The 57017-nt window shown below is 67.4% G+C and carries 52 protein-coding genes and 1 pseudogene (1 of these 53 running past the window's edge); 31 read left to right on the top strand and 22 right to left on the bottom strand.

The genetic code is table 11. The annotated features are described in order from the left end of the window. The 4 genes from C566_RS0116625 to C566_RS0116610 all read right to left on the bottom strand — a co-directional run. On the bottom strand, positions 1–1078 hold the 5' portion of the coding sequence (locus C566_RS0116625; RefSeq protein WP_051082346.1) for a thiamine pyrophosphate-dependent enzyme. Its footprint begins 608 nt before the window's first position; 1078 of the gene's 1686 nt are visible here — the first part of the coding sequence; the start codon lies at positions 1076–1078; the stop codon falls past the left edge of the window. Positions 1079–1387: 309 nt separating this feature from the next. After that, entirely contained in the window at positions 1388–2902 is a 1515-nt protein-coding gene (locus C566_RS0116620; protein WP_018775484.1) for an amino acid permease, read from the bottom strand. A 74-nt stretch (positions 2903–2976) separates the two neighbouring features. Then, entirely contained in the window at positions 2977–3909 is a 933-nt protein-coding gene (locus C566_RS0116615) for a glutaminase (RefSeq protein WP_026266779.1), read from the bottom strand. Continuing rightward, entirely contained in the window at positions 3906–5504 is a 1599-nt protein-coding gene (locus tag C566_RS0116610) for a PucR family transcriptional regulator (protein WP_018775482.1), read from the bottom strand. Before C566_RS0116610 ends, C566_RS0116615 begins: the two co-directional genes overlap by 4 nt. Positions 5505–5833: 329 nt before the next feature. Here C566_RS0116610 and C566_RS0116605 point away from each other — a divergent pair, with 329 nt between their 5' ends. Continuing rightward, positions 5834–6751, top strand: coding sequence for an MBL fold metallo-hydrolase (locus tag C566_RS0116605; protein WP_018775481.1), 918 nt, complete (start codon positions 5834–5836; stop codon positions 6749–6751). Between the two features lie 125 nt (positions 6752–6876). On the opposite strand, the gene C566_RS0116600 is transcribed toward C566_RS0116605, so the two are convergent. Beyond that, on the bottom strand, positions 6877–7188 hold the full coding sequence (locus C566_RS0116600; RefSeq protein ID WP_018775480.1) for a putative quinol monooxygenase: 312 nt from the start codon (positions 7186–7188) through the stop codon (positions 6877–6879). 24 nt (positions 7189–7212) lie between these two features. Beyond that, positions 7213–8247 carry a LacI family DNA-binding transcriptional regulator gene (locus C566_RS0116595; protein ID WP_018775479.1) on the bottom strand — a complete coding sequence of 345 codons (1035 nt, stop codon included), beginning with the start codon at positions 8245–8247 and terminating at the stop codon, positions 7213–7215. Positions 8248–8486: 239 nt separating this feature from the next. Here C566_RS0116595 and C566_RS0116590 point away from each other — a divergent pair, with 239 nt between their 5' ends. From C566_RS0116590 to C566_RS0116570, 4 genes are all read left to right on the top strand, one after another. Next, positions 8487–9839: an NAD(P)H-dependent oxidoreductase gene (locus tag C566_RS0116590; RefSeq protein WP_018775478.1), complete on the top strand. Its 1353-nt coding sequence runs from the start codon at positions 8487–8489 to the stop codon at positions 9837–9839. 98 nt (positions 9840–9937) lie between these two features. Further along, positions 9938–10966 carry a DctP family TRAP transporter solute-binding subunit gene (locus C566_RS0116585; RefSeq protein ID WP_018775477.1) on the top strand — a complete coding sequence of 343 codons (1029 nt, stop codon included), beginning with the start codon at positions 9938–9940 and terminating at the stop codon, positions 10964–10966. Between the two features lie 108 nt (positions 10967–11074). Continuing rightward, positions 11075–12994: a TRAP transporter large permease gene (locus C566_RS0116575; RefSeq protein ID WP_018775475.1), complete on the top strand. Its 1920-nt coding sequence runs from the start codon at positions 11075–11077 to the stop codon at positions 12992–12994. Between the two features lie 18 nt (positions 12995–13012). Then, entirely contained in the window at positions 13013–13903 is an 891-nt protein-coding gene (locus tag C566_RS0116570; protein ID WP_018775474.1) for an NAD(P)-dependent oxidoreductase, read from the top strand. 146 nt (positions 13904–14049) lie between these two features. Here C566_RS0116570 and C566_RS22170 read toward each other — a convergent pair whose 3' ends face one another. Next, positions 14050–15885 carry a glycosyltransferase family 2 protein gene (locus C566_RS22170; protein ID WP_018775473.1) on the bottom strand — a complete coding sequence of 612 codons (1836 nt, stop codon included), beginning with the start codon at positions 15883–15885 and terminating at the stop codon, positions 14050–14052. A 337-nt stretch (positions 15886–16222) separates the two neighbouring features. Next, complete coding sequence (locus C566_RS0116560; protein ID WP_026266778.1) at positions 16223–16456, bottom strand: hypothetical protein; 234 nt, start codon at positions 16454–16456, stop codon at positions 16223–16225. Between the two features lie 245 nt (positions 16457–16701). Between C566_RS0116560 and C566_RS0116555 the strand changes: the two genes are divergently transcribed. From C566_RS0116555 to C566_RS0116545, 3 genes are all read left to right on the top strand, one after another. Continuing rightward, positions 16702–17307 carry a J-domain-containing protein gene (locus tag C566_RS0116555; RefSeq protein ID WP_026266777.1) on the top strand — a complete coding sequence of 202 codons (606 nt, stop codon included), beginning with the start codon at positions 16702–16704 and terminating at the stop codon, positions 17305–17307. 121 nt (positions 17308–17428) lie between these two features. Continuing rightward, complete coding sequence (locus C566_RS0116550) at positions 17429–18340, top strand: SDR family oxidoreductase (protein WP_018775471.1); 912 nt, start codon at positions 17429–17431, stop codon at positions 18338–18340. Between the two features lie 177 nt (positions 18341–18517). Further along, positions 18518–19288: a DUF4386 family protein gene (locus tag C566_RS0116545; RefSeq protein WP_018775470.1), complete on the top strand. Its 771-nt coding sequence runs from the start codon at positions 18518–18520 to the stop codon at positions 19286–19288. A 126-nt stretch (positions 19289–19414) separates the two neighbouring features. Here the strand turns inward: C566_RS0116545 and C566_RS0116540 are convergent, their stop codons facing one another. Continuing rightward, on the bottom strand, positions 19415–20173 hold the full coding sequence (locus tag C566_RS0116540) for a FadR/GntR family transcriptional regulator (RefSeq protein ID WP_026266776.1): 759 nt from the start codon (positions 20171–20173) through the stop codon (positions 19415–19417). A 213-nt stretch (positions 20174–20386) separates the two neighbouring features. Here C566_RS0116540 and C566_RS0116535 point away from each other — a divergent pair, with 213 nt between their 5' ends. From C566_RS0116535 to C566_RS0116510, 6 genes are all read left to right on the top strand, one after another. Next, positions 20387–21751 carry an MFS transporter gene (locus C566_RS0116535; protein ID WP_018775468.1) on the top strand — a complete coding sequence of 455 codons (1365 nt, stop codon included), beginning with the start codon at positions 20387–20389 and terminating at the stop codon, positions 21749–21751. Positions 21752–21872: 121 nt separating this feature from the next. Then, positions 21873–23630, top strand: coding sequence for a dihydroxyacetone kinase family protein (locus tag C566_RS0116530; RefSeq protein ID WP_018775467.1), 1758 nt, complete (start codon positions 21873–21875; stop codon positions 23628–23630). Then, a complete protein-coding gene (locus C566_RS0116525) occupies positions 23627–24097 on the top strand; it encodes a ribose-5-phosphate isomerase (protein ID WP_018775466.1) in 471 nt (156 codons plus the stop codon). Before C566_RS0116530 ends, C566_RS0116525 begins: the two co-directional genes overlap by 4 nt. Continuing rightward, positions 24081–24941, top strand: a complete 861-nt coding sequence (locus C566_RS0116520; protein WP_018775465.1) for a triose-phosphate isomerase family protein — start codon at positions 24081–24083, stop codon at positions 24939–24941. The genes C566_RS0116525 and C566_RS0116520 overlap by 17 nt, the downstream gene beginning before the upstream one ends. Beyond that, entirely contained in the window at positions 24938–25774 is an 837-nt protein-coding gene (locus C566_RS0116515) for a sugar phosphate isomerase/epimerase family protein (protein WP_018775464.1), read from the top strand. The genes C566_RS0116520 and C566_RS0116515 overlap by 4 nt, the downstream gene beginning before the upstream one ends. Before the next feature lies 1 nt (position 25775). Beyond that, complete coding sequence (locus tag C566_RS0116510; RefSeq protein ID WP_018775463.1) at positions 25776–26639, top strand: phosphogluconate dehydrogenase C-terminal domain-containing protein; 864 nt, start codon at positions 25776–25778, stop codon at positions 26637–26639. A gap of 145 nt (positions 26640–26784) precedes the next feature. Here C566_RS0116510 and C566_RS0116505 read toward each other — a convergent pair whose 3' ends face one another. The 3 genes from C566_RS0116505 to C566_RS0116495 form a co-directional block, all read right to left on the bottom strand. Next, entirely contained in the window at positions 26785–27426 is a 642-nt protein-coding gene (locus C566_RS0116505) for an NADPH-dependent F420 reductase (RefSeq protein ID WP_018775462.1), read from the bottom strand. Positions 27427–27648: 222 nt separating this feature from the next. Further along, complete coding sequence (locus C566_RS23005) at positions 27649–27798, bottom strand: hypothetical protein (protein WP_018775461.1); 150 nt, start codon at positions 27796–27798, stop codon at positions 27649–27651. A 142-nt stretch (positions 27799–27940) separates the two neighbouring features. After that, entirely contained in the window at positions 27941–29242 is a 1302-nt protein-coding gene (locus C566_RS0116495) for an LssY C-terminal domain-containing protein (protein WP_051082344.1), read from the bottom strand. 122 nt (positions 29243–29364) lie between these two features. Between C566_RS0116495 and C566_RS0116490 the strand changes: the two genes are divergently transcribed. Together C566_RS0116490 and C566_RS0116485 are read left to right on the top strand one after the other, a co-directional pair. After that, positions 29365–30699 carry a sensor histidine kinase gene (locus C566_RS0116490; protein ID WP_231386409.1) on the top strand — a complete coding sequence of 445 codons (1335 nt, stop codon included), beginning with the start codon at positions 29365–29367 and terminating at the stop codon, positions 30697–30699. Further along, positions 30692–31372, top strand: a complete 681-nt coding sequence (locus C566_RS0116485) for a response regulator (protein WP_018775458.1) — start codon at positions 30692–30694, stop codon at positions 31370–31372. The genes C566_RS0116490 and C566_RS0116485 overlap by 8 nt, the downstream gene beginning before the upstream one ends. A gap of 114 nt (positions 31373–31486) precedes the next feature. On the opposite strand, the gene C566_RS21665 is transcribed toward C566_RS0116485, so the two are convergent. From C566_RS21665 to C566_RS0116460, 5 genes are all read right to left on the bottom strand, one after another. Continuing rightward, positions 31487–32767: a S8 family peptidase gene (locus tag C566_RS21665; RefSeq protein ID WP_231386408.1), complete on the bottom strand. Its 1281-nt coding sequence runs from the start codon at positions 32765–32767 to the stop codon at positions 31487–31489. A 284-nt stretch (positions 32768–33051) separates the two neighbouring features. Next, positions 33052–34437: an ammonium transporter gene (locus C566_RS0116475; RefSeq protein WP_026266774.1), complete on the bottom strand. Its 1386-nt coding sequence runs from the start codon at positions 34435–34437 to the stop codon at positions 33052–33054. A gap of 182 nt (positions 34438–34619) precedes the next feature. Next, positions 34620–35678 (bottom strand): CapA family protein, encoded by a 1059-nt coding sequence (locus C566_RS0116470; RefSeq protein ID WP_018775455.1) that lies wholly within the window; start codon positions 35676–35678, stop codon positions 34620–34622. Between the two features lie 44 nt (positions 35679–35722). After that, positions 35723–35974, bottom strand: coding sequence for a DUF2630 family protein (locus C566_RS0116465; RefSeq protein WP_018775454.1), 252 nt, complete (start codon positions 35972–35974; stop codon positions 35723–35725). Positions 35975–36108: 134 nt separating this feature from the next. After that, entirely contained in the window at positions 36109–37983 is a 1875-nt protein-coding gene (locus tag C566_RS0116460; RefSeq protein WP_018775453.1) for a Na+/H+ antiporter, read from the bottom strand. Positions 37984–38159: 176 nt separating this feature from the next. On the opposite strand from C566_RS0116460, the gene C566_RS0116455 reads away from it, so the two are divergent. The 4 genes from C566_RS0116455 (at position 38160) to C566_RS0116435 (ending at position 40619) form a co-directional block, all read left to right on the top strand. Beyond that, complete coding sequence (locus C566_RS0116455) at positions 38160–38726, top strand: type 1 glutamine amidotransferase domain-containing protein (RefSeq protein ID WP_018775452.1); 567 nt, start codon at positions 38160–38162, stop codon at positions 38724–38726. A gap of 206 nt (positions 38727–38932) precedes the next feature. Continuing rightward, the gene (locus tag C566_RS0116450; protein ID WP_018775451.1) at positions 38933–39346 is read left to right on the top strand and encodes a VOC family protein; all 414 of its coding nucleotides are present in this window, start codon (positions 38933–38935) and stop codon (positions 39344–39346) included. Positions 39347–39441: 95 nt separating this feature from the next. Further along, entirely contained in the window at positions 39442–39651 is a 210-nt protein-coding gene (locus C566_RS0116445; RefSeq protein WP_018775450.1) for a hypothetical protein, read from the top strand. Positions 39652–39824: 173 nt separating this feature from the next. Next, positions 39825–40619, top strand: coding sequence for an alpha/beta fold hydrolase (locus C566_RS0116435; protein ID WP_043467234.1), 795 nt, complete (start codon positions 39825–39827; stop codon positions 40617–40619). Positions 40620–40643: 24 nt separating this feature from the next. On the opposite strand, the gene C566_RS0116430 is transcribed toward C566_RS0116435, so the two are convergent. Beyond that, the gene (locus tag C566_RS0116430) at positions 40644–41378 is read right to left on the bottom strand and encodes a GAF and ANTAR domain-containing protein (protein ID WP_018775448.1); all 735 of its coding nucleotides are present in this window, start codon (positions 41376–41378) and stop codon (positions 40644–40646) included. A gap of 242 nt (positions 41379–41620) precedes the next feature. On the opposite strand from C566_RS0116430, the gene mgtA reads away from it, so the two are divergent. Beyond that, positions 41621–44353, top strand: coding sequence for a magnesium-translocating P-type ATPase (mgtA, locus tag C566_RS0116425; protein ID WP_018775447.1), 2733 nt, complete (start codon positions 41621–41623; stop codon positions 44351–44353). Here mgtA and C566_RS22790 read toward each other — a convergent pair. Beyond that, the gene (locus tag C566_RS22790) at positions 44326–44466 is read right to left on the bottom strand and encodes a hypothetical protein (protein WP_155846921.1); all 141 of its coding nucleotides are present in this window, start codon (positions 44464–44466) and stop codon (positions 44326–44328) included. The two genes, mgtA and C566_RS22790, sit on opposite strands and share 28 nt — an antisense overlap. Positions 44467–44471: 5 nt before the next feature. Between C566_RS22790 and C566_RS0116415 the strand changes: the two genes are divergently transcribed. Next, positions 44472–45836 carry a phosphoribosyltransferase gene (locus C566_RS0116415; protein ID WP_018775445.1) on the top strand — a complete coding sequence of 455 codons (1365 nt, stop codon included), beginning with the start codon at positions 44472–44474 and terminating at the stop codon, positions 45834–45836. Between the two features lie 43 nt (positions 45837–45879). Here C566_RS0116415 and C566_RS0116410 read toward each other — a convergent pair whose 3' ends face one another. Then, positions 45880–46566 (bottom strand): hypothetical protein, encoded by a 687-nt coding sequence (locus C566_RS0116410; RefSeq protein WP_018775444.1) that lies wholly within the window; start codon positions 46564–46566, stop codon positions 45880–45882. Positions 46567–46576: 10 nt separating this feature from the next. Next, the gene (locus C566_RS0116405) at positions 46577–47047 is read right to left on the bottom strand and encodes a universal stress protein (protein WP_018775443.1); all 471 of its coding nucleotides are present in this window, start codon (positions 47045–47047) and stop codon (positions 46577–46579) included. Between the two features lie 172 nt (positions 47048–47219). Here C566_RS0116405 and C566_RS0116400 point away from each other — a divergent pair, with 172 nt between their 5' ends. Together C566_RS0116400 and C566_RS0116395 are read left to right on the top strand one after the other, a co-directional pair. Then, positions 47220–48092 carry an NAD-dependent epimerase/dehydratase family protein gene (locus C566_RS0116400; RefSeq protein WP_026266772.1) on the top strand — a complete coding sequence of 291 codons (873 nt, stop codon included), beginning with the start codon at positions 47220–47222 and terminating at the stop codon, positions 48090–48092. Positions 48093–48111: 19 nt separating this feature from the next. Beyond that, positions 48112–49143 (top strand): aldo/keto reductase, encoded by a 1032-nt coding sequence (locus C566_RS0116395; RefSeq protein ID WP_018775441.1) that lies wholly within the window; start codon positions 48112–48114, stop codon positions 49141–49143. A 95-nt stretch (positions 49144–49238) separates the two neighbouring features. Here C566_RS0116395 and C566_RS0116390 read toward each other — a convergent pair whose 3' ends face one another. Continuing rightward, entirely contained in the window at positions 49239–49988 is a 750-nt protein-coding gene (locus tag C566_RS0116390) for a FadR/GntR family transcriptional regulator (RefSeq protein WP_026266771.1), read from the bottom strand. 139 nt (positions 49989–50127) lie between these two features. Between C566_RS0116390 and C566_RS0116385 the strand changes: the two genes are divergently transcribed. The 7 genes and pseudogenes from C566_RS0116385 to C566_RS0116355 form a co-directional block, all read left to right on the top strand. Then, a complete protein-coding gene (locus tag C566_RS0116385; protein WP_018775439.1) occupies positions 50128–51423 on the top strand; it encodes an ABC transporter substrate-binding protein in 1296 nt (431 codons plus the stop codon). Between the two features lie 128 nt (positions 51424–51551). Then, positions 51552–52505 (top strand): carbohydrate ABC transporter permease, encoded by a 954-nt coding sequence (locus tag C566_RS0116380; RefSeq protein WP_081627363.1) that lies wholly within the window; start codon positions 51552–51554, stop codon positions 52503–52505. Next, positions 52502–53413, top strand: coding sequence for a carbohydrate ABC transporter permease (locus C566_RS0116375; protein WP_018775437.1), 912 nt, complete (start codon positions 52502–52504; stop codon positions 53411–53413). The genes C566_RS0116380 and C566_RS0116375 overlap by 4 nt, the downstream gene beginning before the upstream one ends. 7 nt (positions 53414–53420) lie before the next feature. Next, a complete protein-coding gene (gene dgoD, locus C566_RS0116370; RefSeq protein ID WP_018775436.1) occupies positions 53421–54569 on the top strand; it encodes a galactonate dehydratase in 1149 nt (382 codons plus the stop codon). 53 nt (positions 54570–54622) lie between these two features. Continuing rightward, positions 54623–55294: a bifunctional 4-hydroxy-2-oxoglutarate aldolase/2-dehydro-3-deoxy-phosphogluconate aldolase gene (locus tag C566_RS0116365; protein WP_018775435.1), complete on the top strand. Its 672-nt coding sequence runs from the start codon at positions 54623–54625 to the stop codon at positions 55292–55294. After that, on the top strand, positions 55291–56325 hold the full coding sequence (locus C566_RS0116360) for a sugar kinase (protein WP_018775434.1): 1035 nt from the start codon (positions 55291–55293) through the stop codon (positions 56323–56325). The genes C566_RS0116365 and C566_RS0116360 overlap by 4 nt, the downstream gene beginning before the upstream one ends. A 108-nt stretch (positions 56326–56433) precedes the next feature. Beyond that, a pseudogene (locus C566_RS0116355) lies at positions 56434–57017 on the top strand (bifunctional D-altronate/D-mannonate dehydratase); the annotation flags it as partial.

The following is a 57017-nucleotide window of genomic DNA, read 5'->3' as shown; positions in this document are numbered from 1 at the left end:
TCCGGGCCGTCCACGCCTTCCACTGCTCCTTGACGGGCAGGTCGATGTTGACCAGATCCCGGACGAAGGCGTCCGGCTTGGCCAGGATCTGGCGGGAGACCGGACCGGAGCGGCCGCGCAGCGAGGGATCGATGGTGACGAGGAAGTTGTTCTTGTTCCAGTCCTGCCGGCAGACAAAGCCGTCAGTGATCACGTCCCCGGGGACCGTCCCGACAAAAACGAGCAGGTCGGTTTCCTCCAGGAGGTCGTAGGTGGGGCGGGGCCGGCCGTAGCCGATCGGCCCCACATAGCTGGGGGAGTCGAAGGAGACGGTTCCCTGCGTGCGCCACTCCGCCGCGGCCGGGATGTGGTGCTTTTCGAGCCAGCCGGTCAGCTCCGAGGCCGCTTCCTGGGTCCAGTCGTTGCCGCCGGTGACAAAGAGCGGCTTCTTGGACTGCGCCAGGGCCTCGGCCAGGGCACCGGCATCGGTGCTGCTCATGCCGCCCGCGGCCACCGGGATGGCCGGGTGCAGGGCCGGATCAATCTGTGCCCGGATGATGTCCTCCGGCAGGCCGACCACCACGGGGCCGGGACGGCCGCTCATGGCCGCGAACATTGCCTCCGCGACGATTTCGGAGGCCCGCTCGGGGTGGTCGAGGACCATCACGCGCTTGGCGCCCGTGTCGAACCACGCCTTGATGTCGAACTCCTGGAACGCCTCGCGGTCCCGGTGCGCGAACGGAATCAGTCCGACGAAGAGCAGCATCGGGGTGGAGTCCTGCCACGCGGTGTGCAGGCCCACGTGGGCGTTCGCCGCCCCGGGGCCGCGGGTGACCATGGCAACGCCGGGGCGCTGGTTCATCTTGCCGTCGGCCTCGGCCATGTAGGCGGCACCGCCCTCATGGCGGCAGACCACGGTCTCGATCTCAGAGTCGTGCAGCCCGTCGAGCACGTCCAGGAAGCTTTCCCCCGGGACAACAAAGGTGCGTTCGACCCCGTGCGCCACGAGCGAATCAACAATTACGTGGCCGGCGGACTTGAGCGTCTTGCCCGGGTGGAGGAGGTCGCCGTCGGAGGGCTTCGTGTCAGTTACGGTCATGGTTGCTGTGGACTCCATTGTCATCACTACTGGTTTTCTGGCTTGTTGGGATGGGGCAGTTCCGCCGGGCACGGCGGGAGGGTGGCGGATTGCTAGTCGGTTTCCGGTCCGGTACAGAAGAAGCAGCCGTCTTCGCAACTGTCGTTCGACGCCGGCGGGTTGCCTTCGTTTGCGGCTGGCGGGTGGCGCTCCTGCAGAGTGCCGGGGCGGCCGTGACTCAGCGGGTTTTGTGGCTTCATGGAGGCTTTCAGGTTGTATGTCGGGTTGGGGGACGGGTCGGCGCCCGAATGTTCGATGAGCGAGGTTCGATTAGTGGATTGGAGTCCGGTTGGCCAGCACGGGCGCGGCGCCCGTGAAACCGTCGCGGGTTTCGGCGATGTCGTGGATCTGTTTCCGGCAGGCGTACCAGCCGCCCACCATCAGCGCGCAGGCTACCAGGGTCACCAGCAGCGTGAGCGGGGAGTCGATGAAGACCATGACGAGCACGCCGAGCAGGAACACCAGGGAGAGGTACCCGGTGTAGGGGGCGCCGAACATCCGGAAAGAGGGGCGCTCGAGCCAGCCTCTGTCGGCCCACCGTTTGAGCTGGATCTGGCAGAGCACGATGGTCGCCCAGGTGACGACGATGCCTACGGAGGCGACGTTCAGGACGATCTCGAATGCCTGGCCGGGGACGAGGTAGTTCAGCGGGACCCCGAGAAGGGAGACGCCGGCGGTGATGGCGATGCCGCCGTAGGGGACGCCGGCCTTGTTCATCCGCTGGGCGAACTTCGGGGCCGATCCGGCCACCGACATGGAGCGCAGGATGCGGCCGGTGGAGTACAGGCCGGCGTTCAGCGAGGACAGGGCGGCCGTGAGGACCACGAGGTTCATGATGACGTCCACGCCCTGGATGCCGATGGATCCGAAGAACGTCACAAACGGGCTGACGCCTTTTTCGTACGAGGTGTAAGGCAGCAGCAGGGAGAGCAGAATGACCGAGCCGACGTAGAAGACGGCGATGCGGAAAACTACGGAGTTGATGGCCTTGGGCATGATCTTTTCGGGGCTTTCGGTTTCGCCGGCGGCGGTGCCGATCAGTTCGATCGAGGCGTAGGCGAACAGCACGCCCTGCATGAGGACGATCATGGGCAACAGGCCGTTGGGGAAGATGCCGCCGTTGTCGGAGATGAGGCTGAAGCCGACTTCCTGGCCGTCCACGGGGGTGCCGAACATGACGAAGTAGGCGCCGACCAGCAGGAACGCGACAAGGGCTGCGACTTTGATGAGGGCGAACCAGAACTCGAGTTCGCCGAACACCTTGACGGAGACGAGGTTGAGGCAGAGAACCACAATGAGGGCGATCAGCGCCCACGCCCACTGCGGTACGGCCCCCATCCAGGGGATGTACTTGCCGAAGAAGTTCATGTAGAGGGCCGCGGCGGTGATGTCCACGACGGTGGTGGTGGCCCAGTTGATCCAATAGAACCAGCCGGAGATGAATGCGGCTTTCTCTCCGTAGAATTCGCGGGCGTAGGACACGAACGATCCGGACGAGGGCCGGTGCAGCACCAGTTCTCCCAGGGCGCGCAGGATGAGAAACGCGAAGAAGCCGCAGACGGCGTAGGCGATGACCAGCGACGGGCCGGCCGCGTGGAGCCGGCCGCCGGCGCCCAGGAACAGGCCGGTTCCGATGGCGCCGCCGATCGCGATCATCTGGATCTGCCGGGGCTTCAGGCTCTTGTGGTAGCCCGAGTCCTCCGCGTGGATCGTGGCATCCGAAGCGTGGGCGTGGCCTCCATCGGCCTGGTACAAACCAACCTCGTCATTGGGGTTGTTGGACATGGGTGTTCCTTTCGATCTGTCAGAGATCTAAATGGGGTTTTGGAGGGAGATTGTGGGGACAGCCAGGCGTCAGATCAGAAGATCGACCACCCTGTCCGGTCGGACAAGTCAGCGAGAGCCGCCGTGCCTGCCAGGGAATTTCCTTTGGAATCCAGCCGCGGGCTCCAGACGCAGATGACGCACTCGCCGGGGACGACGGCCAGGATTCCGCCGCCCACACCGCTTTTCCCTGGAAGTCCCACGCGGTAGGCAAACTCGCCGGCTGCGTCATACATGCCGCAGGTCAGCATGATGGAGCCGATGCGCTTGGCCTCGCTCCTGGAGATCACCGCGCCTTGCGTTCCGCGACCATCCTGCGCGAGGAAAAGGCCCGCCTTGGCCACCTCCACGCAGGTCATCATGATTGAGCACTGTCTGACGTAGTTCTCGACCACTGCCTGTGCGGGCCGCCGCAGGTTGCCGAATTCCTTCAGGAAGTGGGCAAGGGCCAGGTTACGGCTGCTGCTGGCGAGTTCACTCCTTGCGGCCATCTCGTCGATGAACGGGCCCGGTTGACCCACCTGGCCGGTGAGGAAGCGCAGGACCTGAGCGGCGGCGTCGGGAGATCTTTCCATCAGGTGGTCGGTGACCACCAGGGCGCCCGAATTGATGAAGGGGTTCCGAGGGATTCCGTGCTCGACTTCAAGCTGGACGAGCGAGTTGAAGGACGTCCCTGACGGCTCGCGAAGGACCCTGGACCACAACGCGCCGGAGTCGTCGGCGCTGAGCGCCATCGCCAGGGTGAAGACCTTGGAGATGCTCTGGATCGAGAACGGAAGATCGGCGTCGCCGGAACTGAACACGTCGCCGGAGGTCGTGGCAACCGCGATGCCGAAACGGTCGAACGGCGGGGACTGCAGGTGAGGAATGTTTGCGGGAACTGATCCCGCATCCGTCCGGGGCCGGTGGCTGCGGACAATGTCATCCAGTACCAGGCCAAGCGGCGGCGAATCGAGTGCTGTCATCATTTCTTGCCCAGGTGCTCCTTCTGCGTGCCGGCCCACTCCTGAACATGAAGCAGGGCGACCAATGAATCGCGGGGATTGCTGAAGGTCAGCCCGGTAACCCGGCTGACCTTGTTTATCCGGTAGTAGACGGTGTTCTTATGCAGCTGCATCCGCTTGGCGCACTCGGCCACGTCCAGGGACGCGTCGAAGAATGCACGCAGGGTTTCGGCCAGTTCCGCATCATCGCGGAGCAGCGCCCAGAGGCTGCGGTGCCGGAACGCCGCCGTCGTGAAGTTCTCCACGGCGTCGTGGAACAGAATCTCTGCCTCGAAGTCGTCCACGGTGGCCACCGGAGCTTCGCCGGAACGGCGCATACACCCCAGCAGCGCTTCGGATATTCCGGTCACGGAATGGATCGAAAGCAGATCGGGGACAACGGGTCCGACGGCGGCAAAGGGGCTGATGCCGAGGTGCTTGTTGGCATCTTTCACGATTGCCTGGGCCAGGCTCCGCAACCCGGCCTCGGTGTTGGCGGATTGGAGCCCGGGAATGACCACCGCGGTGTCGCCGTGAAACTGTCCCACGATGGCTGACGGTTTGTAGGCGGCCGCGTGGATCGAGGCGAGGTTGGCCAGTTCCCCATGTTTGAGGGCGGCGTCGTCTTCCTGGGCTTCACGTGCCGACAGGCCAAGCAGGATCAGGGTCGCGGGACGGTCCGCGGGGATCTTCTCGCTGTGCGCGCTCGCCGCAGCCTCGGCAGGACCCGAAAGCAGGCGTGCAATCCGGTCCTCGCGCATGTGCACGGACTGCTGGTTGCGGTAGCGGATCAGTTCGGCGGAGGCCCGCGCGGCTGATCCGGTGAGGACGTAGTCGACGTCGTCGCCGAAGCCGGCCCCGGTTTCCTGAAGCCAGATGTAGCCCATGATGCGGTTGCCGGCGAACAGGGTGATGGCGACGCGTTCCCGCAGGCCGTCCTGGGGCCGGGCGGCAACCCGGACCGGCAGGCGGGTCCGGTGCAGCTCGCGGTAGGCGCCAAGGTCCTTGAGCAGGAGTTCGTATTTGCGCGGACCGCGCCGGGCCAGGATGGAGGCCTTGCGGAGCTCGTCAATGGCATTGGAGACCGTGGAGTACGCCAGGACCTTGTTGGCGGCATCCTCGATCACCACGTGGCTGGAGGTCAGGCGGGCCGTGGTCTGGGCGATGGCGAAGAGGTCTTCTTCGAGAAGGGTCAGCACTTCGCGCTGGTAGCTGGGCGGCTGGATCCGGTCCTTGGCGATGGACAGCAGACGGTCCCAGTCCGCGGCCGGATCCACCAGCAGCAGGCCGGTTCCGGCGGCTCGCAGCAGCTCTTCGGCTTCCGCCAGTTCCCCGCGACTTCCCTTGACGGCGAGCACCAGGGGAGGGTTCTTCAGGAGGCGCCGCACTGCCGGCAACGCGGAGCGTCCGCGAACGCCGATCAGCAGGACGAATGCGGTCCCCCCGTCGGCGGTCTCGTCGTCGGCGTCGACGATCACAAATCGCTCGATCGCCGCATCCGTGCGGGACGGCCGGAGCATGAGGCTGGCGAAACCCAGCGGGAGGTCCGCGAGGATGTCGTCCACCGTAGCTGCGGCCATGGGCTTCCTTCTGACATTGGCACCCTTCCCGGACGGCTTTGTCCGGACACCTCAGCCTATCCAGCTGCCGTCATCGAAAGTATGGAAAAGCTCCTAAATTACGTGGCCCGTTTTAGGTCTGCGGACCAAGGCGAGGTCAGCAGACCCACACCACCCCATCGATTGCTCCGTAAGTGCCGTAATCACACCTCAAAAGGGCGTCTACGGAGCAATCGACGGGGTTTGAGGACCGGAAAGGGACCGGTCATCATGGAGTGTTGGTGCGTCATCGCGGAACCCGACGTCCGCCGCACCGGCCGCCACTGGCGCTGACGCACACAGGAGAACACATGGACACGCCCCCGGAGCTGATCGACTTCACCGCAGGCGGCCCGCAGTCCGGCGACCTGGACGTGGCCTGGATCCACGGATCGGAGTCCGCGAAACACAACACAGACCAGGATATCCAGGTCCACGCCTACGACGAGCACACGTTTATCCTGCGCCAGAACATGGCGGTCAATTACGAGGCGCCGTTCATGTTCCTGCTGTTCGGCAACGCCCGGGCCGTCCTCATCGACACCGGCGCGACGGCATCCGCGGACTTCTTCCCGCTGCGCCGCGTTGTCGACGGCCTTGTGGACACCTGGCTTGCCGCCCACCCCCGCGACGGCTACGGGCTCCTTGTCCTGCATACCCACCCGCACGGCGACCATGTCGCGGGCGACGCCCAGTTCGCCGGCCGCCCCGGCACCGTTGTGGTGGACGCGGCCCGGGACAGTGCGTGGGAATTCTTCGGATTCAGTGACGATTCTGGCGACGGCGGTGACTCGGACGGCGGCGACGGCGGCATTCGGCCAGCACACGTGGACCTCGGCGGACGCGTCCTGGCATGCTGGCCCAGCCCGGGGCACCACCATGCGGCCGTCACGTTCTACGATCCCCACACCGGGTTCCTGCTCACCGGAGACACGGTCTATCCCGGCCGGCTGTACATCCAGGACTGGTCTGCATTTGTCCGCACCATCGACCGGCTGATCGCTTTCTGCGATACCCATCCCGTCACCCATGTCCTGGGCTGCCACATCGAGATGTCGCGGCAGCCCGGCGTCGACTATCCGATCTTCACCACCTACCAGCCCTACGAACCACCGCTGCAGATGACCGTCGAGCAGCTCCGGCAGATCCGCCGGGCCATCGACGAGGTGGGCGGACGCCCCGGCCGGCATGTGTTTCCCGGCTTCATCCTCTGCCTCGACGAGGATTGAGGCCGCGGCAGCCTGCACCGCCGTTTCGGTTCCCCGGCCGACGCGAGTGGGCAGTTCGCGGCAGTGTTTGTGGGGGACACTGCCGCGAACTGCCTACTCGGCGCACAACTCCGGGGTGGCGGCTCCTAGAGAGCGCCTTGGCCCGGGGTCCCGGCCGGGATGGGCTCGTGGCGCATGACCTCGACCGGTCGCTCCAGCAGTCCGTCGAGGGCGGCATTCAGTCGCTTGACGGGTTCGCCCGCGCCATGGGCGTCGAGCAATTCGGCGGATTCCCACTTCTCGATCATGAGGATCTGCCCGTTGGGGGATTCATGAATGGCGTAGAGGATGCAGCCGGGTTCCTCATGGACCTCTGCAATGGCCGGGGACAGGGCCGCGACCACGTGGTCGAAGGACCCCTCTTTGGGCGTGAATGTTGCGGTGACGACGACGGGCATGGATCTTCCTTTGTGATGTGGGCGTTAGCGGATGGCGGTCTGGGCGAGCGGGGCACAACTGTTGCGGGGCAGGAAATCTGCCTTGACCTCAATGAGGCGGGGGCCTTCGGGGAGCCTGCCTTGCATTCGTCCGAGCACGAGTTCAATTGCATGAACGGCGAGCATGTCCAGCGGCTGGCGGATCACGCTCAGCGGCGGAGACATCAGCTCAGTCCATGGATTGTCATCGAAGACAATCACCGAGAGGTCTTCCGGGATGCGGACTCCCTTCTGGACAAGCCGCCGCACCGAACTCTGCACCTGGGCCGTATTGGCGACGATGAGGGCAGTGGGCGGCTGCGGCATGGCAAGCAGGGAACCTACGGCATCGCCCCCGGCATCCCCCCGGAACGGGACATCGCGGATGAGCAGGGGGTCGACCGGAAGCGAGGCGCTCTCGTGCGCAGCCCGGTAGCCACTGATCCTGGCCCGGCCCGTGGACGTGCTCAGAGGCCCCGTAACGAGTGCGATCCGGGTGTGGCCGAGGCCTATCAGGTACTCCGTTGAGCGCTGCGCGGAGTCAAAGTTTTCGATGCTGACGACGTCGGCGTCGCCAAGCTCCTCGATGGTGCGGTCCACGAATACAACATTCACGCCGAGGTCCTGCAGGCGCGCCCATTTCTCGATGTTCCCGCCCGTGGGGGTGGCAATAACGCCGCTGACGGACCGGTCCAGCAGCGTATCCAGCGATTCCGCTTCCAGATGCGGATCCTCCTGTGTGGTCATCAAGACAACCTGCACACCGTGGCTCCGGGCTTCCCAGACGATGCGGTCGGCCAGGCGCGCGAAGAACGGGTTGGAAAGATCCGTGACCACGAGCCCGATCGTGAGGGCATGGCCAGCGCTTAGCTCGCGGGCGGCCGCCCGGGGCCGGTAGCCCAGCTCGTCGATGACCCTGACGACTTCCTGCCGTTTTGCCGGTGCAACGGGCCCGGAGTCCGGGTTCAGTACCCGGGACACCACAGAGACCGAGACTCCCGCAGCCGCCGCGACATCGCGAATGGTTGGGGCCTTCTTCACCGCTCCTCCTTGAGGGAAATCCTAGGCAGTAGTTCGTATGCAGCGTCTCCATTTGAGTGCCATGAGCTGGCGGAGGACGTTTCGTTTGGATCCGTTGACACAGCTTAGCACCGGGTGGTACAAAAGTGGAACCGGTTCCACTTCGGGTAAATTTCCAGCACATAGCGACAAAGAAGTTGTTCCATCCGCCGCGGCGGAAGGGCGTCTCTTCGCTTCGCACCCCTACCAGAGAGACTCCAGTGAATCTTCACAAACTCCTCAGCGACCGCGAACAGGATGGCCGTCCCATCCGGGTTGGCCTGATCGGTGCCGGCCGCTACGGCACCATGTACCTGGCCCAGGCCAACAACATCCCCGGCATCCACGTCGTCGCCATCGCGGACATCAACGTCAAGCGCGCACAAGGAGCCTTCGATCTCGTCGGTTGGCCCAAGGACCAGATCGCTCCGGACATCGCTACCGCCCTAAGGAACCGCACCACGACGATCGTGGCCAACGCGGACGAGCTCTTCGACGTCGACATCGACGTCATCGTTGAAGCAACGGGCAACCCCATCGTCGGCGTGAAGCACGCGCTGCGCGCCATTGAAACCAAGAAGCACATCATCATGGTCACCGTCGAGGCCGACGCCCTGGCAGGCCCCGCCCTGGCCAAGCGTGCGGAAGCCGCCGGTGTTGTCTACTCGATGGCCTACGGCGACCAGCCTGCACTCATCATGGAACTCGTCGACTGGGCCCGCACCAGCGGCTTCGACGTTGTCTGCGCCGGCAAGGGCGCAAAGTACCTTGAGCACTATCACGAAATGAACCCGGACAACGTCTGGGAGAACTGGGAGTTCTCCAAGGAACTCACCGATTCCGGCCAGCTGAACCCGAACATGCACACCTCGTTCCGCGACGGCACCAAGGCCGCCATCGAGATGGCCGCCGTCGCCAACGGCGCCGGACTGGTGCCTTCTGACGCCGGGCTGAGCTTCACGCCGGGGGATGTCGAGAAAATCGCCACGATCTGCCGCCCCGCCGACGTCGGGGGAGCCCTTGCCCACGAAGGCAGCGTCGATGTCATGTCCAGCGTCAACCGCGACGGCACGTGGATCCCCCACAACACCCAGGAGGGTGTCTTCGTCGTCGTCAAGGCCACGAACGACTACGTTTCCGGCTGCTTCAACGAATACCCGTGGCACCCGGACCCCACCGGCCAGTACGCCGCCTTGTACCGCCCGTACCACTACGTGGGCCTGGAGCTGAACGTCTCCATCGCCAACGCCGTTCTTCGGGGGATCGCAACGGGTTCGCCCGTCGGGTTCTTCGGCGACGTTGTGGCGACGGCGAAGAAGGACCTGAAAGCCGGTGAGTTCCTCGACGGCGAAGGCGGGTACACGGTCTGGGGCAAGCTCGTCTCGGCCAGGCACTCCGTCTCGGCCGGCGCACTCCCGGTGGCGCTGGCCCACCACGTGGAACTGCGCAACGACGTCGCCAAGGGCGAGATCGTCGGCTGGGACGACGTCATCATGGACGACTCCCTGTCCCAGGCCCTCGAGCTGCGTCGTGAAACCGAAGCGCTCGTCGCGGAATCCGCCCTCAGCGCCTGACGCTCCCCGCGGCTCCCCGCAGCACACCGGGCGCGGCCATGAACTTCACCTGTTCACGCCTCCGGAACAAGACTCCTTCCAATGAAGAAAGGCATCACATGAAATCCAAGACCCGCGCCCTCACTGGAGTGCTGGCCTGCACTCTGGCCGCCTCGCTCCTCGCCGGCTGCGCCTCCGGGGCGCCCGGCGGGGCCGGCGCTCCTGCGAAAATCCAGCTGTCCATCCCGGATCCGCTCACCTCCTCCGTCGGCGTTTCCGCCCAGCATTTCGCCGACCAGGTCAAGAAGACCTCCAACGGATCGGTCGTCGTCACGGTGGTCCCGAACGGAACGAGCTTCAGCGGGGACCAGAACGCCGCCGTCACCCGCCTGCAGGGCGGCTCGCTCGACGCCCTCATCCTCTCGACTTCCGTGTACGCCTCCGTGGTACCGGAAATGAACGGCATCAGCATCCCCTACCTTTTCAAAGACACGACCGAGGAAGCGGCGTTCCTGGCAGGAAAGCCTGGCCAGCTGCTGAAGGACAAGCTCGCAGCCAAAGACACCGTCGCCTTGTCCTTCCTCACCCGGACCGGCCGCGAGATCACCAACTCGGTGCGCCCCATCGAGAAGCCGTCGGACCTGAAGGGCCTGAAAATCCGTGTTCCCGGCAACCCGCTCTGGACCGACTTCTTCGGAAAGCTGGGCGCGAGCCCGACCACCATGGCTTTCTCCGAGGTCTTTACCGGCTTGCAGACGGGAACGATCAACGGGCAGGAAAACCCGATCGAGGTGCCGTGGACGAACAAGTTCTCCGAGGTGCAGAAATATGTCTCGCTGACCAACCACATCAATGACGCATGGGTGCTCGCCCTGTCATCGAAGAAGTGGGGCACACTCTCCGAGGATCAGAAGAAGGCCCTCACCGACGCCTCGACCGAAACAGCGACGTTCAAGACCGGCTACGACGCCGAACAGTCCAAGAAGCAGCTGGACGAACTCACGGCCAAGGGCATGACGGTCAACGAGCTCAGCGACTCGGGCCTTGAAGAATTCAAGGCCACCTCCAAGAGCCTCTACCCGCAGTTCTCCGAGCTGATCGGCAAGGAATTCTTCGACCAGGCGATCGCTTTCACAGAGTCCAACTAGCCCTGCACAGCCCGGGCCGGGGCGCCATCGGTGCCCCGGCCCTCCCACCAATATTCCGCTCTCCCCTCCACCAACATCCCGCTCTCAATGTCGACAGTCTGGAAGAACATGAAACGCACCTTGGCTCCCGAGCAACTCGAGGAGGTCATTCCGTCTGACGCGGAAGAGATCCTGCACCACGGTCACGTCCCCCCGGGCTGGAGTGGTGCCGTCTGGCTCGACAAGGTCCTCGAATGGACCGTGGGCGCGGCGATCCTCGCCGAGCTCGTCGTCATCCTTCTGAACATCATGGTCAGGCTCATCACCGGTGACTCTGTGCTCTGGACCCAGGAAGTGTCGGAGATTGCGCTCCTGACCATTGCCTTTATCGGCGGAGCCATCGCGTACCCCAAGGGTGCGCACATGTCGGTGCAGGCCCTGATCATGCGCCTGCCCGCAGCGTGGAAGCCCTATCTGGCCGCCCTGGTCGACTGGCTCGTCTTCGTCATGAGCGCAGGGGCCTTCGCCCTCTTCGTGCCGACCCTGGCCCAGCAGATCGAGGAAAAGACGCCCATCCTGCAGCTGCCCGTGTTCTGGGTATCCCTGCCGTTCTCCTGCGGCATGGTCCTTATCGCGTGGTTCGCGCTCATCAAGCTCTGGCGCCAGGAACGCCGGCCCGTCCTGGCCGCGGCCGGGATCGCCGCGGCAATGGTCGCCGTCGTCATGCTGGCACCGCCGCTGTTCTACTACGCATCACCGAACGTCCTCCTCGGCGTGGTGCTCGCGGTCCTGTTCCTGCTGCTCTTCCTGGGCCTCCCGATCGCCTTCGTCCTGGCCCTCGCATCCGGAATCTACCTCTACCTCGGCGGCATTTCCGATGTCAGCGCCATCCCGATCGGCATGGCCTCCGGAGCCAAGGGATTCGTGCTGCTGGCGATCCCATTCTTCATCCTCGCCGGCACGGTCATGAACTCTGCAGGCCTCACCCTGCCCCTGGCCAAGCTCGTCGACGCCCTCATCGGCCACCTGCGCGGCGGTCTGCTGCAGGTGGTCGTGGTCACCATGTACATCTTCTCCGGCATCTCCGGCTCCAAGGTCGCCGACGTCGCGGCCGTCGGCACCACCATGCGCGGCATGCTTGAAGAGCGCAAGTACCCGCGCGGCGAGGTGGTCGCTGTCCTGTCGGCCTCAGCCATCATGGGCGAAACAATCCCGCCTAGCATCGTCCTGCTCATCCTCGGGTCCATCACGACTATCTCGACCACCACGCTGTTCCTGGCCGGTTTCGTTCCGGCGGCGTTCCTCGCCCTCGTCGTCATGGCCCTTGTCTTCCTGCGGGCCAGGAAGCAGGGTGGGGTCGCCAGCCCCAAGGCCACCTGGCGGGCACGCGGATCGGCAACGTTCTTCGCCTTGCCCACCCTCCTGCTGCCGGTCGGCATGGTGGTGGGCATCCTCAGCGGATTCGCGACGCCGACAGAGGTCTCCTCCGTCGCAGTGGCCTACGCCTTCGTGCTCGCCGCCGCCTACCGGCGGGGCAGCAAGAAGCTGCTCGGCGACACCCTGCGCGAAACGACGACGACGGCGGGCATGGTCCTCTTCATCATCGCCGCCGCCTCGCCCCTGGCCCAGACCCTCGCCCTCGCCGGCGTCTCGCAGCAGATCCACGACCTCATGTCCGGACTCGGCGATTCTCCGCTCCTGTTCATGCTGTTCACGATCATCCTGCTCATCATCATGGGCCAGCTCCTCGAGGGCCTCCCCGCGGTGCTCATCTTTGCCCCGCTGCTGCTGCCGATCGCCGTCGACTTCGGCGTCAACCCGGTGCAATACGCCATGGTGCTCATCATCTCCATGGGTATCGGCTCCTTCGCACCCCCGGCCGGCGTCGGGTTCTATGTAGCCTGCGCCACCGCCCGCGAAACCGTGGAAAACAGCCTGAAGCACTTCTGGCCGTACCTGGTGGCCGTATTCATCGGACTCCTCGTATTGGCCGCGGTTCCCTGGTTCAGCACCTTCCTCCCTGCCCTCGCCGGGCTCATCCCCTTCTAAGCCAGGAGACAGCCAACAATGCACGCTTCATCCGCCAGCCTGCCCGCCTCCGTGGCCCTGCTGGGAACAGGGCCCATGGGAGCCCCGATCGCCCGGAACATCATCGCCGCGGGCGTGCCGCTGACGCTCTGGAACCGCACGGCGCACAAGGCCGAAGCCATCGCCGGAGGACGGGTGGCCGCCTCCCCAGCAGAGGCGGCCAGCGAAGTGGTACTGACCGTGCTGCCGGACCTTCCCCAGGTTGCAGCCCTTCTTCACGGTGACGACGGGCTGCTGGCAGGGTGGAAGACCGCCGGCATAGAGCATCCAATCCTCGTCATTCACGGGACGGTGTCGCCGGTGGCGGTCGCCGAGTTCGCCGATGACTGCCTGCGAAACTGGGGCCTGACCGTCGTGGACGCACCCCTCAGCGGCGGCACGATCGGGGCGGAGGAAGGCCGGCTGAGCATCATGGTTGGGGGCCCCCACTGCGCAGTGGAACGTGTTAAGCCGCTGTTCTCGCTGTACGGCTCGACAGTCGTGTGGTTCGGCGACACGGGTGCCGGGTCCACGGTCAAGGCCTGCAACCAGATCGTCGTTGCCGCCACCGTGACGGCCCTGGCGGAGGCTATGGCCTTGGCAAACTCTGCCGGTCTGGATCTTGAAAAAGTGCAGTCCGTGCTTTCCGGCGGGCTCGCCAATTCGGAGGTTCTGGCTCAGAAAGGAGGTCGGTGGATTAACGCCGACTTCGAAGGCGGCGGATCTGCCAAGAATCAGCTCAAAGACCTCGGATTCATTACCGAACTCGCAACGCAGGCCGGTCTGACGTTGCCCGTGGCCGGCAGCCTCCTGGCGGCGTTTCAGGCGATGGTCTCCGCTGGCCGCGGCGATCTGGACCACACCGGCATCTACCTCGGGATCCGCGGCTGATCCGGCCGCCCGCTTCGGCTCCGCGAGTGCGCACTTCGCGGCAATGTTGGTGAACAACACTGCCATGAAGTGCCCACTCGGCGGGATGCCGCGGATGCCGGGGATGCCGATGGCGCGGAGACCGGGCCAGCCGTGTCCCAGAACCCTCAGCGCCCCCTTAGCGACGCCGCGGCCGGAACGCCGGGCGGGAAATCGGGCAGCGCCCCTGCGGGCGTGTGGAAGATCCACAACGAGAGCGCACGGTGGACGGCCCAGTCGTCGTTGGATGCCCGCAGGGACGCGATTTGGGTTCCATCCGGCTGCTCTGTGGTCCGGATGACCTGCAGCCGGACCGGAGCGGCCCCCGGCAGCCGGAGCATGACCTCTCCCGAGGCCGGCAGAGTTCCGTGCGGGAACCGGACTGCCGCTCCGCCAACCGAAATGTCCAGCAGTTCGCCGCGGACCCCCTCGGCTTCCACCGGGGCGGCCACCTCGATCCGGTAGGCGTTGCGGCGGGACGTGGCGAATTCGGCGGCCCGGATCCTGCGCGTCCCAAGCACCAGGACGGCGCCGGCGAGCACCAGCCAGGCACCGGACGCCACCGTGGAACCGGGCGTCGTACGCCAGGGCACCAGCCCGGCCAGCCCCGCCGCCGCGTACAGAATCACCGCGGTGATAAGGACAACCATCACGATCAGGATGCGCGGCGTCCGGCCCCGGAGCCGGAGGTCGGCGGCGCCCTTGGGCGTCACCTGGAACTCCAGGATGTTCCGGGACATGAGCCACCAAAGGCACGCGAGGCCAACCGGGACGCGGAAGATCCGCAGGGCGAAGGCCGTGGGCCAGTGGATTTCGTTGCGCATCAGTTGCTTGGAGCCCCACAGGCGCACGGTGAACATGACCAGGAAGACCCCGGTGAAAAGCAGCGGGCCGGCGGTGGACGTCTGCGCCCCGGACAGCATGATCACCACCGGAATCAGAAAGGCCACCAGCGTGGCGATGCCCTCCAGCCACCACAGCGTGCCGTTGAGGTACTCGTGGTAATTCCGCCATGACAGCCAGCCCTTCGCCGCCCACAGCTTCTCGTGGACGAGGATCTGCATGGCACCCATGCCCCAGCGCCGGCGCTGCAGCAGGTACTGGTCCGGCGTCGCCGGCGCGAGCCCGACGGCGAGCGTCTGGTGGTGGTAGACGGTCCGCCAGCCGCGCCGGATGAGTTTGAGCGTGGTGTGCATGTCCTCGGTGATGGTCTCCGTTGCCACGCCGCCCACCTCCTCCAGGGCGCTCAGGCGCAACAACGACGTCGACCCGCACCAGAACGGTCCGGCGCCGGGAACGTTGCGGGACGCCATGAGGACGTTGAAGAAGGTGCCCTGCTCACCCGTGATGCCGTCGTCGTCGAACGCTCCGCCGTTGTAGAACGACTGCGGGCCCTGGATCAGGGCGATCTCGGGGTCATCGAACCAGCCCAGCGTGGCGGTAAGGAACGTGGGCAACGGGACGTGGTCGCAGTCCAGGACGGCGATAATGTCGATGCCCGGGCCGCCTGCGGCCTTTTCCGCCGCCATCAGGCCCAAGGCGTGGTTCATGTTGCCGGCCTTGGCGTGGTCGTGGACGGCCCGGCGGACGTACCGGGCGCCATAGGCGATGCACATTTCTTCGACCCAGGGCCGGTCGCCGTCGTCGAGGACCCACGTCTCGTGCGCCGGGGCCAGCTCGCAGGCCGCCGCGACCGTGGGGGTCAGGACCTCGATGGGCTCGTTGTAGGTGGGGATCAGCACCGCCACCCGCATGCCGTTCGGGGCCTCCGTTACCGGCGCCGGCGGATGGCTGTCAATGTTCCACACGGACCACGCCTTCAGGATGAGGCCGGCCAGCGGCAAGGCCTCGAAGGTGACCAGGATCCAGGCGATGGCCAGGTTCCATTCTCCCGACGGCATCGTAAACAGGACACGCCACGTCAGGTACATGACCAGGGCTGCGATGGCCGCGATACCGCCCACATGGGCCAGCCGCCGGGACCGGGGTGCTTCCGGTCCGGGAGGTCCCAGCCGGGCGGCCCAGCCGGCGATACCGGCACGGGTCAGTGCTGTGGCGTCAAGTGGTACGGGCCGCGGCGCAGCGGATGATTTTCCAGTCGGCAGTCTTTGAACCGATACGTTCTCGGCGCGCTCATGCAGATCTTCACGCAGATTCTCTCGAGGCACGTGATCTCCCTCAGCTAGATCCGGTGCTCAATGTCCGATCAGCGTAGCCGCGGCATGGCACCCGTGACCGGATCCGCCGGAATCCTTGCGCAAAACTGCGTATGGGGTGCGCTTCGTCCTGCTGCCCTGTGTTCTAGTGGACGGCGGCGTTTTCCGTCTCCTCGGGCCCGACGAAGTTGCACGAGCCGGGGTGGCGCGCGGGCAGCGTGCACGTTCGCCCGGTGGGCAGGTGGACGTTGGCGCACCGTCCGGCCATGGCCACGTCTTCGCGGACATGTGTGACGTGCGTGCTGCTCTGATCCTCTGGCGCTTCCTCGCGGCTGGTTTGTAGGGGGCTTCCGGACGCACTCTGGTTTTGGCTGTTCACGGCTGCAACTCCTCGAGATCTGCTGTGCAGAAGGGATGGGAAGGATGCTTAGTTTTATCCGAAGTCCCCAGCCTCGCACGGGCGGGTTAACACCGCGTTACGGGAGTGTAAGGATCCCGTCTCGGCGAGGAGGCGGGTTGCAATTGTCGCGGTTCGCCGCTGGACGGACCTTTTGCCGCCGCCCGGCCGTTCCCCATACTGGAAGGCAGATCCGCGATTCCGGCAGGCGAGGACGGTGGTGGCTGATGAGCAGCGGAGTAAGTGGTTCCAACAGCGCGTTCCGGCGCAGGGTGGAGCGGGCCGCGGAACTCCGGGCCGTGCGGGCCTCGGGCAGCACCGCCCAGGAGAACGGCGAGCTCAACGCCGCTGAGGAAGAGCTCCGGCAAAAGCGCGCCAAGATCGACGACGCCGCCAAGGCCGAATACCTGATCCGGGACGCCATGGCGCAGGGCAAGTTCGACAACCTCAAGTACGCCGGCAAACCCATTCCCGGGCTGGGTGAGGCGTACGACCCAGACTGGTGGGTCAAGGGCCTGATCCAGCGGGAGAACATCTCGGGCCTGGGCCCGAAGGCGATCCTGCTCCGCACCGAGGACGCCGGGCTCGACGCGCGGCTCGATGCCCAGTTCAGTGAGAAGCAGGTCCGCGAGATCGTGGAGGACTTCAACGCCCGGATCATCGATGCCCGGCGGCAGCTTCAGGGCGGACCGCCCGTGATCACCAAAACGCGCGACGTCGACGTCGAACTGGACCGCTGGCGGGGCCGCCGGGCTGCCGCGGCCGCCGTCGCCCCTCCGGAGCCGGAGCCGAAGCGGCCCTGGTGGCGGCGGCTCTGGAACGGGACCGGTTAGGCGCCGCCGAACTTAAGCCAATCGTCGACGCCGGTCAGATTGTCGACGCCGGACTCCTTCGGCTCATTACTCGGGGCCGGCCCTTCGCCGCTGCAGCAGAGAAAACATCCAGGAGATATCAATGTCTGAACAGGGACCTGTGCTGGTGGTCGGTGCAACGGGATCGCTCGGTGGTCAGGTCGTCGACCGGCTTCTTTCCCGGGGCAAGAAGGTGCGGGCGCTTGTCCGCCCGAGCTCGGACGCGGGCAAACTCGAGGCCAAGGGCGTCGAGATAGCCCGGGGCGACATGCTCGACCTCGATTCGCTCGTCGCCGCGATGTCTGGCACCGCCGCGGTAATCACGACGGCGGCCGGGTACACCGGGAAGAACAAGAACGCCCACGAGATCGACACGCGTGGCAACGCCAATCTCGCCATCGCCGCCAGCAAGGCCGGGGTGCCGCGCTTCGTGCTCACCAGCATCCTCACGAGCGACCAGACACCCAATGTGCCGCATTTCTGGCACAAGAAGCTCGCCGAGGACAAACTCGAAGAACTCGGTGTCCCGTTCGTCGCCCTGCGTCCCGGAGCATTTTTCGATCAGATCGCCCAGATGGGCGGTGACCCGTTTGAGAAGGGCCGGATCGTCTGGCTCGGCTCCAAAAGCGTCCCGCTGACATTTGTTCTGGTCAGCGACGTCGCGACTTATCTCGCGGAGGCCGTTGACGCGGACATCGCCGACGGGGAACGCATCGATCTCGGCTGGAGCCGTCCGATCAGCATGCAGGAGGGCGCTGATCTGGTGTCGCGGCTGGCGAACAAGAAAATTAGGGTCGTGTCCGTTCCCACGGGACTGCTCCGGGCTGTAGGCAAGGTTGCGGGAAAGTCCGCCCCGCTCATGAAAGACATGGGAGCCATGGCGGCCTGGTTCGATACCGGACGTTACGTGGCCAAGACGAGCCGCCAGGCCGAACTCTTCGGTCCCGCGCCAACTCCGGAAGACGCCGTCGCGCGCTTCGCTGCGCGTCTAGGCCATGGACGAGCGCAGTCCTAATGGGTGCGGCGGTGTCCAGAATAACGGGCGGTCCGGCCGGGTCGCACGTGCGGCCGCGATATACCGATCGAAGGTCCGTGGCTCCGCGGACGCAATCGGCGTAGCCTGCGCTTAGGGGGCCAGCGACCAGGCGCGCAGTTCGCGCACCCCGCGCCTCGGCACGAAACGGGCGATGCCATGAAGAAGTACGGCACAGATCATAATCCGCGGCCGGCGGCTTCGGCCGAGTCCGGGCGCCCGTCATCAGCCCGTGCGCCGCTGCGCCTGGCCGCCACGCTGGCGTTTGCCGGCTTCGCGCTGTCCGTGGTCGCCGGGCTGCTCCATGCCGATACGGCCAGCGCCAACGACCACCCGGCGACCTTCACGGAGTATGCCGGCAGCAGCATCTGGACGGCCGTCCACCTCGGTCAGTTCGTCGGCATGGCGCTTCTGATCGCCGGGCTGCTGGTCCTGCTGATGGTCCTGAAAGGACCGGACGGGACCATGACCTGGACAGCCCGCTTCGGCGCTGTGGCTGCCGTCGCGGCACTGGCGCTGTATGCCGCGCTCCAAGCTGTCGACGGCGTCGCACTGAAGCACGCCGTGGACGCCTGGTTTGCGGCTCCGGAGCCGGAGAGGGCTGCGCGGTTTGCGACGGCCGAGGGCATCCGGTGGCTGGAGTGGGGGATGCGCAGTTACCAAAGCTTCGTGCTGGGTGCAGCACTCATCCTGACCGGGGCCGTGGTCGTCGGTGCCCGCCGCATTTCCCGGCTGATCGGCTATCTCATGGCGCTTTCCGGGCTCGCCTACCTCGCCCAGGGCTGGATCATCGGGGCCGTAGGTTTCTCCCCGGCCAACACCATTCCCACGCTCTCGGGAATCGTCCTGATTCTGGTGTGGTCCGTGTGGCTGCTGGTGAGCGCCTGGCTCGGAAAGGATGTGCCGGACCGCGACAGGAGACGCGGCTGACGGGCCTCGCACCGGCCGAATTCGCCGGAAAGCTGCGAGCCCGCCGGAAAAGTCCGGCGGGCTCGCAGGCTTCCGGCGAATTCGCGCGTCGAACTCGTGCGTGGGGTGAGGAGGCGTTAGCCGGCTTCAGCCTCCGGCGGAGCCCTGGTCGGCGTCGAACCCGGCCAGGAGGCGCCGGGAGGCCGTGTCCATGTGGGAGCGCATGGCTGCCGTCACGGCGGCCTCATCGCGTGATTCCAGGGCGCGGAAGATCTCCCGGTGCTCGGCCAGGGCCGATGCCGCGTGCCCTTCGTCCGTCAGAGCGCGGTCAACCCAGATGCGCAGCAGCGACCGGATGCTCTGGAGCAGTTCCTGCAGGACCTGGTTGCCGGAGGCTGCGGCGATTTCGCGGTGGAACGCCGCGTCGGCCTCCACAAACGTCGCCAGGTCCTCGAGGCTGCGCTCCATCGTGGCCAGATTGGCGCGCATCCGGTCCAGGGCGTCGTCGGTAATCCGCTGCGCCGCCAACTGGCCGGCCTGCACCTCGAGCCCGCCGCGCAATTCCACCAGTTCGCGCGTGCGCGGGGCGCCCAGCATGAGGCCCCAGCTCAGCGTGCGGGGGAGGAGCTCGGAAATGCCGTCTCGAAGGTACGTTCCGGAACCCGGCCGGACAATGACAATCCCAAGGATCTCCAGCGCCGCGAGGGCCTCGCGGACGGCGGAGCGTCCGACCCCCAGCGAGGCGGCGAGTTGGCGCTCGGCCGGCAGGCGGGTTCCCACGGCAATTTCACCGCTCGTGAAGTAGCCCAAGAGGCGTTCCGCGACTTCGGACACAACAGAGCCCTGCTCCATAGAACCGAGCGCAGCACTGATTTTTGCCGTCGAAGCGGCGGAGTTAACGGACACCTTCAAAGCGTAACAACACGCACCCGCCGGGCCATGCAGACTTCCGTCGCTGAAATAAACACGTCAACCGGTTGACCAATTTGAGTGAGACGCCTTATGGTTTTTATCACACGCTTAGTTGGGCCTGGCCAGCTTTCCGGAACTACGCGATGAGACCAATCCCCATGCTTCCAGCGCAGGAGGCTGCCGGGATCCCGACATCAAGGAGTCAATGTGGACACCACGCAATCAGTGGTCGAAAGATCTGCAATCAAGAAAGTGGCAGTGCGGCTGGTGCCGTTTGTCGCTCTCATGTTCTTCATCAACTATCTGGACCGCACGGCCATCTCCTTCGCCGGCCCCAACGGCATGAACACCGATCTCGCCCTCTCGGCGGCCCAGTTCGGCTTCGCCTCCGGCGTCTTCTTCATCGGCTACATCCTGCTGGAAGTCCCCAGCAACCTCGCCCTGCACAAGTTCGGAGCCCGCCGCTGGCTGGCCCGCATCATGGTCAGCTGGGGCATTGTCTCCTTGCTCTTCACCTGGGTGGGCAGCGTTGAGCAGCTCTATATTTTGCGCTTCATCCTGGGCGTCGCCGAGGCCGGCTTCTTCCCCGGCGCCATCCTCTTCCTCAGCCTGTGGGTCCCGTCGCGGCACCGCAGCAAGATCCTGGCCCTGTTCTACCTGGCCCAGCCGCTGACCACGGTCATCGGAGCCCCGCTCGCCGCCCTCCTCATCCAGCAGCACGGCCTCTTTGGCCTTGAAGGCTGGCGTGTCATGTACTTCGGCGTGGCCATCCCCGCAATCCTGATCGGTGTCGCCGCCTGGTTCTACCTCGCGGACTCCCCGGCCAAGGCCAAATGGCTGAGCGCTGAAGAGAAGACCTGGCTGACCGGCGCGCTGGAGCAGGAAAAGAACGAAACCGCCGCCACCAACAAGCACGTCAGCGTCCGCACCGTCTTCGGCAACGGCCGCGTCTGGATGCTCGCCCTGATCTACTTCGGCTTCATCTACGGCTTGTACGCACTCGGTTTCTTCCTGCCAACCATCATCTCCGGCTTCGAAGGCCTGTACGGCACCAAGTTCGACGTCTTCCAGAAGGGCCTCATCACGGCCATCCCGTACCTGCCGGCCGCCTTTGCCCTGTACTTCTGGTCCAAGGACGCCACCAAGCGCGGGGTCAAGACGTGGCACATTGCCGTCCCCGCCCTCGTCGGCGGCCTGAGCATCCCGCTGGCCCTCTTTGCCGGATCGCCGGCAGCGACGATCGCCGTCATCACCCTCACGGCGATGTCCATCTTCGCTGCACTGCCGAACTTCTGGACCGTCCCCACCCAGTTCCTCACCGGGGCAGCGGCCGCCGCCGGGATCGCCCTGATCAACACCGTGGGCAACCTGGCCGGCTTCAGCGCGGGCTACGTCACGGGCTGGCTCAAGGACTGGACCGGCGGCTACACGGTCCCCATGTTCGTCGTCGGCGGCTTCATGCTCCTCTCCGCCGTCCTCATGATGGTGCTGGCCCGCAACGGCGCCGGCAACGCCACGGCCGCCCCTGAAACTGCGGACTCAGCGGCCGCGGAGTCCGCAGCCGCCCGCTAACGGACGCAGCGGCGGCGAAGTCCTCTGCCGGCGCGCTCCCAACAAACCGGTGCCCGCCGCGTGCCACACGGCCGCGGCGGGCACCCACCAAGCAGCTTTTTCTTCTTCCAGGAGTACCCCCATGACCCGCCTGTTCAATGACCCCGCAGCCTTTGCTGACGAAATGATCGAAGGCTTCGTCGCCTCCCACAGCCGCTGGGTCAGGCGCGTCTCCGGCGGCGTCGTCCGCAACACCCACAGCACCCCGGGCAGTGTGGCGCTCGTGATCGGCGGCGGCTCCGGACACTACCCCGCCTTCGCCGGACTCGTGGGCCAGGGCCTGGCCCACGGTGCCGCGATGGGCAACCTCTTCGCGTCCCCGTCCGCCCAGCAGATCTACACCGTGGCCAAGGCCGCCAGCAACGGCGGCGGCGTCCTCCTGGGCTACGGCAACTACGCCGGCGACGTCCTGCACTTCAACCAGGCCCAGGCCCGGCTCCGCGCCGAAGGCATCGACTGCCGCAGCATCGCCGTCACCGACGACGTCTCCTCCGCCCCGCCGGCCGAGCACGCCAAGCGCCGCGGGATCGCCGGCGACCTCACGGTCTTCAAGGTCGCCGCCGCTGCCGCCGAGGCCGGGCACACCATGGACCAGACCGTTGCGATCGCCGAGCGCGCCAACCACCGCACCCGATCGTTCGGCGTCGCTTTCACCGGCTGCACGCTGCCGGGCGCGGACCGCCCGCTCTTCTCGGTCCCCGAGGGCCGCATGGCCGTCGGGATGGGCATCCACGGCGAACCGGGCATCGGCGAAACAGACATCCCGACGGCGGACGAACTCGCCGAACTCCTCGTCGCCAAGCTCCTCACCGAAATCCCCGACGGCGTCGAGGTGGCAGGCGCCCGCGTGGTCCCGATCCTCAATGGCCTGGGCAGCGTCAAATACGAGGAACTGTTCGTGGTCTACCGCCGCGTCGCCCAGCTCCTGGCCGCGGCCGGACTGGAAGCCGTCGACCCGCAGGTGGGTGAACTCGTGACCAGTTTCGACATGGCCGGCACCTCCCTGACCCTCTTCTGGCTCGACGACGAACTCGAGACCCTCTGGCACGCGCCCGCCGACGCCCCGGCCTTCCGCCGCGGCGCCGTCACGGCGGCGGCCCTGGAAGCCACGGACTTCACCGACCTCGCCGAGATCGAGGCGGCCATCCCGGACGCCTCCGACGAATCCCGCGCCGCTGCCGTCCGGGTCCTGGCCGCGCTGGGGGCCGCGAAGGACGTCGTGGACGCTAACGCCGAGGAACTGGGCCGGATCGACGCGGTCGCCGGCGACGGTGACCACGGCATCGGCATGGAGCGCGGCGTCCGCGCCGCCGTCGACGCCGCGGCAGCCGCCGTCGCCCGCGGTGCCGGCGCAGCCACCACCCTCCACCTCGCCGGCGACGCCTGGGCCGACAAAGCCGGCGGCACTTCCGGCGCGCTGTGGGGCATGGCCCTCCGGGCCGTCGGGGATACGCTCGGCAACGCCACCGCCCCCGACGCCGGCGCTGTCGCCGCCGGAGTCGCCGGCGCCGCGGCCGCCATCATGGACTTCGGCAAGGCCGCGCCGGGCGACAAAACCCTCGTGGACGTCCTGGTCCCGTTCCGCGACGCCCTCGCCGGCGGCGTGGACGCCGGGGGATCCCTCACGGAGGCCTGGGGCGCCGCGGCCACCGTTGCGCAGCAGGCCGCAGAAGACACCGCCCAGCTCCTGCCCCTCATGGGCCGCGCCCGGCCGCACGCCGAGAAGAGCCTCGGCACCCCGGACGCGGGCGCGGTGTCCATGGCACTGATCGTCCGAGCAATTCACAACACTCTCCTCGAGGAAACAGTCGAGGGAAAAACAGTCAAGGAGAACGCATGAGCGCCAAACTGCGCCTGGTCATCGGGGCCGACGACGCCGGATTCGAGTACAAGGAAGCTCTGAAGGCAGACCTGGAAGCCAGCGGGCTCGTCGAGTCCGTCCGTGACGTCGGCGTTGACGCCACCAGCCATACCCCGTACCCGTCCGTGGCCATTGCCGCCGCCGAACTCGTCGCCTCCGGCGAGGCCGACCGCGCCCTGCTGGTGTGCGGCACCGGCCTGGGCGTGGCCATCGCCGCGAACAAGGTCCCGGGCGTCCGGGCCGTCACCGCGCACGACAGCTTCTCGGTGGAACGGGCCATCCTGAGCAACAACGCCCAGGTCCTCACCTTCGGCCAGCGCGTCGTCGGCCTGGAACTGGCCCGCCGGCTGGCCCGGGAATGGCTGACCTACACATTCGACGAAACCTCCGCCTCGGCCGAGAAGGTCACACTGATTAAGGACTACGAGGGTGTCACTTCCTGCTAACCCCGCCACGGGCGGTACAGGCGAAGCCGCCGGCGGCGCGCGCACAACGCAGCCGCGGGCCGTCATCGGCGTCAGCCTGAAAATGTACTTCGGCCACCAGCGCACGCTGGACTACTGCCGCGAGGTCGCCGCCGTCGCGCTGGCCCACCCCGCTGTGCACAGCGGCGAGATCGAGCTGTTTGTCCTTCCGGCCCTGCCCGCGCTGCCCGAGGCAGCCCGGATCCTCGGCCTGGCCGGGGCCGGGGCCGGCGCGCAGGACATCTTCTGGGAAGACGAGGGCGCCTACACCGGCGAGGTTTCCGGCCGGACCGTCGCCGAACTCGGCGGCCGCTACGCCGAAGTGGGCCACGCCGAGCGGCGCCGGATCTTCGGCGAGGATGACAGGACAATCGGCCTCAAGACCGCCGCCGCCTACCGCAACGGCCTCACTCCGGTGCTTTGCATCGGGGAACTGCAGCCCGGCTCCGTGGAGGAAGCCCTCCGGCATTGCACGGCAGACATCGACGCCGCCCTCAACCGGGCGCGGTCCCTTGCACCCGCGGGCCGGACCATCGTGGCATACGAACCGCAGTGGGCCATCGGTGCCCCCGAACCGGCCACCCCGGAGTACATCAGCGCCGTTATCGCCGGACTCGACACGCACCTGCGCTCCCTGCCCGGCCAGGCCGACAGCCGGGTCATCTACGGCGGAAGTGCCGGCCCCGGGCTGATCAGCCGGCTGGACATGTCCGTCGCCGGGCTGTTCCTGGGCCGCTTCGCCCACGACCCGCAGGCGCTCAAGGCCATCCTGGACGAAACCGCCGCACGCCTCGGACTGCTGCTGACCGCGGGAGGCCGGCCATGAGCTCCACGAACGGGCTGGGCCTGAGCACCGGCGGACGTTCACGGATCGGGCTCAGCAGCTACGCCTTCTTCTGGCAGCTCTCGGACCAGGTTTCCGCGCCGCTGAGCCTCCACGAGGCGCTGGCCGAGACCGCGGCCCTGGGCGTGGACCTCTTCCAGATCTGCGACTACGCGCCGCTGGAGAGAATGACGGACGCGGAACTGGCGGCCGTCCGGACCACGGCCGATGCCTTGGGGATTTCCCTGGAACTCGGCACCAAGGGCATCCGGCCCGAGCATCTGAAGAAGTTCCTGCGGATCGCCGGGATCCTGGGCGCGCCGCTGCTGCGGACCATGTTCAACGTTCCGGGCCACACTCCGGACGCCGACGAGGCCGTGGCCATCTTCACCGGTCTCCTGCCCGAATTCCGGGCCGCAGGGGTGAAGATCGCCGTCGAGACCTACGAACAGGTCCCCACGTCCCGCGTCCTGGACGTCATCGCCCGGGTGGCCAGCCCGTACCTGGGCATCTGCAGCGATCCTGCCAACACCGTGGCGGCGCTGGAATCCCCGCGCGAGGTGATTGACGCCGTCGCGCCGCATGTCCTGAACATGCACATCAAAGACTTTGCGTTCAGCCGCAAGGAGGGGTGGGTCGGGTTTACCTATTCCGGCGCTCCCCTCGGCGAAGGCCTCCTGGACTATGCCTACATGGTCCGGAAGCTGCAGCCCAAAGAAAGAAACATCAACCAGATCATCGAGCACTGGCTGCCGTGGCAGGCCTCCGAAGAAGAGACCATCCGCCTCGAAAAGCAGTGGACCCAGCAAAGCCTCGATTTCCTAAGGAGTAACTGAAATGTCAGCAGAACAATTGACCGTCGCCGTCATCGGAGCCGGAGGCAAAATGGGGCTGCGTGTTTCAGCCAACCTCCAGAAGAGCGCCCACACCGTCTACTACAGCGAGAACTCGCCGGCAGGCCAGGACCGCGTCCGCGCCGAAGGCCGGGAAATCAGCACCACCGAGGACGCCATCAAGGACGCCGACGTCGTGATCCTCGCCGTCCCGGACACCGTCCTGGGCGTCGTGTCCCACGGCGTGGTCCCGCAGATGAAGTCCGGCGCCATCCTGCTCACCCTCGACCCGGCCGCCGCCTACGCCGGCCTGCTGGCCAAGCGCGCGGACGTCGTCCAGGCCGTGGCCCACCCGTGCCACCCCTCGGTCTTCCTCGAGCGCACCACCAAGGAAGAATGGGCCGACACCTTCGGCGGCCAGGGCGCCCCGCAGAACGTGGTTGCCGCGATCGACGAGGATGCCACCGAAGCCGCCCGCGCCGCCGCCGAGGCCACCATCAAGGTCATCTACGCCCCCGTGATCGACGTCCACTGGGTCACCGTCAAGCAGCTCGCCATCCTCGAGCCCACCCTCGTCGAGACCGTCGCCTGCATGATCGGCACCCTACTCAAGGAAGCCCTGCACGAGACCGTGCACACCGCCGGCGTCCCCGAGGAAGCCGCCAAGGCCATGCTGTTCGGGCACGTCCAGATCGCCCTGACCAACGCGCTCCGCGGTTCCAACCCGTTCTCGGAGGCCTGCGAAATCGCCATCCAGTACGGCAAGGACACCATCATCAAGGACGACTGGAAGAAGATCTTCGACGACTCCGAGCTGGACTACGTCATCGCCAAGATGCTCAAGCTCGAGCCCGCCGCCCAGCGCTGACGCCCACCCCCCGGCCGAATTCGCCGGAAAGCTGCGAGCCCGCCGGAAAAGTCCGGCGACCTCGCGGGCTTCCGGCGATTTCGCGCGCCCGGGCCAGGATGGGACAGCGGGTCCTGGGCCGGGTCCTGGGCCGGGCAGGACCCGGTCAGATGGTGCGCGGCGCCTTGGCCAGGTTCTCGGTGAGCTCGGCCGCGTTCTGCCGGATCACGTAGGCCGGGCGGTCCCGTTCCGCGCGCCAGCTTTCGGAGACCGGGCCCATATTGACGGTGTCGAAGCCGAATTCGTCATAGAGCCTGGCCACAAGCTCAGCCGCTTCCGGGAAGTCGCTCGCCGTGGCCAGGGCCCGGCGGTTGAGGGTGCCGGCCGGCGTACCGTCCGCGGTGATCTGGCTGGACATGATGTGGTTGAAAGCCTTGGCCACCTTGGACTGGGGAAGGTGCTCCTGCAGGAGGCCGGACGTGGTGGCCTCGCCGGCATCCAAAGCCGGGATATGCCCGTCGCGTTCCCAGTAGTAGTTGTTGGTGTCGAGGACGATCTTGCCCGCCAACGGCTCCACGGGGACGTCCGGGAGGCTCCTGAGCGGCACGGTCACGACGGCGAAGTCGCCGGCTGCCGCCGCCTCGGCCGGCGTTGCGGCCCGGGCCCTGGGCCCCAGTTCCGCGACGAGGTCCGCCAGGGTTTCCGGCCCGCGCGAGTTGCTGATCACGACGTCGTAGCCGAGCTCCACGGCCTTGCGGGCGATCTGGCCGCCGATGTGCCCTGCACCGATGATTCCGATTGTTGTCATGCCGGGGCAACACCCGGGCAGGCGAGGATATTTCGCCGGTTAAGGACTGTGTGCCCGGGAACCGTCGGGGCCCCGCGGGGCAGGCGAGTCCAATTCGCCGGAAGCCTGCGGGCTCGCCGGAACTTTCCGGCGAGCCCGCGGGTTTCCGGCGAGCCCGCGGGTTTCCGGCGAATTCGAGGCAAGGGAACCTAGGGAGCCTAGGAGCCTAGGAGCCCAGGGAGGCTACGGCGTGGGGCCCGGTTCGTCGTCGAGGTCCGGGCCTTCTGCCGCGTCCTGGGAATGGGCCCGGTCGTCGAAGGGCTCAGCCGTTGCATCACCCTCGGCTGGGGTCTCGCTGTGGTGGCGCTCCGGCGCCTGTGGCTCGTTGCTCATGTCCGCTCCTTAGCTGCTCCTGCGGTGGATTGCCGGCTATTTGAACATCTAGCGCCCGCTGCGAGAGGGCTGTCAAGGGCCCCCGGATCCTGGGGATTCAGAAGGGTACTTGGCCGCCGGGACGGCTGGAATCCTGTTTGTTTTACTTGCGGGGGCGCAGGGCATAGTCGCGGGACCGTTTGCTGGAGAGCGCCAGAAGCAGCAGGATGTCCAGGGTCAGGCCGGGGAGATTGGACTGCAGGGTGATGTCCGGGCCGCCGTGGAAAACATCGATTGCCTGGATGCAGATGGCGCCCGTGCTCAGTGCCATGGCCACCGTCCGGGCCCAGTTTCGGCCGAGGAACACAAACCACGCCAGCAGGATCTCGGCCAGGGCAAAGAGCAGGACAACCACCGTTGCGGCGCTGACGGCCAATTCCGCCTGGGCCTCCGTGACCGCCGGGCCGGCTACGGGCTGCATCAAAGAGCCGACGTGCGCGTCCTTGAAGAGCACCAGGGACAGGGCCAGCAGCGCGGCCGCCGCCGCGCGGGCACCGACGAAGAGCGCCCCGACAATCGTGGTCGAAGGACGCCTGGTGCGGCCCCCGGCAGGGGGCGTGACGGACACCGGCGGCTCCGCGGCGGTCTGCCGGAGATCGACGATCGGGAGATTGCCGTCGGTGGTGATGGTGTCGCCCCCGCCGTTGCGCGCGTGATAGCCGGTGGAAAAATCACGGATCACCCGGAGCCCGGCCGCGGGGTCGGCTCCGGTAATGGCGCCGACCACATGGTCGCGTTCGGCGTCGGTGTTCTCATCGATCTTGTGGGTGATCTGCAGGGTAAACAGGGACAGCCCGACGCTGCGGTCATACGTGCCGGCCGCCAACCAGTCGACGGCCAGCCCGCCCGGCAGCAGCCAGCCTGGCGGGCAACGCCAGAAACGGACGTGGTGCCGCTTGCCCGGGTTGCCGTCGACTTCCTCCTGGTAGGCAAAATCCTGCTGGCGGCCGAACAGGAACAGAGGACTGACCGGGGCCTCGAGATAGCTGCGGCGCAGGAGGGTGGAGGAGACGATCCGCCGGCTGCTGGCCAGGGTCACGTCATCGGCCAGCGTCCAGCCCGCGGACCGCATCACGCCATGGATCTGCGGTTCCGATCCCAGCAGGGCAATGTTCACGGGATCGCCCAGCAGCCCGTCGCTGGTGCGCGCCCGGCCGATGAAATAGTCCGGAACGTAGAGCCGGGTCAGGATCCGGTGCAACCGGGGGAGCACCAGATAGGCGAGCAGGGCCCAGAAGATGAAGAGGAACCAGACCTGCGCCCAGCCCCATTCGAAGCTCAACTGCACCAGCAACGCGGTCAGCCACACAGCCGCAACGCCGCCCACCACGAAGAACACGCTGTCCAGCACCGAGTACGGCACCGCGTCCGCGGGGGCTGTGACCTCAACCGCTGCCTTGGTCATGGCCGTCATACTACGCCCGTCATCAACAGAGGGCTGGCTCGAAAGATGAATCTTCTGGCCCCAAGGTGGAGCGCGGCCGGATGTGACCGGCCGGGGGCCGACGCCGTGGATAGGGTGACAGCATGGAACCACTACTGAAAGTTTTGCGGCATTGGGGCGCCCCCGCGGCGGCCGTTCTCTTCTTCACGCTGTGGTGCGTGGCCGAGGCCGGCCGGATGGGCCCGGGCCTCCACACCTGGGAGGGGACGTGGCCGCTGATCCTCATGACAGCAGCGATTGCCTGCGCCGCCTGGAAGCCGTACGCGTCGCTCGGATTCACGGCAGGGCTGCTCGCGGGCCAACTGGGGTACGCCATTCCCGCGATGCACGCCAACCACTGGGCCATCTACCTCGGGGCGTTCGTGGCCCTGGCCTTCATCCAATGGACGGCCCGGCGAAGGACACGCTTCATCGCGGCGGCCGCGAACGTGGTGTTCGCCGGCGCCATGACCTTCCTGATGCTGTCCTGGCGCTACGGCAACGGCGTCGGCTGGTTCCCGCCGCTGTACATGGGCGACCGGTGGACTTTTCGAGCCTTCGGCTGGCAACTCTTTTCGCTGCTGCTGCTGATCGCGGCAGCCTGCGCCGCCGTCGGACTGCTGCTGGCCATGTACCAGGAACGCGGCAGCCTGTTCCGGGCCAGGACCATCGCCCAGACCAGCCTCAGGGAAGCGGAGGTGGACCTGATCGTGGAGCAGGAACGGACCCGGATCGGCCGGGACCTGCACGACGTCCTGGCCCACTCACTCGCCGTGATCGCGGCGCAGGCGGACGGCACGCGCTACCTGAGCAAGGACCAGCCCAGGGCCGTGTTGAACGCCCTGGAGAACATCGCGACCTCGGCCCGGAGCGCCCTGGTGGACGCGCAGCGCGTCATCGAGGGCGTGCACGACGACGGCGTTGTCACGCCCCAGCCCCGGCTCAGCGACGTCGGGCCCCTGGTGGCGCGCATGCAGGACAGCCTCGAAATTGAACAGAGCGAGTCCGGCGCGCCCGCCGAGCTCTCCGCCGGGCAGCAGCTCGCCGTCTTCCGGATCATCCAGGAATGCCTGACCAACGCCCTGAAACACGGCGGCCGTGGCACCGCGGTGCGGCTGCACCTGGACTGGAGCGGTCCAGGGCTGACCCTGCATGTGGCCTCCGGCATCCCGGATGCCGCATCCGGGGTCAGCCCGGACCCCGCCGCCGAAGCCAGGGTGGGCCGCGGTCTCGCCGGGATGCGGGAACGCGCCCACCTCGCGGGAGGCTGGATGACGTCCGGCCCGGATGGTGAACAGTACCGGGTGACCGTCTTCATCCCCTACGGCACAAGGACTGCCGACGCCGCCGTTGCCAGCGCGGAGCCGGACCTGGTTGTCGCGGGAAGTCCCGCGGCGCACCCGGGAATGACGCTGGAGGAAGCCGGCGACCGTGGCTGATGCCGGGGCGGCCATTACCGTGGCGATCGTCGATGACCAGGCGCTGTTCCGTGCGGGAATCCGGATGCTGGTGGAGAGCCAGTCGGACATGGCGATGGCCTGGGAAGCCGCCGACGGCGCGCAGGCGGCGGTATCCGCCGTCGAACGGTGCCCCGACGTGATGCTCATGGACCTGCGCATGCCGGTCCTGGACGGCGTCGGCGCCACCCGGCGGATCGTGCGTGAGGCGGAGGCCGCGGGTACCGGCGCGCCGAAGATCATCGCCCTGACCACGTTCAACCGGGACCAGGCGGTGGTCGACGCCGTGCACGCCGGGGCCAGCGGCTACCTGCTCAAGAGCGCCGAACCGGAGTTCCTGCTCGCCGCGATCCGGACCGTGTATGCCGGGTACTCCGTGATTGCGCCGGGATCAGTGCAGGATTTGTTCCAGCATGCCGCCCGGACCGTGCCGGCCGGGGGACCGGATCTGTCCGTGCTGGAAGTGCTCTCTGCCCGGGAAAGGGACGTGTTCCTGCTCGCGGCCAAGGGGCTGGCTAACGGTGAGATCGCCGGAAGCCTGTTCGTTTCGGAGGCGACCGTCAAGACACACCTCAGGAGCGTGCTGGGCAAGCTGGGCCTCGGGACCCGGCTCCAGCTGGTGGCCTTCGCCTATGAGCGCCGGCTGCTGGGCTGAGACCCACGGCTGAGACCCACGGCTGAGGCCAGCAGCTTGGCCCCCGGCTGAGACCTGCCGGGAACCTCTATCGACGTCCGCCACTGGCAAGGCCGGATACTTCACGCCGAAGCGTCAGAAGCTCACCGTCTGGGTCAGGTATCCGTAGTACTGCCCCCCGACCGGGTGGATGGGATCGCCGTCGAAGCCGTAGTCATGGTGCCGCTTCGAGTACGACTTTGTCAGCTCCAGGTACTGCTTCATGACGTGCTCGGCTGAGCCCGTGCAGGCCTTCTGGCTGATGCACAGGGCCACGGATCCTGCCACGGCCGGGCTGGCGAAGCTGGTGCCGTTGCTGACGTTGTACCCGCCGGGCCAGGTGGAGAGCATGCACACGCCGGGGCCGGCGACCGTGTGGGCCTTGTCCTCGCTCGTGGTGGCGAAGTTGGAGAAGAATGCCTGCTGGTCATCCTTTTGCCCGTACTTCGAAAAGTCGTCCGGGCCGCAGACGGCGGCGGCATCCCCGCCGGACTTTCCGTCGAAGTCGCCCATGGCGGTGGCGGTCAGCACTTGGTCGTACGTGGCCGGGACCGTGTTGGCGAAGTCCTCACCGGCGTTGCCGGCCGCGACGGCGTAAGTGACGCCGGCCCGGACCGAGCGGCAGATGGCGTAGTGCATCGGGTCCGTGCCCTTGCCGCAGTTGGACGTGTCCGGGGCGCCGCCGGCGATGCTGATGTTGGCCACGGCGATGTCGTTGCTGTCGTCGTCATCCTTGTGCGTCGACGTCACCCAGTCAATCGCGCAGATCAGCATCTCCTCGGAGATCAGGCCGGCGTCGTCAACCACGCGGACGGACCACAGCGGGGTGCCCGGGGCGGTCCCAATCACGCCCAGGCGGTTGTTCCGGGCGCCGATCACACCGGCGACGAACGTCCCGTGCCCCATGACATCAACGGGGGTCACATCCACGGGCGAGCCGGACTGGCAGTCAACCCCGCCCTTGACATTCAGGTCCGGGTGGGTCGCGTCGATGCCGCTGTCGATCACGGCGACGTTGACATTGATCCGGCTTGGCCCCTTGTCGAGGGCCTTACGGACGTCGGAACTGGTTCCGGCGATCCGCTTCCGCCAAAACGGTGTCTCCTGCGTGGCCGAGGTCCCAGGCTCCTGCGGATTCTGGAAGGTCCGGCCCGCAGTAACGAAGTCGACGTTCGGGTCGGCCTGGACGCGTTGCGCCTGGGCCGCCGTCAGGTTGGCAGAGTAGCCCTTCACGGCATTGCGGTAGACCTTCGACGTCGCAAATCCGTAGGCGCTTTGCTGGGCGGCCGCCGCCGCTCCGGCGTCCACGACGCCGTCCTTGAGCACCACGATGTAGTTTTGCGCCGGGCCGGCGGCGTTCGAAGGAGCTGCCGCCACCAGGCCGCCGCCAGCCACCAGGGCAAAGGCCGCCAGCGAGGCCAGCCCGCGCCTGAACCAATCTGTGTCCGGTCTGGGAAGGGAGCTGCGCCGGTGTCTGCGCGGGGTCCGCGCCACCGATGTTAGCTTCGGTTTTGATGCCTTGCGGCTGGCTTGGCTGAACATCGTGGCCTCCCATTAAGCGAGTTCGCTAATTCGAGTGCCCCCCGCCCATATCTTAAGCCTCCGGCCGCGTCTTACACCCGGGCCCTTTGGAAAAACTTGTGCCGGACCCGGCGGTCGCCTCAGACGAGGCTGTCCTCCTTTGCATGTGCGGATGCGTTTTCCGGTGCCCGGCCGGCCGCGTGGGCTGACGTCGCGGCGTGGGCCGACGTCGCCGCGTGGGCCGACGTCGCGGCGTGCGCCGCGCCGACGTGGTGGCCGAACGGGTTGAACCGGCTGAAACCCAGTTCGGCGAAGGCATATGCGGTCTCGGCGTGTTCGGACCGGTCCACGCCGGCGAGTTCGTCCTCGCGGCTGACCCGGAAGCCCAGCGTTTTGTGGATGGCCAGTCCGATCACCGCGGTCCCGAGGCCGGACACCGCCACGGTGATGAGGACGGCCACGGCCTGTGCGATGACCTGGTGGAGCCCGCCGCCGTAGAATAGCCCGCCGCCGGCACCGTCCACCGGCAGCGCAATGAAACCGAGCGCGAGGGTGCCGATCAGGCCGCCGCCGAGGTGGACGCCGACGACGTCGAGCGAGTCATCGAAGCCAAACTTGAATTTCAGGTCCACGAACACCGCGCAGGCCGCACCGGCCACGAAGCCCAGGCCCAGCGCGGCGAGAGGGCTGATGTTGGCGCACGAGGGCGTGATGGCCACCAGGCCGGCCACGGCGCCGGACGCCGCGCCCAAAGAGGTGTGGTGGCCGTGACGGACCTTCTCCGTCACCAGCCAGCTGATCATGGCCGCGGCGGGGGCGGCCAGGGTGTTCACCCAGATCAGGCCGGCCTGCTCCACGGTGGTGGCGGCGCCGGCGTTGAAGCCGAACCAGCCGAACCACAGGATGCCCGCGCCGAGCATGATGAAGGGGATGTTGTGGGGGCGGTGGCCGGGGTCCTTGCCGAAGCCGTGCCGGTTTCCCAGGATCAGGACCAGGACCAGGGCTGCGGTTCCGGACGCGATTTCCACCACGGTGCCGCCGGCGAAGTCGATGACCTGGCCGAACACGGCACTCACGGCGCCGCCGGCACTCATGAGGCCGCCGCCCCAGACCATGAAGGCCAGCGGGCAGTACACGAGGGTGATCCAGATGGGGACGAAGAGGGCCCAGGAGGTGAATTTCGCGCGGTCCGCGATGGCGCCGCTGATGAGGGCCACGGTGAGGATGGCGAATGTGGCGCTGTAGCCGGCCTTGATCAGGTCCGGCGATCCGATGAGGCTGCTCAGGCCGAAGCTCGCGAACGGGTTGCCGAACACGCCGAGGACGCCCTGCCCGGTGCTCATCGAGTAGCCCCAGAGGACCCACACCACCCCGACGATCCCGACCGAGACGAAGCTCATCATCATCATGTTGAGCGAGGCCTTGGCCCGGGTCATGCCGCCGTAAAACAGGCCCAGGGCCGGGGTCATCAGCAGAACCATCGCTGCCGACACAATCATCCAGACGCTTCCAGCAGTGAGCTCCACCGGCGGGTCCCTTCTCGTCAGTCTTCCGTACCGGGACACGTCGCCGCCGGCCCCCCGATCCGGATTTAATCCTCGCGGAGCCATGTTTCCGGCAGTGGGGCGGAAAGTTGCGGGCACGTTACGGGAATCGCGACGGCGTGAAGTTCGCGTGACCGGCATGTTTCAGGAATGTAAACGGAGCCTCATGTGCCTGGCGGGCTGTCGAGCGGAATCTCCAGGCAGCGGCCGGCCGCGTTCCAGCTGCCCAACGTGCCCAGTTGGCCGCTCAGCCGCTGCATCCGGGCGGCAATATCGGGCGCGGACCCGCGGGCCAGGCGGGCCTGAAATCCGGCGATGATCGTCGGATGCAGCCGAAGCGTCCGTGGTGCGCCGGCGTCGGTCTCGAGCATGAACACGAAGGACTGGTCATTGCGCTCGACGGGGTCCACCGCGTAATCGTCAATGAAGTCCCCGGCGCTGTAGATGATGGGGCGGTTCCGGTGGATGCCGACGCCGCGGAATATGTGCGGCGAATGGCCGAACACGACGTCGGCCCCGGCCTCGATGAGGTCCCGGGCAAGGTCCTGATGCCCGGCCGGGACCTCGTAGCCCCAGTTCCCTCCCCAATGGGCTGACACGATGAGGATCTGGACGCGGGCCTTGGTCCTGGCGACCAGTTCCAGGAGGCCGTCCCGCCGGGCCCGGCGGCGCCGGCCGCCGTCGGGCCCGGGAATGGCGGTCGCGGGAACGGCGGTCGCGGGAACGGCGGTCAAGGGAACATCGTCCACCGGGACGTAGTAGACCCCGGGAGCCGCGGGGCCGGCCTCCCAGCCGGGCTCGTTGTCCGTGAAGGCAATGAATCCGACGGCGACGGCGCCCACGCGCCACACGGCCGGGCGGCGGGCCGCCTCCAGGTCCGGGCCGGCGCCGGCATGGAGGATGCCGCAGCCGTCCAGCGCCGGCAGCATCTCAGCGAACGCGGCCTGGCCGAAATCCAGGACGTGGTTGTTGGCCAGCGAGACGGCGTCGATCCCGGCGGCCAGGAGGCTGGCGACGTTCTTTGGGTCCGAGCGGAAATGGAAGATCTTGCCGGGCTCGGGCTCGCCGCCGGCCGCCAGGACACACTCGAGGTTGGCGATGCGAACATCCGCCTGCTTCAGGAGCTCCAGAGTGTCGCCCCACGGGCAGGCAGGCCGGGCCGTTGCCAGGTGCCGGTTCACCAGCCGGCCCAGCATGACGTCTCCCAGCAGCGCGATCCGCATGGGCTGCCTGTCTACTTCCCAGCCTGTCAGGTCGGGGCCGCGGGCTAGCTTTGGTAGCCCTCGACCTCGCTGACCGGCCGCACCTCCGCCTCGTCCGGGTTCTCGCCATAGTCCTTTTTCGCGCGCCGCTGGCGGAGCAGGTCCCAGCACTGATCCAGCTGTTCTTCCACCTGCTGCAGCCGGAGGATGTCCGGGGCTCCGGTCCCTTGCTCACCAGGCTGGGTTGAGCCTTCGCGGAGGCCGTGTTCCTCCTCCACCAGGGCCTTGATGCGCTCCAGGATGTCTTGGTTGTCCACGGTGTCCTCTTTTCGTCCGACGGCGGCGGGCCGCCTTCTCTTCCCCAGGTTCCCTTCCAGCCTACGGAGGGGACGGCGCGGTGAACAGGGGCGCCCCGAGTGCGGGCGGGACGGCGCTGGCCGGCGCCTGCGGCCTAGCCCAGGAGCTCGTCCGGGTAGCACCAGCGCCAGTCCTCGCCCGGCTCGGCGCTGCGCATGACGGGGTGGCCGCTGAGCTGGAAGTGCTTGTACGCGTGGGTTCCCGGTGAGGAATCGCAGCAGGCCACGTTGCCGCACTGCAGGCACATCCGCAGGTGCACCGTCGTCGTCCCCTCCCGTTCGCACGCCTCACAGAAGGGACCGGGCGGGACGACGAGATCCGGGGCTGACTCCAGGTGCGGACAGACTCCGCGGGGCCGGGCGATTCCCTCACCGCCGCTGCCGCCGTCCGCGTCCGGTTCCTCCAATGCGGCGTCCAGCATGGACTCTTCGACGTCGAGGCGGTCAAGGACGTTGACCAGGACCTCGTGCGCGTACCCGCCGCCGCGCCGCAGCTCAAGGACTTTGGTGCGCTCGGCGTCCAGCATCGCCAGCCGGAGTTGGGCGTACCGCTGGCTGGGGGTGGCGGCTTCGGCGGACGGACGGCCCAGCCGCTCCCACGCGGCCAGCCCGCGCTCCTGGGTGCGCCGTTTCAGCATCGCCACGACTTCCGGGGGATCGGCGTCCGAACGCAGTTCCTGGAGCCGCTGCACGCCCGCCGCCGTCGCCATCTGCATCAGCGAAGCCTCGTTAAGCGCGTCCTCGCGCGGGTCCGGCCCCTTCACATCCAGCCACCGGACCAGGACCGGGAGCGTGAAGCCCTGCAGGGTCAGCGTGCCGCCCACCACCACGAGGGCCATCAGGATCAGGACGGACCGGTGCTCCAGCCCTGCCGGCAAGACCAGGACGGCGGCCAGGGTCACCACGCCGCGCATGCCGGCCCAGGACACGATCGCTGGATATTGCCACGGCGGCGCGGGATCCTTGCGCCGGACCGCGGGAATGAGCCGCGGCAGGTACGTGGTGGGGAAGACCCAGACCGGGCGCAGGATCAGCACGGCCAGGAGCACGGCGGCACAGCCGAACCAGATCCGTTCCGGCCCCAGCGAGTCATCCCGGACGCCCTCGATGATGGTCCGGACCTGCAGCCCGATCAGGAGGAAAACGGAATTCTCCAGCAGGAACTGGACGGTGTGCCAGTTGCTGCGCTGGCTCAGCCGTGCCGCCCCGTTTGGCATGGACGGCGCCTTGGTCCCCATGATCAGCCCGGTAACGACGACGGCCAGGACGCCGGAGGCGTGGATCGCTTCCGCCGGCAGGTAGGCCACGAGCGGGGCGATCAGCGAAGTGGAGGTGTTGATGGCCACGTTGCGGATCCGTTTGCGGAGCGCGGTGAGCACGAAAGCCGCGGCAACGCCCACCACCACGCCCCCGCCGGCCGCCAGGACGAAGCCGCCGGCGATCTCCGCTGCGGAGACAGCTCCGGCGATGGCGGCGATGGCAGCACGCAGGCAGACCAGCGCCGTGGCATCGTTGACCAGCGATTCGCCCTCCAGGATGGTGACAATCCTGCGGGGCATGCCCACCTTTCGCGCAATCGCCGTCGCGGCCACGGCGTCCGGGGGCGCGACGACCGCGCCCAAGGCCATGGCGGCCGCCAACGGGATCTCTGGAAACAGCCAGGCGACCACCAGACCGACGCTGACGGTGCCGAAAATGACGTAGCCCACCGACAGCAGGCCAATGGAGCGGCGATTGGAACGGAAATCGAACAGCGAGGTCTGCAGCGCCGCAGCGTAGAGCAGCGGCGGCAACAGTCCGACCAGAACGAGTTCGGGGTTCAGCTCGATGGTCGGAACAAACGGGAGGAACGAGCACACGACGCCGGCCAGCACCAGCAGCAGGGGGACGGAGACGTTGATCTTTTGGCCCAGCGCGCTGCCGGCACAGACGATGGCGACGAGGGCCAGTAGCCCGAAAGCGACTTCCATTGGCCCATTCTCTCAGCTTCCCGTCGCTGCCGTCCGCGGCTCCGCAACACATCATCAGCTTGCTTACGACTTGGCGGCTTCCTAGAGTTAAGACTGCAAGCCAACTGAGAGTCTGCGCTGGCGCCGGCACTGAACAAATGCTGCCCGGCCCGCGCCCCGGCACGAGGAGGACATATATGTCAGAGCACAACCTTTCGGGCAAGAAAGTCGCGTTCCTGCTGACCGACGGTGTGGAGCAAGTGGAGCTGACCAGCCCGTGGGATGCCGTGAAGGAAGCCGGCGGCGTGCCAACCCTGGTCTCGCCGAAGAGCGGAGAGCTGCAGGGCTATGACGGCACCGAAAAAGGGCAGACGTTCGCGGTCGACCTCGCCGTGGGGCAGGCTGACGCCGCCGATTTCCACGCCCTGGTCATCCCCGGCGGCGTGGTCAACGCCGATCATCTCAGAGTCGACAAGGACGCCCAGGCGTTCACTCGGGCTTTCTTCGAGCAGCACAAGCCCGTCGCCGCCATCTGCCACGGCCCGTGGCTGCTCATTGACGCCGGCGTGGTCAGCGGCAGGAGCCTGACCTCGTACCACACGCTCCAGACGGACCTCAAGAATGCCGGCGCGATCTGGACTGACGAGCAGGTCGTGGTGGATCAGGGCCTGGTGACCAGCCGCAGCCCGCGTGACCTCCCGGCCTTCAACGCCAAGCTCCTTGAGGAAATCGCCGAAGGCGAACACGCAGGCCAGACGCCGTAGCCGCACGCCCGCGGAAGCCTCCGACGGCGGCAAAGGCCGCCGTCGGACGCTTCCGGATGGCCCCTCAGTTGCTTTGTCGTCGGCGGCCTGGTTCCGCTGCCGGGCACCTACCCACGCTGCCGGTTTTGCGGCAGGATATGCCCTGTACCGTGAACCGTCGTCGTTGCCGCCCCGGCCGGCGCCCCCAGCAGCAAGGAGTTTCGGACATGACTACGCTCAATCCCTACCTCGGCTTCCGCGACAACGCGCAAGAGGCCATGACCTTCTACCAGTCGGTGTTCGGCGGCGAACTGACCATGAGTACCTTCGCCGAATACCACGCCAGCGAAGACCCGGCGGAGCAGGAGAAGATCATGCATGCCCAGCTCAGGACGGACGCGGGCATGGTGCTGATGGGCGCGGACACGCCCAACAGCATGGATTACACCCCGGGCAACAACTTTTCCGTATCCCTCAGCGGGTCCAACGAGGCTGAGCTCCGTGGCTACTTCGACAAGCTGGCCGAAGGCGGCACCATCGCGATGCCGCTGGAGAGGGCACCGTGGGGCGACATCTTCGGCATGTGCAAGGACAGGTTTGGTGTGGACTGGCTGGTGAACGTCGGTTCCGAGCCCGCCTAGGAGGGGCCCTCGGCCCGGCCGGCAGCTAGCGCTATCCTAGATGCAGCCAGGACAGTGCAGGGACGAGTCCGTCCCCTGGCCAAGGGAGGCATGCAATGACCGAGAAGCTGCACCTCAGCCCGGAAGATGACTTCCCGGAGGACCTCAGCAAGGTGCCGGACAAGGATCTTCAGGTCCTCGACAGCCAAGTCGAGCGCCAGTTGGACTATGAGTACGTGGTGGAGGGGGAGCCGAATCCGGAGACGGAATTCCGGCACTATGACCTCGATGAGGAGTTCGAAGAACGGGACAAACGGGACACCTGATCCGCCGGGATCAGCCTGAAAGGGGCCGGCCGTCCCGCACGGCGTCAGGGATCTAGCCAGCAGGCTTACTAGACTGGGCCGACCACCCGGCAACGAAACGAGCCCTCCATGACCCCGGCTGCTGCCACGCGGTCCCTCCCGTCCCCGCGCTGCGCGCCGCGGTCGTGCACAGCATGACCGATCCGGTCCGTCTGGAGATTTTGGTCGCGGGCCACGCCGGCCACGTCTTCGCCTCGCGCGACATGGCTGGCGGGTCCGCGCCCGCCGTCGTGCTCATCCACGGAATCGGCGCGTCACACCGTTACCTGCGCCGGCTGCACCGGATCCTGGCCGGATCGGTGGAGACCTACTCCATCGACCTGCCGGGATTCGGCGCCACCCCCAGACCCGCGTACACGCTCTCCATTGCCGACCATGCCCGCTACATCCTCGGCGCCATGGAACAGCTTGGCGTTGCGGAAATGGTGCTGGTGGGGCACTCGATGGGAACACAGATGGCCCTGGAGGCGGCCCTTCAGGAACCGGGACGGATCCCGAATGTGGTTCTGATGGGTCCCGTGGTGGATCCCCGGCGCGGCACAGTGGCGCGGACGGCCCTGGCGCTGGGCCGTGACTGCCTGTTCTACGAGAGCCCCTCCTCGAACGCCTTGGTTTTCACCGACTACCTGCGTTGCGGCCCGTCCTGGTACTTCAAGACCCTGCAGGTCATGATGGAGTACCCCATGGAACAGAGGATCGCCGGCGTCAGCGCACCGGTCCTCGTGGTGCGCGGCGCCAACGACCCCATCGCGGATGCAGACTGGTGCCGCCGGCTGGCCGGGCTCGCCAGCCACGGGCGGCTGCTGGAGGTGCAGGGAACCGGGCACGTCGTCCAGCACAACCGGGCCCTCGAGGTGCGGGACGGCATTCTGGCGTTCACGGGCCTTGGCGCGGCCGCGGGCGAGCCGCTGCCCGGAAGCCCCGCCTGACGCACGGGCTGCCCAGGGCCGGGGTCAGACGTCGAAGTGGGTCCGGGTGGGGCCCTGACCGAGTGACTCGACCACCCCGGCCGCGACGGCGTGGAGCTTGATGTTCCGGGCGCTCGAGGCCGACTTCAGGAGCTCGAACGCCTCGGCCTGGCTGCAGCGGTTCTGCGCCATGATGATGCCGACGGCGACGTCGATCACGGTACGCGTCTCCAGGGTGGCCTTGAGGTTGGCGGCCGTATCGCTGCTGTGCGCGAACCGGACAGCGAGGCGCAGGGCCATGGATGTCTGGTGGACGAAGTCACGGGCAAGTTCCGTGGCGCGCTCATCGAACCGGCCCGGCCGGTGCGAATACAGGTTCAGGGCGGCCCGGGTCTCGCCTTCGAGCAGGAACGGCAGCGCCAGGATGGACCGGAAGCCATGTCCGCGCACCGTGGCGGCGTACTGCGGCCAGCGGCCATCCAGAACCAGATCCTCAACGTGGACGGTTTCCTGCTCGCGGGAAGCCGTCATGCAAGGACCGTCGCCGAAGGCGTACTGGATTTCGTCCATGGCCTGCGAGGCGGGGCTGCTGCTCGCGACGGTGGCCGCCTTCCTTTCCCGCAGGAGCGTGATGCCGCACAGGATTTCGTCCCCGGGCTCGGACAGGCTGCGCGCGGACACGCGGGCGAGCTCACCGAGGAAGTCCTCGACGTCGGAGCTGGTGAGCACCAGTTCATGCAGGTGCTGGTTTATTGAATTTGCGGTTGACTCGCTGACCACTTATCTGTTGTGCCGTTTCACTCAGGTCAAGACGACCCGGCCATGCTTTCCACCGCGGCAAAGTGGCGGATACGGCAGCGGCCGGATCGAAGAACAATCCAACGGCTCGCTGCAAAACCGTACCGGGAGAGTATATACATCCGGGAAACGCAGGTTCCATTCAGGCCCTGGTCCGACGGCTCCTGAACCGTTCGTCCCGGGCATAAGCTGTGCCTTAAACGAATTGTCGTGAACGGATCCGCATGCCAGAGCTGGACGTCAAGGGCTCGCCCTCCGCACCGCTGGCGATCGCCCGCGCCGCGGGCCGGCCCGTCGCCGCCGTGTTGGAAGAGCTGGGCTCGGGCGGGAATGGACTGACTGGTGCCGAAGCGGTCAGGCGGCTGGCGGAATTGGGACCGAATGCGGTGCGGACCCACATGGCCAGCGGGTGGTCGGTGCTGGGCCGGCAATTGGCCAGCCCCATCCTGATCCTCCTGCTCATCACCGCCGGGCTTTCACTGTTTCTCGGGGATCCCACGAACGCGATCGTCATCGGCGTGATCCTGCTGGTCAGTGTCGGGCTCGGATTCAGCAACGAATACCGGGCCGAACGCGCTGCGGAGGCCCTGCATTCGCGCGTCACGCACCGCGCCGTCGTCATCCGCGACGGGGTCCAAGGCGAAATCGACGTCACCGCGCTGGTGCCCGGCGACGTCGTCCACTTGGGGATCGGCGCGATCATTCCGGCCGACATGCGGGTGCTGACGGCGAAGGACCTCCTGTGTGATGAAAGCATCCTGACCGGGGAATCGCTGCCGGTCGCCAAGGACCCGGCGCCGGTGCCGGAGGATGCGCCGCTGGCGGAGCTGAGCAGCTGCCTCTTCATGGGGACCGTGATTCAGTCCGGCAGTTGTACCGCGGTGGTGGTCGCCACCGGAGGCCGGGCGGAATTCGGCCGGATTGCACTGGGCCTGGGCGAACGGCAGCCGCAGACCGAGTTTCAGCTGGGCCTGAAACGATTCTCCTTCCTGTTGCTGCAGGTGGCCATCGGACTGAGCTCGCTCATCTTCGTCGCGAACCTGCTGCTGCACCGGCCAGTGATCGAATCGCTGCTGTTCTCCCTGGCGATCGCGGTCGGCATCACTCCGCAGCTGCTGCCCGCGGTGGTCAGCACCAGCCTGGCCACGGGAACCCGGCAACTGGCCCGGCGCAAGGTCCTGGTGAAGCGCCTGGTCTGCATCGAGGACCTGGGCGACATGGACATCCTGGTCACGGACAAGACCGGGACGCTGACCGAGGGCCGGATCAGCTTCACCGCCGCGCTGCCCGTCGGCCCGGGCATCCCGCCCGCCGAGCTGCTCACGCTCGGACTGTTGGCGACAGAGGCCGAATACGCCGAGGCGAAACTCTCTGCGGTCGGCCTGAACCCCTTGGATGCCGCCCTCTGGGAATCATCCGACGCGGCGGCCTTCCGGCCCGAGCGCTACGAACGCCTGGACGTCATAGACTTCGACCACCAGCGCCGCCGGACCAGCGTGCTGGTGCGCGAAGCCAACGGAGAAGCCCGCATCATCACAAAAGGCTCGCCGGAAGATGTCCTGGCCCTCTGCGTGGGCACGCCGGCGGACGTGCAGGCGATGCTGGACAAGCAGTTCGACGCCGGATCCCGGGTGATAGCTGTCGGAACGCGACCCGCGGGCGGGCTGGAGGACCTGACGCCATCCGACGAGAAAGACCTGGTCCTTGCCGGGTTCCTCATCTTCCTGGACCGGCCCAAAGCCAATGCCCGCGGCTCGCTTGACCAGCTCGAGGCGCTCGGCATTACGGTCAAGATCGCCACCGGCGACAACGCCCGGGTCGCCGAAAAGGTCTGTGACGAACTCGGCGTCCTCTCCGGCGGAACGCTCAGCGGCGCCGCCGTGGAGGCCATGTCCGATCCGGAGCTGGCCGCCGCCGCACGGGAGGCCAGCATCTTCGCCCGCGTATCGCCCGAACAGAAGGCGCGGATCATCCGGCTGCTGCGGCTAAGCGGCGGCGCCGTCGGGTTCATGGGCGACGGCGTCAACGACGCCCTGGCACTGCATGCCGCGGACATCGGCATCTCGGTCGACAGCGCCACCGACGTCGCCAAGGACGCCGCCGACGTCGTGCTGCTGGACAAGGACCTGGGGGTGTTGGCTGAGGGCGTCATGGAAGGCCGGCGGATCTTCGCCAACACCATCAAGTACGTTCTCATGGGCACGTCCAGCAACTTCGGCAACATGTTCAGTGCGGCTACGGCCTCCGTGCTGTTGAGTTTCCTGCCCATGCTGCCGGGCCAGATTCTGCTCAACAACCTGCTCTACGATGCCGGCCAGCTGGCCATTCCGGGCGACCGGGTGGACAAGGAACAGCTGGTGGCCCCATCGCACTGGGACATCGGCTTCATCCGGCGTTTCATGTTCCTGTTTGGCCCGATCAGCTCTATCTTCGACTTCGCGACCTTCGCCCTGATGCTGTTCGTCCTCGACGCGGTTCCCGGCGAATTCCGGGCCGGCTGGTTCATCGAGTCCATCGTCACGCAGACACTGATCATCTTCGTCATCCGGACCCGGCGCGTGCCCTTCTTCCGGAGCAGGCCGTCGCTGGGCCTGGTCGGTGCCTCCCTGGGGGTGGTAACCCTGGGGGTGTACCTGCCGTTCTCGCCCCTGGCCGGCGTGCTGGGCTTCGATCCGCTGCCTGTTCCGTTCTTCCTCGCCTTGCTCGGGATGGCCGCGGTGTACTTGGTTCTGGTCGAAATGGCGAAAGTCTGGTTCTACGCCCGGGCCGCCCAGCAGCCTGTCCCTGGCCGGCCAGCGGCGCTCCGGCACCGCGGCCGGACCCACCGCATTGCCCGGCGGGCCGCCCGCTTCAGCATCCCGGCGAAGCCGCTCCTCGTCCGCCGGGGCCCGGGATGGCGCCGTCGACGCAAACTCGGGCATAAAGGCCCTCACAGGGTTTCGGCCGCGGGCGGATAGTTGGAGGCAGCGGCCACCTGGTCCTGTTCGGGTTTGGGGAACCCGTAGGAGCGCACCAGTTTCAGCAGCACACGACTGATGGCCGATGGCCCACGCTTCGACTTGAAAGCCATAGCCCATGAGCATCTTTGAAGACAGGGTGGACGCCGGCAGGCAGCTCGGCAGGCGTCTGGCGGAATTGCGGGGCCAGGACATTGTGGTCCTGGGCCTGCCGCGCGGCGGCGTGCCCGTAGCCTTCGAAGTCGCCGCCGCCCTGGACGCTCCCCTGGATGTGATTGTGGTGCGGAAACTTGGGCTTCCCTACCAGCCCGAGCTCGCCATGGGGGCGATCGGTGAAGGCGGCGCCAAAGTCCTGGACGAGGAAGTCCTGGCCCATTCACGGGTCAGCGGCGAGGAACTCCAGGCTGTTGAAGAACGCGAACGCGCCGTGCTGGAAAACCGGGTGGTGCTGTTCCGGAAGGGCCGGACCCGGCACGACCTGACCGGACGCATCGCGGTGATCGTCGACGACGGGATCGCCACCGGCTCCACCGCCCGGGTGGCCTGCCGGGTCGCCCGTAAACAGGGTGCGGCCCGCGTGATCCTGGCCGTTCCGGTTGCCCCCGCCGAGACCCTCGCCGACCTGACAGAACCGGACGAAGTGGTCTGCCTGGCGACCCCGCGCCAGTTCACCGCCGTCGGATACCACTACCGGGACTTCTCGCCCACTGACGACGACGAGGTGCTGCGCCTGCTCGATCTTGCGGCCAAACGCGTCGAGGCCGCACCGCCGCCCTTCTGGACCTCGACGGCGACCCGCACGGACGGCGCCGCCGACGTCGACGAGGAAGTGGAAATCCCGTCCCGCGGGGTGCGGCTCCAGGCCCAGCTCCACCTGCCGGTGCCGGCGCGGGCCGTAGTGCTGTTCGCCCATGGCAGCGGCAGCAGCCGCCACAGCCCCCGGAACCGGTACGTGGCCGGTGTCCTGCAGCAGGCCGGTCTCGGCACGCTGCTGCTGGACCTGCTGACGCCGGCGGAGGAGCGCCACCGCGCCAACGTCTTTGACATCGAACTCCTGGCCCGCAGGCTGTCCTCGGCAACGGACTGGCTTTCCACCCGGGCAGATACGGCCTCCTGCGCTGTGGGCTATTTCGGTGCGAGCACGGGAGCCGGGGCTGCACTGTGGGCGGCGTCGGAGCCGTCGGCCCGGATCGCGGCTGTCGTGTCCCGCGGTGGCCGCCCCGACCTCGCCGGCCCGCGGTTGTCCGCCGTCAAAGCGCCCACGCTCCTGATCGTGGGGAGCCTGGACCACGAGGTCCTGGAACTCAACCGCCGGGCGAAAGCGATGATGCGCAGCCCCAGCCAGCTCGCCGTTGTGCAGGGGGCGACGCACTTATTCGAAGAGCCGGGCACGCTCGCGGCGGCGGCCATCCTGGCGCGGGACTGGTTTGTCGACTACCTGCTGCCCCCGAACGGTGCCAGCGCGCGGGCAGCGGGCGTCTGAGGGGGCGGAACCAGCAGGGCCGGGGTCACGAAGGCCGCGGACCCTAGCCCCGGCGGCCCTCTGCCCTGGACCGGATCCCCAGGAGCATCCGCCGTTCCATCAGGAACTGCACTGGCTCCAGCAGTGCGCGCAGGGCCAGCCCCTCCGCCAGGGGCGAAAAGTCGTACCGGGTGCGGGACAGGAGCCTGGTGGCCTGGGGACCAGCGGGCCGCAACACGAACGTCCAGCTGATGTCCAGCCGGCGCCCGGTGGGGCGGACCCCTGCCGGCGACATCGTCCCCGTGCGCAGATCGATGGTTCCGCCCAGCCCCAGCACCGTCCCGGACTGGAGGAGCCTGACCGGCAGGCCGCCGTCGGCGGACATCGGAACAATGTCGCCTACTTTCAGGCGCTGCAGCTCCGGGAGAATCCGGTCCGCGTTCCGGATGCCCAGACCCGCGCCGCGTTCGAGCCAGTCGTAGGAGTAGAATCCGCCGCGCCCGGCGCCCATCTGGACCAGCCATGGCCAGACCTCTGCCACCGGCGCCGCAATGGTGACCGCACGGGTGCTTTGCATGCGCGGGGCGGGCACGATCTCGTCCCCGGCGAGCGGGCCGGCGGCCTCCTGGGTGGTGGCCCCCCAGCGCAGGAGCCGCGGCCGGACGGCCAGGACGTAGGCTGCGCCCGCCGATGCCGCAGCCAGCGCCGCGAGCGGTCCGCGCAGCCGGCCGGGAACGTGCGGACCGCTCACGCGAGGGACCTCATCCGCTGGTCCGGCCCCGGAGGTCGTCCGAGTCCGGGCCGACCACCACCACCGGGCAGTGGGAGTGGGCCGCGCAGGCCCCGCTCACCGAGCCCATGACCTGATGGAGGAAGCCGCCTTTGCCGCGCCGGCCCACCACGAGCAACTCGGCGTGCTGGCTTTCCTCGATGAGGACCTTGGCCGGCGCCCCGAACTTGACCGAGCGGGTGAGTCCTTCCGGACGCGATTCGCCGAAGGCCCGCTCCAGTGACTGGTCCACGAGGCGTTCGGCGGTCTCCTCCAGCTCATCGAGGGTGGGCGTTCTGTCCTCCGGCAGGTGGGATGCAAGGAAGAAATCGGAAGTTCCCAGGCAGGTGATGATTTCCAACGGGATGTTCAGCCCCGTGGACATGCGCCCGGCGAGGCGGAGCGCCGTCGTCGAAAACTCGGAACCGTCCACACCCACGACAATGCGCTGATCACCGTTCATGTTCCCCAGCCTTGCCGCTGCCCCCGGGACTGCCTAGGGCCGAAAGTCACGCGGGGCTGGGCACTGCGGCCGCCTCCCCTTAGGGTGGAACGGTGAGCGCGGCACCGGAGCAGGTGCCGGCCCCCGGCCGGACCATGACGGTCAGCCGAGCCTGCCACCCGAGGAGTTCCTGATGCGAGTTGCTGTTACTGGAGGAAGCGGAAAGCTGGGCCGAAACGTCGTGCGGCGGCTCAGCGATGACGGGCACGAGGTGACCAACCTGGACCGCACCGGCGCGCGCGGCCGCGGCTTCACGGAGGTGGACCTGCGCAATTACGGCCAGGTGGTGGATGTGTTCCTGGGCCTGGAGGACCGCCATGCCGGCTTTGACGCCGTGGTGCACCTGGCAGCGATTCCCGCACCGGGCCATGCCCCTGATGCCGCCACCTTCGAGAACAATATGCAGTCCACCTATAACGTGTTCCAGGCTGCCCGCCGGGCCGGGATCAAGAAAATCGTCTACGCGTCCAGTGAGACGGTGCTGGGGCTGCCTTTCGACGTCGACCCTCCCTACATCCCGGTGGACGAGGACTACCCCGCCCGGCCGGAAAGCACGTACTCCCTGGTCAAACACCTTGAGGAGCAGATGGCCATCCAGCTGACCCGCTGGGACCCGGACCTGAGTATCACCGGCCTGCGGTTCTCCAATGTGATGGACCCGGAGGACTATGAGGAATTCCCCTCCTTCGACCACGACGCCCGGGCGCGCAAGTGGAATCTCTGGGGCTACATTGACGGCCGGGACGGCGCGCAGGCCGTGGCCCGCGCCCTGGAGCACGGCAAACCCGGCTTCGAGGCGTTCATCATCGCCAACGAGGACACGGTGATGAGCCGCTCCAGCGCCAGCCTGGCCGCCGAGGTGTTCCCGAACGTGAAAGTGGTCAAGGACCTGGCCGAGCACGAGACCATGCTCTCGATCGACAAGGCCAAGCGGCTGCTGGGCTACGCGCCGGAGCACACCTGGCGGAACTACCACCCGCTGCGCACCACCCCCACGGAAGACTGACCCCAATTTGAGGAGCTCCATGCAATACCGCACCCTGGGCAACAGCGGCGCCGTCGTCTCCAATTACGCGCTGGGCACCATGACTATTGGCGCCGAGGCCACCGAGGAGCAATCCCGCGCGATCCTGGATGACTACTTCGCGGCGGGCGGCAACTTCATCGACACCGCCGACGTCTACAGCTCGGGGGTGTCGGAGGAAATCATCGGCCGGTGGCTGGCGGACCGGGCCGAGGTCCGGGACCGGGCGGTGGTGGCCACGAAGGGCCGTTTCCCCATGGGCCAGGCGCCCAACGACGTCGGAACCTCCCGCCGGCACTTGGTCCGGGCACTCGATGACTCGCTGCGCCGGCTGGGCGTGGAACAGATCGATCTCTACCAGCTGCACGCCTGGGATCCGGTCACGCCCCTCGAGGAGACCCTCCGGTTCCTGCACGACGCCGTCACCAGCGGCAAAATCGCCTACTACGGCTTCTCCAACTTCCTGGGCTGGCAGTTGACCAAGGCTGTCCATGTGGCGAAGGCCCATGGCTGGAGCGCCCCGGTGACGCTGCAGCCTCAGTACAGCCTGCTGGTCCGGGAGATCGAGTCGGAAGTTGTGCCGGCCTCACTCGACGCCGGGATCGGGCTGCTGCCATGGTCGCCGCTGGGTGGCGGGTGGCTGTCCGGCAAGTACAAGCGCGACCAGCCGCCGGCCGGGGCGACCCGGCTCGGCGAAAACCCGAAGCGGGGGATGGAGGCCTGGGAGGCCCGCAACGCCGATCCGCGCACCTGGGACGTGATTGCCGAGGTGGAGCAGACCGCCGGGCGCCATGGCGTGAGCCCTTCCCAGGTGGCGCTGGCCTGGCTGGCGGACCGGCCGGCGGTCACCTCGGTGATCCTGGGCGCCCGCACCACCGGGCAGCTGGCGGACAATCTCGCGGCCGCGGATCTGCGGCTCACCGCAGGCGAGACGGAGCGGTTGACCGAGGTCAGCCGGCCGCGCGTCGGCGTCTATCCGTACGGGCCCATGGCCCAGGAACAGCGCAGCCGGAAGCTCGAGGGCGGCCGCTAACCAAACAAGCCGCTTACCAAATAGGCCGCTAACCAAATAACGCGAAGTCACCTGGCACCGGTCCAGGGGGTGGATGGGCGCGGAGGGACCCCGCGTCAGTTCCCGGGGGAGGCGGGGCCGCCGGCGTGGTAGCTGGACCAGATGTCGCCCATTTCCTCGGTGGACTGCTCCACGATCCTGCTCATGGCGGCGTGCGCGGCGTCCGCCTCGCCGCGCTGAATGGCGCTGGCCACATCCACGTGCAGCTGGAGGGCCTCGTGGTGGGGCAAATGCGGCATGAGGCCGTGCTCGGTGCGCCCCGTCAGCACCTCGGTGACCAGGTTGTGCAGCTGGGCGAACATGGCGTTGCCCGAGGCACGGAGCACCGCCGCGTGGAAGTCGATGTCGAGCCGGAGGAACTCGTCTTGGTCCCCGCGCTGGCCGGACGCCCACAGCCGTGCGGCGAGGGAGACGAGGTCGCTGCCGGCATCCCAGGATGCCCTCTCGGCGGCGAGGCGGGCAGCCTGCGGTTCGATTGCCCCGCGGAGCTCGTTCAGGGCCTGCAATTGCTCGAGGCGCCTTGAGGACGCAAGCCGCCAGCGGATCACCTGGGGGTCGTACGCGTTCCACGATTCCTCCGGCTGCACCACCGTCCCCAGCCGCCGCCGCGACTCCAGCATCCCCTTGGAGGACAGCACGCGGGTGGCTTCCCGCACCACGGACCGGGAGACGTTGTGCTGGGCCTCAATCTCGTCCAGGCGCAGGATCGAGTGCGGCGCCAGCGTCCCTTCGGCGATGGCAAGCCCCAGGTTCTGGAGCAGCACGGCATGAAGGTCTGCTGTTGGCTCCGCCTTTGGAGTTTTCATAAATAAATCATACTGGTGGACGCAAGGGTCTTGTTTAAGTCTGCTTTATTTCTCTATGATCGCTTCCAGAGCGGATGTAAAGATGCATTTGCAGTCGGCTGGATGTTCTCGCCAGCCCTGAAAACCAAAGGAAGTCGTAATGAAGCGACGTTCAATTGCGAAGTACGCGGCTGTTGCCGCGGTCCTGTCCCTGGGGTTGACTGCCTGCGGCGGAGCCAGCGGCAGCACCGACGCCAAGACCTCCGGCACCGTCCGGGTCACTCTCGCAAACCATGTCTGGACCGAAGGCATCAAGGCCGCCATCCCGGAATTCGAGAAGTCCAGCGGGCTCAAGGTCGAACTGACCCAACTGGGCGAAGACCAGCTCTCGGACCAGTACAACGTCAAGCTCAACGCCGGCAGCGACGAGATCGACGTGATGATGTACCGCCCGCTCCAGGAAGGCAAGGCGTTCGCGAAGAACGGCTACCTCGCGGACCTGACGTCCAAGGTCTCCTCGGACGCCGCGTGGGACTGGAAGGACTACCAGGAGGGCCCGGTCAAGGCCACCACCGTTGACGGCAAAGTGGTCGGCGTCCCGATCATCACCGAGCGCGAAGTCCTCTACTACCGCAAGGACCTGCTGAAGGCCGCCGGCCTGGAGGTTCCCAAGACCATGGACGAGCTCGAAGCCGCGGCCAAGGCCATCAAGGCTTCTTCCCCGGACACCGCCGGCTTCGTGGCCCGCACCGGCAAGTCCGCTGCCGTCACCCAGTTCTCCAGCTTCCTGTACAGCTTCGGGGGCGACTTCACCGACGCCGGCGGCAAGTCCGCCGTCAACTCCGACGCCGCGAAGAAGGCCTACGCGTTCTACGGCGGCCTGATCAAGAACTACGGCCCCGCCAACGTCAGCACCGACATGAGCTGGCCCGAGGCCATGGCAATCTTCACGCAGGGCAAGGCCGCCTTCTACACCGAGGCCGACTCGCTCTACAAGAACGCCACCGACCCGGCCAAGTCCAAGGTCGCCGACACGGTGGGCTTCGCCGCCCTGCCCGCCGGCCCCGCCGGTTCCAAGCCGTACAACATCCCGTCCTGGGGCCTCGCCGTCAACCAGGCATCGAGCAACCAGGACAACGCCTGGAAGTTCATCCAGTGGGCCACCAGCAAGGAACGCACCCTCGAGGCACAGAAGGCCGGCGTCCCCGGACCGCGCGCCTCGGTCTGGGCTGACCCGGCCGGAACCTCCACGTACCCGAAGGACCTCGCCGAGGCCATCACCGTCAGTGCCAAGAACGGCGTCGGACACGACCGTCCCCAGGTTCTCACCGTGGGCAAGGCCCGCGAAATCGTGGGCGGCCCGATCGTCGCGACCATCACCGGCTCTGACGGTTCCGCCGCAGCCGACACGGCGCACGACGCCTTCCAGAAGTTCCTGGACACCGAAAAGAAGTAGCGCGGCCGGCGCGCTACGCGCCTGACGCACTACCCGCGTGACGCACCATCGAGCCCGGCGGGACGGCAGTCCGCTGCCGTCCCGCCGCGGCCAGCTCTTCACTTCACCCCCAACTCCTTAGGTGAACCATGTCTGTATTGACCCCTCCCCGCAGCGCGCCGACCAGGAAGGCCGCCCGCCCACCCAGCGCACGCGAGAACTTCTCGGGCTGGGCCAACCGGCACCGCAAGTGGCTCTTCGCCGCCCCCGCCATGATCTTCGTCGGCGTCCTGATCGTCTTCCCGCTGGCCTGGACCCTGTACCTGAGCCTGACCGATTCGCAGGGCTCGGTAAGGGCTGCCTCCGAGTTCGTCGGCCTGCAGAACTACCTCACGGTCCTGTCCGACGTCGAACGCTTCTGGCCCGCCGTCGGCCGCACGCTCAGCTTCACCGGCGTTGCCCTCATCTGCGAGGTGGTGCTTGGCATGTGCATCGCGCTGCTGCTGTGGCGCCCGTTCCGCGGCGAAAAGTGGGTCCGCGTTGCCATCCTGCTTCCGCTCGTCGCCACCCCCGTGGCGGTCGGCATGATGTGGAGGCTGATCTTCGACCCCAACATCGGCTTCGTCAACCAACTGCTCGGCATGGTCGGCATTCCCGCCCAGCCCTGGCTCTCCGGCCAGGACACGGCGCTGGGCACCACCATCTTCATGGACGTGTGGCAGTGGACCCCCATGGTGGTCCTGATCCTGCTGGCCGGGCTGACCTCCCTCTCAGAGGAGCCCGACGAGGCGGCCCGGATGGACGGCGCCAACGCCTTCCAGCGTTTCTTCTTCATCACGCTGCCCCTCATGATGCCGACCGTGATCGTCGCCATCCTGCTCCGGGGCATCGACGCCCTGAAGACCTTCGACATCCTCTACGCCACCAAGGGCAAAGGCGGCGGGTCCTTCCACGAAGTGGAAACGCTCAACGTCTACGCCTACGGGCTGAGCTTCGACTACAACCAGTACGGCCTCTCCTCCGCGGTGCTGATCCTGTTCTTCATGATCATCATCGGCTCCATGTGGCTGCTGACCATGCGCAAGAAAGCGGTAAGCAAATGACCGTACTGTCCAAAAACACCGAAGACACTGAAAACACCGAACCCCAAACCGCCCCCGCCGAGCCGGCCAAGACGGCGCCGCGCCCCCGGAAGCCGCTGGGCACCCGCGCGTACAAGGTGTTCCGCGTCGCCGCACTGGTGGCCGTGGTGCTGTTCCTGATCGCCCCGCTGTTCTGGATGCTGCTGGCCTCCCTCAAGACCAACGTGGACATCTACGACACCGGTAAGTCGTTCTTGTTCACCCCCACATTCGAGAACTACGCCAATGTGCTGCAGCGGAACAACTACTTCGTCTTCATCTTCAACAGCTTCTGGGTGGCCTTCGTCTCCACGGCCCTGTCGCTGGTCCTGGGCGTGCCGGCCGCCTACGCCATGAGCCGGTTCACGATGCACCGCTCGGCGCTCGTGGTCCTTATGGCCCGCGTCATCCCCGGCGTCTCCCTGCTGGTGCCCTGGTACTACGTCTTCTCCAACCTGAAGATGGTGGGCGGTTTCGAGGTCCTGATCCTCAGCCACATGTTCGTCGCGCTGCCGCTGATCGTGTACATCATGATGAGCTACTTCGATTCCCTGCAGCTGGAGCTGGAGGAGTCGGCCCAGGTGGACGGCCTCACCCCGATTGGCGCGTTCCGCCGCATCACGCTGCCGCTCTCCGTCGCCGGCATGGCTACCGCCGGCATCCTGTCCTTCATTTTCTCGTGGAACAACTTCATGTTCGCCCTGGTGCTCTCCGGCTCCAAGACCAAGACGCTGCCGGTCGCGATCTTCGACTTCGTCTCCTACGCCAGCATCGACTGGGGCGGACTCATGGCGGCCGCCACCGTGGTCACCATCCCGATCATGATCATTGCGCTCTTCACGCAGAAGTACATCGTCTCCGGCATGACCGCCGGCGCGACCAAGGGCTAGGCAACAGATGACACTCATCAGCAGGATTGAAACATTCCTTGTGGCGCCGCGCTGGCTCTTCGTCCGGATCGAGACCGAGAGCGGGATCGTCGGCTGGGGGGAGGCGAGCTGCGAAGGCCGCAGCGAAACCGTGCGCACCGCCGTCGAGCAGCTCTCGGAGCTGCTCATCGGCAACGATGCGCTGCGGATCGAGGACCACTGGCAGGTCATGACCAAGGGGTCCTTCTACCGCGGCGGGCCGATCCTGGCCAGCGCCGTGTCCGGCCTGGACCAGGCCCTCTGGGACATTGCCGGCAAGCACTTCAACACCCCCGTGCACCAGCTGCTCGGCGGCCATGTCCGGGACCGGATCCGGATGTACGGCTGGGTGGGCGGGGATGAGCCCAACGAGGTGGCCGACCAGATCAGCGCGCAGCTGGAGGTCGGGCTGACGGCCGTCAAGATGAACGCCAGCGGCCGGATGAGCCCCATCGCCTCCGTGGCCGAGCTCGACGGCGTCGTCCGCCGCGTCGCCGCCGCCCGCGAGGTCCTCGGCGACCACCGCGACGTCGCCGTGGACTTCCACGGCCGCTTCAGCCTCGCCAACGCCCGCCGGGTGGCGCCGCTGCTGGAACCGTACCGGCCCTTCTTCCTCGAAGAACCGGTGGTCCCGGAAAACACGCACCTGCTGCGCGAGTTCACCTCATCCACCACGACGCCGGTCTCCACCGGCGAGCGGCTCTACAGCCGGCAGGAATTCCTGCCCGCGCTGCAGGCCGGCATCGCCGTGGCCCAGCCGGACCTCTCCCACGCCGGCGGCATCACCGAGGTCCGCAAGATCGCCTCGCTCGCCGAAATCTACGAGGTCCAGCTCGCCCCGCACTGCCCGCTGGGCCCGCTGGCGCTCGCCGCCTGCCTGCAGGTGGGCTTCGCGACACCCAACTTCCTGATCCAGGAGCAAAGCATCGGCATCCACTACAACCAGGGCGCCGAAGTCCTGGACTACGTGGTGGACAAGTCCCCGCTGAAGTTCGTGGACGGACACATCGAACGGCTCACCGGCCCGGGCCTGGGCATCGAGATCGACGAGGCCGTGGTCCGGGCCGCGGACAAGCGCGGGCATGCCTGGCGCGGTCCCGTCTGGCGGCACCCCGACGGCGCCTTCGCCGAGTGGTGAACGCCCGAACGCCGGATCCGGACCTATTTGCCCCGACGAAGGAGAAGCCTGACATGGAGAACACGCTGACGCCCGAACTGCTGCTGGCCGGCATCCAGGAAAGCCGGCTCGTGGCAATTGTGCGCGGCACAGACGGGGCGGCCGCCGCGAAGGCAGCCCTCGCAGCGATGGAGGAGGGCTTCCGGTACGTCGAAATAGCGCTCACCACGCCGCGGGCCCTTGAAGCGATCCGCGACGTCCGCGCAGCCGCCCCCGCGGGCTGCTTCGTCGGTGCCGGAACGGTGCTGACGGCCCGGGACGTTGCCCAGGTGGCCGAGGCGGGCGGCCAGTTCATGGTGACCCCGTCGCTGGCAGAGTCGATCGCCGAATCGGCCCGGCTGGGGGTGCCCGTGCTCGCCGGTGCGCTGACCCCCAGTGAGGCCCACGAAGCCATGAACCGCGGCGCCACCGCGGTCAAGCTCTTCCCCGCTTCCATCGGCGGTCCGGCCTACCTCAAGGCGCTCCGCGATCCGTTCCCCGGCATCCCCTTCATCGCGGTCGGCGGCGTCGGGCTGGATGAGGCCGAGGGTTACTGGGAAGCCGGCGCCATCGCCGTGGGGCTCGGCGGACCGCTGTTCGGCGACGCCGGCTCCGGCGGCGACCTCGCCCCGATGCGGGAGCGGGCCCGCGGTTTCGTGGCCCTGGCCGCCGGATTTGGCCGCCCGCGCGCGGGGAGCCTGCGGTGATCGCCGACGTCGACAGCGCGTCCGCCGTGCAGGCTGTGGACCTGCTGACGTTTGGCGAGTCCATGGTCTCGCTGCGGTCCACCGGTCCGTTGTCCGCCGGCGGCAGCCTGGGGATGCACGTGGCCGGGGCAGAATCGAACGTGGCCGTCGGGGTCGCCCGGCTTGGGCACAGCGTCACCTGGGCCGGGGTGGTCGGCGCCGACCCGCACGGGGAGTACATCCTGCGGCAGCTGCGCGCCGAGGGGATCAGGCTGCGGCACCGGGTGGACGCCGCACGGAACACCGGGGTGATGTTCCTTGAACAACGCACCGCGGATGTCACCCGGGCCTTCTACTACCGTGCCGGATCCGCGGGGTCCACCCTGGGCCGGGAGGACCTGGACCGTGCCTTGAGCGCCGGTGCCCGGATCCTGCACCTGACCGGCATCACTGCCGCCCTCAGCCCCGACGCCCGCAAGGCCGTGGAGTACGCGGCCGAGCGCGCCGCCGCCGAAGGCATGGAGGTCTCCCTCGACGTCAATTACCGCAGCAAGCTCTGGACCCGGCAGGAGGCCCGCGCTGCGCTCACGCCGCTCGCCCGGCACGCCAGCATCGTGATCGCCTCCGACGACGAGCTCGGGCTGGTCGCGGCCCCGGTGGGGGCAGGCCCGGAGGGAACACCGCATCCCGGCGATGCCGATACAGATGCAGATGCCGCCGAAACAGCGATGGCCGCCGAACTGCTGGACCGCGGCGTCCGGGAAGTCGTGGTCAAACGCGGCGCCGCCGGCGCCGGCGTCCACACCTCCGACGGGCGCTGGGAAGTGCCCGCCGTGCCCGTGACCAGCATCGATACCGTGGGGGCCGGGGACGCTTTCACCGCCGGCTACCTCTCCGCCCTGCTCGACGGCGCCGACGCCGCCGGACGCCTGCAGCGCGGCGCCCTGGCGGGAGCCTTCGCCGTCAGTACCGCGGGGGACTGGGAAGGCCTGCCCGGCCGCGCGGAGCTGGCACTGCTCGGGACCACGCCGAGCGGAACCACCCAGCGCTAAGCCTCCAGCAATCAGCCCGCCGCCCGCCGCCCCCGCCGTTTTGCCCGGCGCCGCGCCGTTGGCGCCGGGCAATTAAGACATCCCCGTTAGAGCAGATAAGGACCTGTTGTGAAAATCATTGCCGCTGAAGTGTTCGTCACCAGCCCCTCCCGGAACTTCGTGACCCTGCGGATCACCACCGAGGACGGGGTGACCGGGATCGGGGACGCGACCCTGAACGGGCGCGAGCTGGCCGTGGCCGCGTATTTGAAGGAGCACGTCGCGCAGCTGCTGATCGGCAAGGACCCGCACCGGATCGAGGACACCTGGCAGTTCCTGTACCGGTCCTCGTACTGGCGCCGCGGGCCGGTCACGATGGCCGCGATCGCCGCGGTGGACATGGCGTTGTGGGACATCAAGGGCAAGCTCGCCGGGATGCCGGTCTACCAGCTCCTGGGCGGGGCGTCCCGGAACGGGCTGCGCGCCTACGGGCACGCCTCCGGCGCGGACCTGCCCTCGCTCTTCGACTCGGTCCGCGAACACCTGGAGCTCGGGTACAAGTCGATCCGGATCCAGACCGCGGTCCCCGGGATCAAGGCCGTCTACGGCGTCGCGGCCCAGGCCCAGGCCTCCGGGGAGCGGTACGACTACGAACCGGCCGGGCGCGGCGCGTTCCCGCAGGAAGAGGACTGGGACACCCGCGCCTACCTCCG

The organism is Arthrobacter sp. 131MFCol6.1 (assembly GCF_000374925.1).
Classification (GTDB): domain Bacteria; phylum Actinomycetota; class Actinomycetes; order Actinomycetales; family Micrococcaceae; genus Arthrobacter.
The sequence above is the reverse complement of the archived record's forward strand: the minus strand, read 5'-3'. Positions and strand labels throughout refer to the sequence as shown.

Bases quoted from the DNA above. Each gene is read 5' to 3' on its own strand.
- mgtA (WP_018775447.1), top strand. From the start codon at position 41,621: ATGCCAGAGCTGGACGTCAAGGGCTCGCCCTCCGCACCGCTGGCGATC.
- C566_RS0116620 (WP_018775484.1), bottom strand. From the start codon at position 2,902: ATGTCCAACAACCCCAATGACGAGGTTGGTTTGTACCAGGCCGATGGA.
- C566_RS0116460 (WP_018775453.1), bottom strand. From the start codon at position 37,983: ATGGAAGTCGCTTTCGGGCTACTGGCCCTCGTCGCCATCGTCTGTGCC.
- C566_RS0116600 (WP_018775480.1), bottom strand. From the start codon at position 7,188: ATGCCCGTCGTCGTCACCGCAACATTCACGCCCAAAGAGGGGTCCTTC.
- dgoD (WP_018775436.1), top strand. From the start codon at position 53,421: ATGACACTCATCAGCAGGATTGAAACATTCCTTGTGGCGCCGCGCTGG.
- C566_RS0116375 (WP_018775437.1), top strand. From the start codon at position 52,502: ATGACCGTACTGTCCAAAAACACCGAAGACACTGAAAACACCGAACCC.
- C566_RS0116455 (WP_018775452.1), top strand. From the start codon at position 38,160: ATGTCAGAGCACAACCTTTCGGGCAAGAAAGTCGCGTTCCTGCTGACC.
- C566_RS0116450 (WP_018775451.1), top strand. From the start codon at position 38,933: ATGACTACGCTCAATCCCTACCTCGGCTTCCGCGACAACGCGCAAGAG.
- C566_RS23005 (WP_018775461.1), bottom strand. From the start codon at position 27,798: ATGAGCAACGAGCCACAGGCGCCGGAGCGCCACCACAGCGAGACCCCA.
- C566_RS0116575 (WP_018775475.1), top strand. From the start codon at position 11,075: ATGAAACGCACCTTGGCTCCCGAGCAACTCGAGGAGGTCATTCCGTCT.
- C566_RS0116490 (WP_231386409.1), top strand. From the start codon at position 29,365: ATGGAACCACTACTGAAAGTTTTGCGGCATTGGGGCGCCCCCGCGGCG.
- C566_RS0116445 (WP_018775450.1), top strand. From the start codon at position 39,442: ATGACCGAGAAGCTGCACCTCAGCCCGGAAGATGACTTCCCGGAGGAC.
- C566_RS0116555 (WP_026266777.1), top strand. From the start codon at position 16,702: ATGAGCAGCGGAGTAAGTGGTTCCAACAGCGCGTTCCGGCGCAGGGTG.
- C566_RS0116515 (WP_018775464.1), top strand. From the start codon at position 24,938: ATGAGCTCCACGAACGGGCTGGGCCTGAGCACCGGCGGACGTTCACGG.
- C566_RS0116395 (WP_018775441.1), top strand. From the start codon at position 48,112: ATGCAATACCGCACCCTGGGCAACAGCGGCGCCGTCGTCTCCAATTAC.
- C566_RS0116390 (WP_026266771.1), bottom strand. From the start codon at position 49,988: ATGAAAACTCCAAAGGCGGAGCCAACAGCAGACCTTCATGCCGTGCTG.
- C566_RS22790 (WP_155846921.1), bottom strand. From the start codon at position 44,466: ATGGCTTTCAAGTCGAAGCGTGGGCCATCGGCCATCAGTCGTGTGCTG.
- C566_RS0116400 (WP_026266772.1), top strand. From the start codon at position 47,220: ATGCGAGTTGCTGTTACTGGAGGAAGCGGAAAGCTGGGCCGAAACGTC.
- C566_RS0116365 (WP_018775435.1), top strand. From the start codon at position 54,623: ATGGAGAACACGCTGACGCCCGAACTGCTGCTGGCCGGCATCCAGGAA.
- C566_RS0116415 (WP_018775445.1), top strand. From the start codon at position 44,472: ATGAGCATCTTTGAAGACAGGGTGGACGCCGGCAGGCAGCTCGGCAGG.
- C566_RS0116570 (WP_018775474.1), top strand. From the start codon at position 13,013: ATGCACGCTTCATCCGCCAGCCTGCCCGCCTCCGTGGCCCTGCTGGGA.
- C566_RS0116530 (WP_018775467.1), top strand. From the start codon at position 21,873: ATGACCCGCCTGTTCAATGACCCCGCAGCCTTTGCTGACGAAATGATC.
- C566_RS0116525 (WP_018775466.1), top strand. From the start codon at position 23,627: ATGAGCGCCAAACTGCGCCTGGTCATCGGGGCCGACGACGCCGGATTC.
- C566_RS0116545 (WP_018775470.1), top strand. From the start codon at position 18,518: ATGAAGAAGTACGGCACAGATCATAATCCGCGGCCGGCGGCTTCGGCC.
- C566_RS0116405 (WP_018775443.1), bottom strand. From the start codon at position 47,047: ATGAACGGTGATCAGCGCATTGTCGTGGGTGTGGACGGTTCCGAGTTT.
- C566_RS0116385 (WP_018775439.1), top strand. From the start codon at position 50,128: ATGAAGCGACGTTCAATTGCGAAGTACGCGGCTGTTGCCGCGGTCCTG.
- C566_RS0116380 (WP_081627363.1), top strand. From the start codon at position 51,552: ATGTCTGTATTGACCCCTCCCCGCAGCGCGCCGACCAGGAAGGCCGCC.
- C566_RS0116615 (WP_026266779.1), bottom strand. From the start codon at position 3,909: ATGATGACAGCACTCGATTCGCCGCCGCTTGGCCTGGTACTGGATGAC.
- C566_RS0116610 (WP_018775482.1), bottom strand. From the start codon at position 5,504: ATGGCCGCAGCTACGGTGGACGACATCCTCGCGGACCTCCCGCTGGGT.
- C566_RS0116550 (WP_018775471.1), top strand. From the start codon at position 17,429: ATGTCTGAACAGGGACCTGTGCTGGTGGTCGGTGCAACGGGATCGCTC.
- C566_RS0116585 (WP_018775477.1), top strand. From the start codon at position 9,938: ATGAAATCCAAGACCCGCGCCCTCACTGGAGTGCTGGCCTGCACTCTG.
- C566_RS0116470 (WP_018775455.1), bottom strand. From the start codon at position 35,678: ATGCGGATCGCGCTGCTGGGAGACGTCATGCTGGGCCGGCTGGTGAAC.
- C566_RS0116495 (WP_051082344.1), bottom strand. From the start codon at position 29,242: ATGACCAAGGCAGCGGTTGAGGTCACAGCCCCCGCGGACGCGGTGCCG.
- C566_RS0116505 (WP_018775462.1), bottom strand. From the start codon at position 27,426: ATGACAACAATCGGAATCATCGGTGCAGGGCACATCGGCGGCCAGATC.
- C566_RS0116510 (WP_018775463.1), top strand. From the start codon at position 25,776: ATGTCAGCAGAACAATTGACCGTCGCCGTCATCGGAGCCGGAGGCAAA.
- C566_RS0116435 (WP_043467234.1), top strand. From the start codon at position 39,825: ATGACCGATCCGGTCCGTCTGGAGATTTTGGTCGCGGGCCACGCCGGC.
- C566_RS0116605 (WP_018775481.1), top strand. From the start codon at position 5,834: ATGGACACGCCCCCGGAGCTGATCGACTTCACCGCAGGCGGCCCGCAG.